General features: G+C 36.4%; 57 protein-coding genes and 1 tRNA gene (2 of these 58 only partly in view). 24 read left to right on the top strand and 34 right to left on the bottom strand.

What is annotated here, in order from left to right:
• Positions 1 to 2,462 carry the 3' portion of a glutamate synthase large subunit gene (gene gltB, locus WJN01_RS05325; protein WP_445196100.1) on the top strand. 2,053 nt of this gene lie to the left of the window's left edge, so only the last 2,462 of its 4,515 coding nucleotides appear in the window; its start codon lies off the left edge, out of view; the stop codon is at positions 2,460 to 2,462.
• Between the two features lie 4 nt (positions 2,463 to 2,466).
• A complete protein-coding gene (locus WJN01_RS05320) occupies positions 2,467 to 3,930 on the top strand; it encodes a glutamate synthase subunit beta (RefSeq protein WP_445196099.1) in 1,464 nt (487 codons plus the stop codon).
• Between the two features lie 71 nt (positions 3,931 to 4,001).
• Here the strand turns inward: WJN01_RS05320 and fbp are convergent, their stop codons facing one another.
• Positions 4,002 to 5,009 (bottom strand): class 1 fructose-bisphosphatase, encoded by a 1,008-nt coding sequence (gene fbp, locus WJN01_RS05315; protein WP_445196098.1) that lies wholly within the window; start codon positions 5,007 to 5,009, stop codon positions 4,002 to 4,004.
• A 116-nt stretch (positions 5,010 to 5,125) separates the two neighbouring features.
• Between fbp and WJN01_RS05310 the strand changes: the two genes are divergently transcribed.
• Genes WJN01_RS05310 through WJN01_RS05300 form a run of 3 tightly spaced genes read left to right on the top strand, consistent with a single transcriptional unit; the run spans position 5,126 to position 8,715 of the window.
• A complete protein-coding gene (locus WJN01_RS05310; protein ID WP_445196097.1) occupies positions 5,126 to 5,605 on the top strand; it encodes a GNAT family N-acetyltransferase in 480 nt (159 codons plus the stop codon).
• A 1-nt stretch (position 5,606) separates the two neighbouring features.
• Positions 5,607 to 6,857: an aspartate kinase gene (locus WJN01_RS05305; RefSeq protein WP_445196096.1), complete on the top strand. Its 1,251-nt coding sequence runs from the start codon at positions 5,607 to 5,609 to the stop codon at positions 6,855 to 6,857.
• Between the two features lie 22 nt (positions 6,858 to 6,879).
• Positions 6,880 to 8,715 carry a GNAT family N-acyltransferase gene (locus WJN01_RS05300; RefSeq protein ID WP_445196095.1) on the top strand — a complete coding sequence of 612 codons (1,836 nt, stop codon included), beginning with the start codon at positions 6,880 to 6,882 and terminating at the stop codon, positions 8,713 to 8,715.
• On the opposite strand, the gene WJN01_RS05295 is transcribed toward WJN01_RS05300, so the two are convergent.
• The 19 genes from WJN01_RS05295 to WJN01_RS05205 all read right to left on the bottom strand — a co-directional run bounded on the left by WJN01_RS05295 (position 8,712) and on the right by WJN01_RS05205 (position 23,902).
• The gene (locus tag WJN01_RS05295; RefSeq protein ID WP_445196094.1) at positions 8,712 to 9,149 is read right to left on the bottom strand and encodes an arsenate reductase ArsC; all 438 of its coding nucleotides are present in this window, start codon (positions 9,147 to 9,149) and stop codon (positions 8,712 to 8,714) included. The genes WJN01_RS05300 and WJN01_RS05295 overlap by 4 nt on opposite strands.
• Before the next feature lie 18 nt (positions 9,150 to 9,167).
• On the bottom strand, positions 9,168 to 9,689 hold the full coding sequence (locus WJN01_RS05290; protein ID WP_445196093.1) for a GNAT family N-acetyltransferase: 522 nt from the start codon (positions 9,687 to 9,689) through the stop codon (positions 9,168 to 9,170).
• Positions 9,643 to 10,140, bottom strand: a complete 498-nt coding sequence (locus WJN01_RS05285; RefSeq protein ID WP_445196092.1) for a DUF6428 family protein — start codon at positions 10,138 to 10,140, stop codon at positions 9,643 to 9,645. The genes WJN01_RS05290 and WJN01_RS05285 overlap by 47 nt, the downstream gene beginning before the upstream one ends.
• Positions 10,141 to 10,184: 44 nt before the next feature.
• A complete protein-coding gene (locus WJN01_RS05280; RefSeq protein WP_445196091.1) occupies positions 10,185 to 10,508 on the bottom strand; it encodes an ArsR/SmtB family transcription factor in 324 nt (107 codons plus the stop codon).
• Positions 10,509 to 10,589: 81 nt separating this feature from the next.
• Positions 10,590 to 11,042 carry a YtxH domain-containing protein gene (locus WJN01_RS05275; protein ID WP_445196090.1) on the bottom strand — a complete coding sequence of 151 codons (453 nt, stop codon included), beginning with the start codon at positions 11,040 to 11,042 and terminating at the stop codon, positions 10,590 to 10,592.
• A gap of 84 nt (positions 11,043 to 11,126) precedes the next feature.
• Positions 11,127 to 11,576: a hypothetical protein gene (locus WJN01_RS05270; RefSeq protein WP_445196089.1), complete on the bottom strand. Its 450-nt coding sequence runs from the start codon at positions 11,574 to 11,576 to the stop codon at positions 11,127 to 11,129.
• A gap of 59 nt (positions 11,577 to 11,635) precedes the next feature.
• Positions 11,636 to 12,400: a sulfite exporter TauE/SafE family protein gene (locus WJN01_RS05265; RefSeq protein ID WP_445196088.1), complete on the bottom strand. Its 765-nt coding sequence runs from the start codon at positions 12,398 to 12,400 to the stop codon at positions 11,636 to 11,638.
• A gap of 82 nt (positions 12,401 to 12,482) precedes the next feature.
• A complete protein-coding gene (locus WJN01_RS05260; protein WP_445196087.1) occupies positions 12,483 to 12,869 on the bottom strand; it encodes a VOC family protein in 387 nt (128 codons plus the stop codon).
• A 12-nt stretch (positions 12,870 to 12,881) separates the two neighbouring features.
• On the bottom strand, positions 12,882 to 13,253 hold the full coding sequence (locus tag WJN01_RS05255) for a VOC family protein (protein ID WP_445196086.1): 372 nt from the start codon (positions 13,251 to 13,253) through the stop codon (positions 12,882 to 12,884).
• A 50-nt stretch (positions 13,254 to 13,303) separates the two neighbouring features.
• Positions 13,304 to 13,726, bottom strand: a complete 423-nt coding sequence (locus WJN01_RS05250; RefSeq protein ID WP_445196085.1) for a DUF1801 domain-containing protein — start codon at positions 13,724 to 13,726, stop codon at positions 13,304 to 13,306.
• 24 nt (positions 13,727 to 13,750) lie between these two features.
• Positions 13,751 to 14,686 carry a 2-hydroxyacid dehydrogenase gene (locus WJN01_RS05245; protein WP_445196084.1) on the bottom strand — a complete coding sequence of 312 codons (936 nt, stop codon included), beginning with the start codon at positions 14,684 to 14,686 and terminating at the stop codon, positions 13,751 to 13,753.
• Between the two features lie 70 nt (positions 14,687 to 14,756).
• On the bottom strand, positions 14,757 to 16,133 hold the full coding sequence (gene mgtE, locus WJN01_RS05240; RefSeq protein ID WP_445196083.1) for a magnesium transporter: 1,377 nt from the start codon (positions 16,131 to 16,133) through the stop codon (positions 14,757 to 14,759).
• A gap of 20 nt (positions 16,134 to 16,153) precedes the next feature.
• Positions 16,154 to 16,948 carry a 16S rRNA (adenine(1518)-N(6)/adenine(1519)-N(6))-dimethyltransferase RsmA gene (gene rsmA / locus WJN01_RS05235; protein ID WP_445196082.1) on the bottom strand — a complete coding sequence of 265 codons (795 nt, stop codon included), beginning with the start codon at positions 16,946 to 16,948 and terminating at the stop codon, positions 16,154 to 16,156.
• A gap of 88 nt (positions 16,949 to 17,036) precedes the next feature.
• Positions 17,037 to 17,360 carry a DUF4286 family protein gene (locus tag WJN01_RS05230; protein WP_445196081.1) on the bottom strand — a complete coding sequence of 108 codons (324 nt, stop codon included), beginning with the start codon at positions 17,358 to 17,360 and terminating at the stop codon, positions 17,037 to 17,039.
• A gap of 93 nt (positions 17,361 to 17,453) precedes the next feature.
• The gene (locus WJN01_RS05225) at positions 17,454 to 19,232 is read right to left on the bottom strand and encodes a tetratricopeptide repeat protein (RefSeq protein WP_445196080.1); all 1,779 of its coding nucleotides are present in this window, start codon (positions 19,230 to 19,232) and stop codon (positions 17,454 to 17,456) included.
• 624 nt (positions 19,233 to 19,856) lie between these two features.
• On the bottom strand, positions 19,857 to 21,128 hold the full coding sequence (gene serS / locus WJN01_RS05220; protein ID WP_445196079.1) for a serine--tRNA ligase: 1,272 nt from the start codon (positions 21,126 to 21,128) through the stop codon (positions 19,857 to 19,859).
• Between the two features lie 43 nt (positions 21,129 to 21,171).
• A complete protein-coding gene (locus WJN01_RS05215; RefSeq protein WP_445196078.1) occupies positions 21,172 to 22,488 on the bottom strand; it encodes an HTTM domain-containing protein in 1,317 nt (438 codons plus the stop codon).
• Complete coding sequence (locus WJN01_RS05210) at positions 22,478 to 23,413, bottom strand: bifunctional riboflavin kinase/FAD synthetase (protein ID WP_445196077.1); 936 nt, start codon at positions 23,411 to 23,413, stop codon at positions 22,478 to 22,480. Before WJN01_RS05210 ends, WJN01_RS05215 begins: the two co-directional genes overlap by 11 nt.
• Positions 23,414 to 23,470: 57 nt before the next feature.
• Complete coding sequence (locus WJN01_RS05205) at positions 23,471 to 23,902, bottom strand: hypothetical protein (RefSeq protein ID WP_445196076.1); 432 nt, start codon at positions 23,900 to 23,902, stop codon at positions 23,471 to 23,473.
• 201 nt (positions 23,903 to 24,103) lie between these two features.
• Here WJN01_RS05205 and WJN01_RS05200 point away from each other — a divergent pair, with 201 nt between their 5' ends.
• Positions 24,104 to 27,121, top strand: a complete 3,018-nt coding sequence (locus WJN01_RS05200) for a zinc-dependent metalloprotease (RefSeq protein ID WP_445196075.1) — start codon at positions 24,104 to 24,106, stop codon at positions 27,119 to 27,121.
• A 37-nt stretch (positions 27,122 to 27,158) separates the two neighbouring features.
• On the opposite strand, the gene pth is transcribed toward WJN01_RS05200, so the two are convergent.
• The 3 genes from pth to WJN01_RS05185 all read right to left on the bottom strand — a co-directional run bounded on the left by pth (position 27,159) and on the right by WJN01_RS05185 (position 31,878).
• Positions 27,159 to 27,785, bottom strand: a complete 627-nt coding sequence (gene pth, locus WJN01_RS05195) for an aminoacyl-tRNA hydrolase (RefSeq protein WP_445196074.1) — start codon at positions 27,783 to 27,785, stop codon at positions 27,159 to 27,161.
• Positions 27,786 to 27,890: 105 nt separating this feature from the next.
• Positions 27,891 to 29,102: a 2-oxoglutarate dehydrogenase complex dihydrolipoyllysine-residue succinyltransferase gene (gene odhB, locus WJN01_RS05190; RefSeq protein ID WP_445196073.1), complete on the bottom strand. Its 1,212-nt coding sequence runs from the start codon at positions 29,100 to 29,102 to the stop codon at positions 27,891 to 27,893.
• Positions 29,103 to 29,136: 34 nt separating this feature from the next.
• Positions 29,137 to 31,878 (bottom strand): 2-oxoglutarate dehydrogenase E1 component, encoded by a 2,742-nt coding sequence (locus WJN01_RS05185; RefSeq protein ID WP_445196072.1) that lies wholly within the window; start codon positions 31,876 to 31,878, stop codon positions 29,137 to 29,139.
• 228 nt (positions 31,879 to 32,106) lie between these two features.
• Between WJN01_RS05185 and WJN01_RS05180 the strand changes: the two genes are divergently transcribed.
• The 9 genes from WJN01_RS05180 to WJN01_RS05140 all read left to right on the top strand — a co-directional run bounded on the left by WJN01_RS05180 (position 32,107) and on the right by WJN01_RS05140 (position 40,065).
• Positions 32,107 to 32,565, top strand: coding sequence for an alpha-ketoglutarate decarboxylase (locus WJN01_RS05180; RefSeq protein ID WP_445196071.1), 459 nt, complete (start codon positions 32,107 to 32,109; stop codon positions 32,563 to 32,565).
• A gap of 242 nt (positions 32,566 to 32,807) precedes the next feature.
• Entirely contained in the window at positions 32,808 to 33,308 is a 501-nt protein-coding gene (locus WJN01_RS05175) for a c-type cytochrome (protein ID WP_445196070.1), read from the top strand.
• 9 nt (positions 33,309 to 33,317) lie between these two features.
• Entirely contained in the window at positions 33,318 to 33,896 is a 579-nt protein-coding gene (locus WJN01_RS05170; RefSeq protein WP_445196069.1) for a fasciclin domain-containing protein, read from the top strand.
• Positions 33,897 to 33,951: 55 nt separating this feature from the next.
• Positions 33,952 to 35,889, top strand: coding sequence for a Sec-dependent nitrous-oxide reductase (nosZ, locus tag WJN01_RS05165; protein ID WP_445196068.1), 1,938 nt, complete (start codon positions 33,952 to 33,954; stop codon positions 35,887 to 35,889).
• A gap of 114 nt (positions 35,890 to 36,003) precedes the next feature.
• Complete coding sequence (locus tag WJN01_RS05160; protein WP_445196067.1) at positions 36,004 to 36,603, top strand: hypothetical protein; 600 nt, start codon at positions 36,004 to 36,006, stop codon at positions 36,601 to 36,603.
• A 33-nt stretch (positions 36,604 to 36,636) separates the two neighbouring features.
• Positions 36,637 to 37,077 carry a nitrous oxide reductase accessory protein NosL gene (locus tag WJN01_RS05155; RefSeq protein WP_445196066.1) on the top strand — a complete coding sequence of 147 codons (441 nt, stop codon included), beginning with the start codon at positions 36,637 to 36,639 and terminating at the stop codon, positions 37,075 to 37,077.
• A gap of 267 nt (positions 37,078 to 37,344) precedes the next feature.
• Entirely contained in the window at positions 37,345 to 38,589 is a 1,245-nt protein-coding gene (locus WJN01_RS05150) for a nitrous oxide reductase family maturation protein NosD (RefSeq protein ID WP_445196065.1), read from the top strand.
• Positions 38,583 to 39,290 (top strand): ABC transporter ATP-binding protein, encoded by a 708-nt coding sequence (locus tag WJN01_RS05145; RefSeq protein WP_445196064.1) that lies wholly within the window; start codon positions 38,583 to 38,585, stop codon positions 39,288 to 39,290. The genes WJN01_RS05150 and WJN01_RS05145 overlap by 7 nt, the downstream gene beginning before the upstream one ends.
• Entirely contained in the window at positions 39,283 to 40,065 is a 783-nt protein-coding gene (locus WJN01_RS05140; RefSeq protein ID WP_445196063.1) for an ABC transporter permease, read from the top strand. The genes WJN01_RS05145 and WJN01_RS05140 overlap by 8 nt, the downstream gene beginning before the upstream one ends.
• A gap of 155 nt (positions 40,066 to 40,220) precedes the next feature.
• Here WJN01_RS05140 and ric read toward each other — a convergent pair whose 3' ends face one another.
• The 4 genes from ric to WJN01_RS05120 form a co-directional block, all read right to left on the bottom strand.
• Positions 40,221 to 40,952, bottom strand: coding sequence for an iron-sulfur cluster repair di-iron protein (gene ric, locus WJN01_RS05135; RefSeq protein ID WP_445196062.1), 732 nt, complete (start codon positions 40,950 to 40,952; stop codon positions 40,221 to 40,223).
• 47 nt (positions 40,953 to 40,999) lie between these two features.
• A complete protein-coding gene (locus tag WJN01_RS05130) occupies positions 41,000 to 41,434 on the bottom strand; it encodes an RrF2 family transcriptional regulator (protein ID WP_445196061.1) in 435 nt (144 codons plus the stop codon).
• A gap of 68 nt (positions 41,435 to 41,502) precedes the next feature.
• Positions 41,503 to 41,850 carry a hypothetical protein gene (locus WJN01_RS05125; protein ID WP_445196060.1) on the bottom strand — a complete coding sequence of 116 codons (348 nt, stop codon included), beginning with the start codon at positions 41,848 to 41,850 and terminating at the stop codon, positions 41,503 to 41,505.
• Positions 41,850 to 42,824 carry a polyprenyl synthetase family protein gene (locus WJN01_RS05120; protein WP_445196059.1) on the bottom strand — a complete coding sequence of 325 codons (975 nt, stop codon included), beginning with the start codon at positions 42,822 to 42,824 and terminating at the stop codon, positions 41,850 to 41,852. Before WJN01_RS05120 ends, WJN01_RS05125 begins: the two co-directional genes overlap by 1 nt.
• A gap of 124 nt (positions 42,825 to 42,948) precedes the next feature.
• Here WJN01_RS05120 and WJN01_RS05115 point away from each other — a divergent pair, with 124 nt between their 5' ends.
• From WJN01_RS05115 to WJN01_RS05100, 4 genes are read left to right on the top strand one after another with little or no spacing between them, the layout of a single operon-like run.
• Positions 42,949 to 43,554 carry a TetR/AcrR family transcriptional regulator gene (locus WJN01_RS05115; protein WP_445196058.1) on the top strand — a complete coding sequence of 202 codons (606 nt, stop codon included), beginning with the start codon at positions 42,949 to 42,951 and terminating at the stop codon, positions 43,552 to 43,554.
• A gap of 2 nt (positions 43,555 to 43,556) precedes the next feature.
• Positions 43,557 to 44,897 carry a TolC family protein gene (locus WJN01_RS05110; protein WP_445196057.1) on the top strand — a complete coding sequence of 447 codons (1,341 nt, stop codon included), beginning with the start codon at positions 43,557 to 43,559 and terminating at the stop codon, positions 44,895 to 44,897.
• A 24-nt stretch (positions 44,898 to 44,921) separates the two neighbouring features.
• Complete coding sequence (locus WJN01_RS05105; RefSeq protein ID WP_445196056.1) at positions 44,922 to 46,091, top strand: efflux RND transporter periplasmic adaptor subunit; 1,170 nt, start codon at positions 44,922 to 44,924, stop codon at positions 46,089 to 46,091.
• Between the two features lie 18 nt (positions 46,092 to 46,109).
• Positions 46,110 to 49,781, top strand: a complete 3,672-nt coding sequence (locus tag WJN01_RS05100; RefSeq protein WP_445196055.1) for an efflux RND transporter permease subunit — start codon at positions 46,110 to 46,112, stop codon at positions 49,779 to 49,781.
• Between the two features lie 86 nt (positions 49,782 to 49,867).
• On the opposite strand, the gene WJN01_RS05095 is transcribed toward WJN01_RS05100, so the two are convergent.
• Positions 49,868 to 49,949: transfer RNA gene (locus WJN01_RS05095), tRNA-Leu, on the bottom strand.
• A gap of 101 nt (positions 49,950 to 50,050) precedes the next feature.
• Between WJN01_RS05095 and WJN01_RS05090 the strand changes: the two genes are divergently transcribed.
• From WJN01_RS05090 to WJN01_RS05080, 3 genes are all read left to right on the top strand, one after another.
• On the top strand, positions 50,051 to 51,439 hold the full coding sequence (locus WJN01_RS05090; RefSeq protein ID WP_445196054.1) for a dipeptidase: 1,389 nt from the start codon (positions 50,051 to 50,053) through the stop codon (positions 51,437 to 51,439).
• A 72-nt stretch (positions 51,440 to 51,511) separates the two neighbouring features.
• A complete protein-coding gene (locus WJN01_RS05085) occupies positions 51,512 to 52,372 on the top strand; it encodes a DMT family transporter (protein ID WP_445196053.1) in 861 nt (286 codons plus the stop codon).
• A gap of 240 nt (positions 52,373 to 52,612) precedes the next feature.
• The gene (locus WJN01_RS05080) at positions 52,613 to 53,713 is read left to right on the top strand and encodes a DUF4407 domain-containing protein (RefSeq protein ID WP_445196052.1); all 1,101 of its coding nucleotides are present in this window, start codon (positions 52,613 to 52,615) and stop codon (positions 53,711 to 53,713) included.
• 2 nt (positions 53,714 to 53,715) lie between these two features.
• Here WJN01_RS05080 and WJN01_RS05075 read toward each other — a convergent pair whose 3' ends face one another.
• Positions 53,716 to 53,994: an STAS domain-containing protein gene (locus WJN01_RS05075; protein WP_445196051.1), complete on the bottom strand. Its 279-nt coding sequence runs from the start codon at positions 53,992 to 53,994 to the stop codon at positions 53,716 to 53,718.
• A gap of 246 nt (positions 53,995 to 54,240) precedes the next feature.
• Between WJN01_RS05075 and WJN01_RS05070 the strand changes: the two genes are divergently transcribed.
• Entirely contained in the window at positions 54,241 to 54,672 is a 432-nt protein-coding gene (locus WJN01_RS05070; RefSeq protein ID WP_445196050.1) for a YybH family protein, read from the top strand.
• 29 nt (positions 54,673 to 54,701) lie between these two features.
• Positions 54,702 to 54,842 (top strand): hypothetical protein, encoded by a 141-nt coding sequence (locus tag WJN01_RS05065; RefSeq protein WP_445196049.1) that lies wholly within the window; start codon positions 54,702 to 54,704, stop codon positions 54,840 to 54,842.
• Here the strand turns inward: WJN01_RS05065 and WJN01_RS05060 are convergent.
• The 5 genes from WJN01_RS05060 to WJN01_RS05040 all read right to left on the bottom strand — a co-directional run.
• Complete coding sequence (locus WJN01_RS05060) at positions 54,839 to 55,417, bottom strand: PhnA domain-containing protein (RefSeq protein ID WP_445196048.1); 579 nt, start codon at positions 55,415 to 55,417, stop codon at positions 54,839 to 54,841. The two genes, WJN01_RS05065 and WJN01_RS05060, sit on opposite strands and share 4 nt — an antisense overlap.
• A 115-nt stretch (positions 55,418 to 55,532) precedes the next feature.
• Complete coding sequence (locus WJN01_RS05055; protein WP_445196047.1) at positions 55,533 to 56,363, bottom strand: hypothetical protein; 831 nt, start codon at positions 56,361 to 56,363, stop codon at positions 55,533 to 55,535.
• Between the two features lie 144 nt (positions 56,364 to 56,507).
• A complete protein-coding gene (locus WJN01_RS05050) occupies positions 56,508 to 56,873 on the bottom strand; it encodes an MmcQ/YjbR family DNA-binding protein (protein ID WP_445196046.1) in 366 nt (121 codons plus the stop codon).
• A 5-nt stretch (positions 56,874 to 56,878) separates the two neighbouring features.
• Positions 56,879 to 57,487 (bottom strand): DUF4230 domain-containing protein, encoded by a 609-nt coding sequence (locus WJN01_RS05045; protein WP_445196045.1) that lies wholly within the window; start codon positions 57,485 to 57,487, stop codon positions 56,879 to 56,881.
• Positions 57,488 to 57,671: the final stretch of a cyclase family protein gene (locus WJN01_RS05040; RefSeq protein WP_445196044.1), read on the bottom strand. It continues 569 nt past the right edge of the window; the window shows 184 of its 753 coding nt (coding positions 570–753); its start codon lies beyond the right edge, outside the window; its stop codon occupies positions 57,488 to 57,490. It abuts the gene before it with no gap.

Below are 57,671 nucleotides of genomic sequence, written 5' to 3'. Positions count from 1 at the left end.
TGGTAAACGAAATCATCCGTATGCAGGTTAAGGAAGGTTTTATTCATGGAATGGATGAAGAAAAAGCTGTAGAAAACTTCAACAAAGCCATTGGTAAGGGTATTCTTAAAATCATGAACAAAATTGGAATCTCTACATTACATTCATATAGAGGTTCTCAAATTTTCGAGATTGTTGGTTTCAACTCGCAATTCGTTGAAAAATATTTTCCTTATACAGCTTCAAGAATTGAAGGCATTGGGTTATACGAAATTGAAAAAGAAATTAACGAGCGCTATAAACTGGCTTATCCGGACAAATTAATTGATAAACGCTTAGGATTAAACATTGGTGGAGATTACAGATGGAGACGTAATGGCGAGCGCCATATGTTCAACCCAACCACTATTTCAAAATTACAACAGGCTGTTAGATTGAGTGACCAAAAAAGTTATGACGTTTATGCTAAAGCCATAAATGAGCAATCTGAGAACTTGATGACCATCCGTGGGCTGTTTGAGTTTACTAACTTAGACCCTATTCCTCTCGAAGAAGTGGAAGATTGGACCGAAATAGTTAAACGTTTTAAAACGGGAGCTATGTCTTACGGATCTATTTCTAGAGAAGCTCATGAAAATTTGGCCATTGCCATGAACCGTATTGGTGGTAAATCTAATTCTGGTGAAGGTGGTGAGGATAGAAGGCGTTTCCAAAAAGATGTAAATGGAGACAGCAGAAACTCTGCCATTAAGCAGGTTGCATCAGGTCGCTTTGGTGTAACTTCCCACTATTTGACCAACGCAAAGGAAATTCAAATAAAAATGGCCCAAGGTGCCAAGCCTGGTGAAGGCGGGCAACTTCCAGCACATAAAGTTTTGCCATGGATTGCCGCTGCACGTAACTCCACTCCTTTTGTTGGGTTGATTTCTCCGCCGCCTCATCACGATATTTATTCTATTGAAGATTTAGCTCAGCTAATTTTCGATTTGAAAAATGCCAATCGCGAGGCCAGAATCAATGTAAAACTAGTTTCTGAAGTTGGTGTTGGTACCATTGCCGCTGGTGTTTCAAAAGCAAAAGCAGATGTGGTGTTAATTTCTGGTTATGACGGTGGTACTGGAGCATCTCCTCTAACCTCATTAAAACATGCTGGTTTACCATGGGAGCTTGGTTTATCAGAAGCGCAACAAACCTTGGTATTAAATAATCTAAGAAGTAGAATTGTTGTAGAATGTGATGGTCAATTAAAAACTGGCCGTGATGTTGCTATAGCGGCGTTATTGGGTGCTGAAGAATTTGGATTTGCAACTGCACCTCTAGTTGCTTCCGGTTGTATTATGATGCGTAAATGCCATTTAAATACTTGCCCAGTTGGTATTGCAACCCAAGATAAAGAGTTACGTAAAAACTTTAAAGGTACGCCAGAGCACGTTATTAATTTCTTCTATTATGTAGCCGAAGAATTAAGAGGTATCATGGCACAACTTGGTTTTAGAACCATGGCCGAAATGGTTGGGCAAACGCATAAAATCAACGCCAACAAAGCCATCAAGCATTACAAGGCAAAAGGCTTGGATTTATCCAGCATTTTACACAGACCAAGTGCATACAGTAAGCTTACGGTTAGAAATACGGAACAACAAGAACATAATTTAGATAACGTTTTAGACTTCACTATTTTAAAAGATTCTCACAGAGCTTTGTATAGAAAGGAAAAAATGAATTTGTCTTATCCAATCAAAAACGTTGACCGTACTGTTGGGGCTATTGTGAGTAACGAAATTTCAAAAATATATGGTCATTTGGGCTTACCTGAAGACACTTTAAATATCAACTTTAAAGGTTCTGCTGGTCAAAGTTTTGGTGCTTTCGGCGCACACGGACTTACCTTCTCTCTTGATGGAAATACTAACGATTACTTAGGTAAAGGATTATCTGGAGCTAAATTGATTGTTAGAAAACCTGCAGAAGCTGACTTTTTAGCTGAAAATAATATCATTGTCGGTAACGTTTGTTTGTTCGGTGCCGTTCAAGGACAGGCCTATATAAACGGAATTGCTGGCGAGCGTTTTGCCGTTAGAAACTCTGGAGCAATTGCCGTTGTAGAAGGTGTGGGCGACCACTGCTGTGAATACATGACTGGAGGAAAAGTTGTTGTTTTAGGAAAAACAGGAAGAAACTTTGCGGCTGGAATGAGTGGTGGTATCGCTTATGTTTATGATCCGAACAATAAGTTCGTAAACGGTTTGTGTAACACTGAAACCATTGAATTTGAAGATATTTCTCAGGAAGATGCTGCAGATTTAAAAGGCTTAATTGAAAAGCATGTACTTTATACAAATAGTAATCTTGGTCAAAAACTTTTGGCCGATTGGGATACTAGCTTAGCCAATTTTGTAAAGGTGATGCCAACGGAATACAAACGTGCCTTAAAACGTTTAGAGACAGAAGAACAAATGGTAGAAGAATTAACAATAGCATAGTGTCATGGGAAAAGTAACCGGATTCAAAGAATTTGAAAGACAAGATGAAAAATACACGCCTGTTGAAGAACGGGTAAAACATTATAAAGAATTTACAGTTCCATTAAGTGAAGAAGAAATAACAAAACAAGGTTCGCGTTGTATGGATTGTGGCATTCCATTTTGCCATAGTGGATGCCCTCTAGGGAATTTAATACCAGATTTCAATCATATGGTACACCAAGGCGAATGGCAAAAGGCCTCTTGGATATTGCATTCAACAAACAATTTCCCTGAATTTACAGGAAGGTTATGTCCTGCGCCTTGCGAAAAATCTTGTGTGTTAGGAATCATTGAAGACCCTGTTTCCATTGAAAACATTGAAAAACAAATTGTTGAACGTGCTTTTAAGGAAGGATGGATTAAGCCACAGCCTCCCAAAACAAGATCTGGGAAAACAATAGCCGTTGTTGGCTCTGGTCCAGCTGGTCTGGCTGCTGCACAACAATTAAATAGAGCTGGGCATACCGTAACTGTTTTTGAAAGAGATGATGAAATCGGAGGACTTTTACGTTATGGCATTCCTAACTTCAAAATGGAAAAGGAAATTATTGACCGTCGTTTAGCCATTTTAGAGGCTGAAGGCATCACTTTCAAAACCAATGTTAATGTTGGGGTTAATTATGATGTTGAAGAATTAAAAGTTTTTGATGCCGTTGTGCTTTGTGGTGGTGCCACTGAAAGACGCAGCTTACCAACTCCTGGAATTGATGCTGATGGTGTTGTACAAGCTATGGACTTTTTAACGCAACAAACCAAAGTACTTTTTGGTAAAAAAGTTGAAAACCAAGTTATGGCTACTGATAAACATGTTGTTGTAATTGGTGGTGGTGACACTGGATCTGACTGTGTTGGAACCTCCAATCGCCACGGAGCTAAATCGGTTGTGAATTTTGAAATCATGCCTAAACCTCCTGGACACCGTTCGCCAACTACACCATGGCCATTCTGGCCGTTGCAATTGAAAACATCGTCTTCACACGAAGAAGGTGTTGAACGTAATTGGTTAATAAATACCAAAGAATTTGTTACTGACAAGAACAATAAATTAACCGCTTTAAAAACGGTAAATGTTGAGTGGAAAATGGTTCCGGGCCAACGCCCTCAATTAATTGAAGTGCCTGGTACCGAAAAAACTTGGCCATGCGATTTAGCTTTACTGGCACTAGGTTTTACAGGGCCAGAAAGTACGTTGGCAGATAAATTGGGCATTGAAAGGGACGCTCGATCAAACTATAAAGCCGAGTATGGCAAATACCAAACCAACATTCCAAATATCTTTACAGCTGGTGATATGCGCCGTGGGCAGTCATTGATTGTTTGGGCCATTTCTGAAGGACGAGAAGCCGCTCGCCAAGTAGATTTGTACTTGATGGGCAAATCAGATTTACCATCAAAAGATGTTGCCGGAGATTTGGTTGCTTTATAGGTTAAGGCATAATTATAGAACAAAAAATGCGAGCTTATAGCTCGCATTTTTTGTTCCATTATCTTCCTTATTTATTGAGCATTCCGCATAAACTCTTCTGCTTTTTCAACCATATTTTTGCTGCCACAAATAAACGGTACTCGCTGGTGCAACTCAGTTGGTTCAACATCCAAAGTTCGTGTAAAACCATCACTGGATTTACCATTAGCCTGTTCTGCCAAAAATGCCATAGGGTTACATTCGTATAACAAACGTAGTTTCCCATTAGGATTCTTAGAGCTTTGAGGATATAAATAAATACCTCCTTTAATCATATTTCTATGAAAATCGGAAACCAATGACCCAATATATCTAGAAGTATAAGGTCTGTCTTCCTCTTCCCTTTGACAATATTTAATATAATCTTTAATGCCTTGCGGAAAATGAATATAATTTCCTTCGTTTACCGAATAAATATTACCATCAACTGGGTATTGCATATCAGGATGCGATAAGTAAAATGATCCAATGGCAGGGTTTAAGGTAAAGCCGTTAACACCATCGCCGGTGGTATAAACTAACATGGTAGATGTACCATAAACCACATAACCAGCAGCAACCTGCTCACTTCCCTTTTGAAGAAAATCTTCAAGCTGAACGGGTGTGCCAACTGGCGTAACCCTTCTGTAAATAGAAAAAATCGTTCCAACAGAAACATTTACGTCAATATTCGAAGAGCCATCTAAAGGGTCAATTAAAACCACATATTTGTTTTGGTGCATTTCATCTTGACTGTTTATGGTTATAAAATCATCTTCCTCTTCACTAGCAATACCACAAACAATATTTCGTTTAGTCAACGTTTGTATAAACTTCTCGTTGGCATAAACATCAAGTTTTTGCTGGTCCTCACCTTGAATATTGGTGTCGCCGGCAGCACCAATAATATCAACCAAACCTGCCTTATTTACCTCGTGGTTAACAACTTTTGCAGCAAGGCGGATGGAATTAAGTAAACTTGATAACTCACCAGAGGAATACTTAAAAGATGCCTGGTTTTCTATAATAAATTCCCCTAGAGTTTGCTTTTTATGAGCCATAATTGATTAGTTTGTTTCTACAAATTAACTGATTTTTTTGGCAAACTACAACGTTTTCGTTATCGATTACATCATTATTTAACTTTAAACTATATTTGATATAATTTTTAAGAAATATGAATTTTACCATAAGAAAATCTGTTAAAAACGATATGCCTCAAGTTTTGGAATTGATTAAGGAACTTGCCATATTTGAAAAAGAACCCGATGCCGTTGAAGTTACGGTTGAGGATTTGCAACAGGATGGTTTTGGAGAGCATCCTTCATTCCTGTGCTTTGTTGCCGAAGTTAATGCAAAAATTGAAGGCATTGCGTTAATTTACAACCGCTATTCCACATGGAAAGGTCGTGCCATCCATTTAGAAGATTTAATTGTTCGTGAATCTATGCGCGGAACCGGAATTGGAACTGCCCTTTTGGATGAAGTTATTAAATATGGCCATAGTATTGGTGTAAAACGAATTAATTGGGAGGTTCTAGATTGGAACGAACCTGCCATTGCCTTTTATGAAAATAAAGGTGCCACGGTGATGCGTGACTGGGACGTGGTTCAATTAAGCGAAGAAGGTATAAAAAACTATATTTCAAAGTTATAGCATGAAGGTATTCAAATTTGGCGGGGCTTCGGTAAAAGATGCCAAAGGCGTAAAAAACTTAGCCTCCGTTTTAAAAAAAATGGGGCACACAAATACAGTTGTCATCGTTTCTGCAATGGGCAAAACTACCAATGCTCTTGAAGTTGTAGTTAAAAATTATTTTGAAAACAAAACGGAATTACAAAGTTCTATCCAAGAAGTAAAAAAATATCACAATGAGATACTCTTGGATTTGTTTGACAATGAAAATCATCAGGTTTTTAAAAAAGTAGTTACTCTTTTTGATGAATTAAGTGCCTTGTTAAAAGTCAACAAATCACCAGACTACAGCTTTGTGTACGACCAGATTGTTGGTTATGGTGAATTGGTTTCAACAACCATAATTAGCGAGTACTTAAACAGTATTGGTCTAAGCAACAATTGGATTGACGTTAGAAATTTGATTAAAACAGATAATTATTACAGACGAGCCAATGTAAACTGGACCGAGACACAAAACATAATATCCTCAAAATTCAATAAATCGGTTTTAAACATCACCCAAGGATTTTTGGGAAGTGATGACAACAATTTTACCACAACCCTTGGAAGGGAAGGCAGCGACTACACTGCAGCTATTTTTGCCTACTGTTTAAATGCAGAAAGTGTTACCATTTGGAAAGATGTTCCAGGAGTATTGAATGCCGACCCACGATATTTTGAAAATGCCCAAATACTAAATAAAATATCATATCGTGAGGCTATTGAGCTTGCTTTTTATGGAGCTTCGGTTATTCACCCAAAAACATTGCAGCCTTTACAGCGCAAGGAAATTCCGCTATACGTTAAATCATTTTTAAACCCAGAAAAACCTGGGACAGAAATTGGCAAAAATATCACCTTAGAGCCCATGGTTCCGTGCTTTATAGTGAAAAAAAACCAAGTATTGATTTCATTATCATCTTTAGATTTTTCATTTATTGTTGAAGAAAATATTAGCGAAATTTTCAGCTTATTACATCAATTTAAAATGAAGGTTGATGTTATTCAAAATTCAGCCATAAGTTTTTCGGTTTGTATTGACAATATTTATAACAATTTAGATAAGCTTTTACAGCATTTAAAAGCAAAATTTAAAGTAACTTGTCATGAAAACGTTTCGCTTTACACGATAAGACACTACAATCAAACTGCAATAAACCAAATAGAAGCGGACAAAACGGTGTTATTAAAACAATTAACTCAAGAAACAATTCAAATAGTAACTAAATAAACAATTTAGTACATTTACAGCCATGAGCAAACCACAAGATATAGGTTTAGTATCTGCCAAAGAAGTGGCCAAAGCCATTCAGATGGATAAATATGGGTTTATTGGCACCTTTATTGGATGGCTTTTAATGAAGCTTCTTAAAATATCTACGTTAAATAAAATTTATAAGCGAAATAAGCACCTAAACGAACTTGAGTTTTTAAATGCTATTTTGGACGACTTTAAAATTAAGTTTGAAATTCCTGAAGAAGATTTAAAGCGCTTACCAAAAGATGGGGCATACATTACCATATCAAACCATCCACTTGGAGGCATTGATGGCGTCCTCTTACTAAAATTAATGTTGGAGCAACGCAAGGATTTTAAAATAATAGCCAACTTTTTACTTCACCGAATTGAGCCATTGGTGCCTTTCATCATGCCTGTAAATCCTTTTGAGGATAGAAAGGATGCCAAATCGAGTGTAGCAGGTTTTAAAAATTCGATTCTTCATTTAAGGGAAGGGCATCCGTTAGGTATTTTCCCTGCTGGTGAAGTATCAACCTATCGCGATGGCAAACTGGTGGTGGACAGACCTTGGGAAGAAGCCGCCATGAAATTGGTGAAAAAAGCTGAAGTGCCTGTGGTTCCTATATATTTCCATGCCAAAAACAGTAAGCTATTTTATAAACTTTCAAAAATTAGCGACACTTTTAGAACGGCGAAACTACCCTCGGAACTGTTGACCCAAAAACGGCGAACAATAAAAGTTCGGATTGGTAGACCAATTTCCGTGGAAGACCAAAAAGAACATATCGGTCTTGAGGAGTTCTGCGAATTTTTAAGGCGAAAAACATATATGCTGTCCAATGCCTTTGAAGACAAACCCAAAATATTGGATAATATTTCGTCAACATTAAAAACACCCAAAACACCCAAAAACATAGTTACTCCGGTTGATTCTGCCTTAATGCTGAAAGAAGTTGAAACACTTAGAAAGGAGGACTTACGTCTATTGGAGAGTAAAAATTATGAAGTGTTTTTGGCGCAAGCCCAAAAAATACCAAACATACTTCGTGAGATAGGCCGCTTGCGGGAAATTACTTTTAGAGAGGTTGGCGAGGGCACCAACGAAGCCATCGATTTAGATACTTTTGATAATTATTACCACCATATGTTCCTTTGGGACAATGAAAGCAACATCATTGCAGGTGCTTATAGAATGGGATTAGGGTCGCAAATTTTTCAACGTTACGGCATTAATGGGTTTTACCTTCAAGACCTATTTCGATTTGAGCCCGAGCTTTATAAAATGATGAGCGAATCCATTGAAATGGGCAGAGCGTTCATCATAAAAGAATACCAACAAAAACCCATGCCCTTATTTTTGCTTTGGAAAGGCATCGTTCACACCACGCTACGCTACCCCGAACATAACTTTTTAATTGGAGGCGTCAGCATTAGCAACCAGTTTTCAAATTTCTCAAAATCATTGATGATTGAGTTTATGAAATCGCATTATTACGACCCTTATATAGCACAATATGTGAGGCCTAAAAAAGAATTTAAGGTGAAGTTAAAAGACGCCGACAAAGATTTTGTTTTTGATGAAACCGAAGCCGATTTGAACAAATTCGATAAAATTATTGATGAAATAGAACCAGGAGCATTGCGCTTGCCCGTACTGCTAAAAAAATACATTAAACAGAATGCAAAGCTGGTAGCATTTAATGTTGACCCATTGTTCAACAACTCTGTTGATGGGTTAATGTACATTAAAATTGCTGATTTACCCGAAAGTACCGTGCGCCCTGTTATGGAGGAATTTCAAGCCGAATTGGAACGCAAGTTTAATAACAACGGCCATAACGAAAATTAGGCCACTTTTTCTGCGCTTAAATATTCTTCAACAAATTTCTTAAAATATGATTTTATTTCCTCTCTGGCTTTTAAAAAAGCTGCATGCTTTTCAACTTCCGTCCCCACTAATTTTGATGGGTCATAAAAATTATGATGCAATCTTATTGCATTTTTGCTTGGAATAAACGGGCAGTTTTCGTTGGCATGGTCGCAAACAGTAATTATGAAATCAAAATCCACATCGGCGTATTCATCAACGTGGTTTGAGGTGTGGTAATCAATGCTGATGCCGTCCTCTTTCATTATTGCAGCAGCACCAGGATTAATACCATGAGTTTCTATGCCAGCGCTGTAAACCTTAACCTTTCTGTTATCCAAAAAATGATTTAAATATCCGTGTGCCATTTGGCTTCTACAGGAATTTCCTGTGCACAATACTAAAATGTTTATCATTTTTCTCTATAATTCCTTTTAATCTATTTTTTTGCTTCTCCTTTCCATAAGTTGATTGTCGTACCATTTACCGTTAAGTTTCCCTATTTTTTCTCGAACGCCAACCATTCTGAATCCGCATTTTTTGTGCAAATTGATACTGGCTATATTTTCAGAAAAAATATTGGCTTGCAATGTCCAAAATCCATGGGTTTCGCTTTCTTTAATTAGTGATTTCAGCAATAATTCACCAATGTGTTTTCCTTTAAATTCATTTGAAACGTAAATGCTAACTTCTGCTACCCCTCTGTAAACTTGCCGTTTAGACACTTGTGCTAAAACGGCAAACCCAACCACCCCATTTTTAATAACTGCAACCGTTCTGCAACTAGAAAGGTATTTGGTATTCCATTCGTCCCAATTTGGGCATTCTGTTTCAAAAGTGGCTACACCTGTGGCTATGCCCTCAGAATATATTTTTGAAACAGCACCCCAATCTGCTTTATGTAATGGCCTAACAGCAATTTCCATTTGGTGAACAGCAGGGCTCATCATTTTCATAAACAGGCTGTAAAGCCTGCGGTACGCCGCAAAGCTCTTTTGCTTTACAATCTGTTTTTTCAACGGCTAATTTAACTATTAGTTTGTTGCCATTTATTTCGAAATCGTTAACAAATAACTGTGCCGTGTGAAATGCAGTGTTACTGTACTCAAATTTCACTTCAGCGTTTATATCATAAGGCTTCATCTTTCCTACTTTCTTCAGAATCCCCAAAGCCTTTAGCACAGTCATGTATTCCGTTTTACCCAACTCACTGGGGCTTTCCCATAGTTGAATAATCGTTTCGTTCCAACTGTCCGTTTGTGAACCACAATCAACAGAATCAATTTTAATATGTTTTACTTCTGTGATATGGTAATTGGCACCAACTAATAAGCCCGGTTTATATTCGAACAACAATGATTTGTCTTTATGGTCTTCCAATACTTTGAATAATTCTTGTGTTTTCATATTATTTTTTATGTTTAAATGAATTGCATAATGCCCAATATAGGCTAGCAACAATTAGATTTTGTATTATTAAAAAAGGTGTTTAATTGATTTTGTATTTCTGTCCAGCGTTCTACATCAATACAGTAGCACATGCTTTTACCTTCTACTTCCCCTTTTAAAAGCCCAATGCTTTTTAGTTCTTTCAAGTGTTGTGAAACAGTGGCTTGGGCCAAACCAATTTCTTCAACCAAATCAGTGCAAATACAAGCATTTTGATTGCTTATATATTGCAAAATCGCTACACGCGCGGGGTGGCCTAGCACTTTAAAAAATTGGGCCAAGTCATTTTGCTTTTCTGTAAATATTTGTGTTTTGGTAACTCCCATAATTAAATTATATATTGCAATATTACGATGTTAATTTGAAACAAAAAAGCCAAAACTAATTTTTTTGGCTTTTTTTAACTTTTATAATGATTTAAACCAATCTTGAAATTGAGCCCCAAGCAAAAAGGTTGGTTTCATTTTTCCTCCCAAAGCGCTTACCAAACTCATAATCCATGCAACAAAAATAACTAGCAATAAAATCCATCCTAGAACCGGGATAACTCCTAAAAAGCTCAACAGAATCAGCCCTAGCATTTGTCTAATATAGAAAGACCCCATTTCGGTTTTATTACTACTGTTCATAATTAAGGCAATTACCCAACCTATTAAGTGTATATGGGCAATAATGGCCACATTTTTACCATCACTCAACACTTCCTTAGCATCATCAGCAAACTCAGACGCCGCTTCCTTAGCGTCCTTGGCAAATTCCTTTGTTTTTTCACTGGCTTTATCGGCTGCTTTTTTTGCGCTATCCTTAGCGTCACCTAACATATCGTTTAGGTCGTCACTTAAATTTTTCTCGTCAGACATAATTTTAATATTTTGGTTAGAAGATTGATTATAAAGGTACTAAAAAATTAAATCAGTTTCAATTAGTTATCAATCAATTGGATGTTATTTTCCGTTGAACAAATTCTTAATAAACCCCTTTGTTTTTTTATAAACCTCTGTTATTTGCTCTTTAGCTTCATCAGTAAAATCATCCAATTTTTCATTGGCTTCTTCAGCTAAAATTTTCGTCTTTTCAATGGCTTTATCAAACTCCTTCTCAGCCTTTTCAGCATATTTTTTGGCTTCAACTTTAAAATCGTCTGCAACTTCTTTTGCTTCGGCTCTCAGCTTTTCACCTCTCTCTTTTGCCATTTCCGTTACTTCCTTGATTTTTTCATTAGCCTCATCCGAAATTTTGTTGGCTCCATCCTTCGCTTTATGATAGATTTCTTCAGCTCTATGTTTGAGTTTTTCATATGCATCATCTTCCAAATAATCTCCTGAATTATGGTCGTTTATAATTTCAGCTTCATAAACTTTTTCTTCTTCTCTGGTATTCTTTTTTGTTGACATGATTTACAATTTTATACCTATTAGTATGTCAACTTCCTATTCTGTTACAACCCTGATTGTTACCTAAATAACATTATAACACCTCCAAGGGCAGTGACAATTAAAATAAAACGCCGATAATTGACATTGGAAATTAATCTAACTATACGCGCACCCAAGAAAAACCCAATGATAACTGGAGGGATAAGCACAGAATTAAGCACCAAAGTTTCTGCAGTTACAGTTTTCCACACAAGAATATGAAAGGGAAGCTTAAATACATTAATAATGAAGAACAACCATGCCGCAGTACCTATAAATTCATTTTTAGGAAACCTAATAGCAAGAAAATATATGTTGGAAATTGGCCCGGCTAAATTACCTATCATCGTTGTGAAGCCAGCCAAAAACCCCATTGTAATTCCAAATATTTTATTTTTAGGAACGTTGGCTGATTTTCGGTTTTCTGTGTAAAACATGATAAGAACCGAGGCAATTATGGTAATAGCCATCAGTCTTTTAAATACCATTTCTGAAATATCGTTACCTACCCAAACACCAACCAAAACGCCAACTATCATCCATGGAATAAGCTTTTTTATGATGTGCCATTTAACATGATGATAGTAATAGGTTACCGCAAAAATGTCGGCTACAATAAGCATGGGAAGTAAAATACCAGTGGATGCCTTCTCGCCGAAAACAAATGCCAAAATAACGACAATGATGATGCCAATACCTTTAATTCCTGATTTTGAAAGGCCCAATAAAAAAACCGCAAAACTAATGGCTAGCCATTGCAATGCAGTTAAATGGTACGACTGAAGTATTTCTATATAAGACAATTGAAATTTAATTTATTGAGATTTAGATTTCTTAATTAGGTTTCGACTGCGCTCATCCTGACAATGGAACTTCATAAAGCTGCTACAAAAAAGCACTGTCAACAGGTTCCCAAAGCTCTATTTTATTGCCATCGTTATCTAATATCCAGCCAAATTTTCCGTATTCATATTCCTCAACATCGCCAACAATAGTAACCCCTTCTTCTTTTAAAACCTTCAGCAATTCGTGTAAATTCTCCACTCTATAGTTAAACATATACTCCTTTTTTGAAGGCTGGTAATATTCGGTGTCTTCGGGAAAAGGGCTCCATTGGGTTGAACATTCATTCCCTTCTTTATCCTTCCACCAAAAGGTGCAACCGTAATCGTCGGTGTTAAACCCTAAATGCTTTTTGTACCAATCTTTTGTGGCTTTTGGGTCTTTGGTTTTAAAAAACAAACCGCCAATGCCTGTTACTCGTTTTTTCATTTTTATGAGGTTTTAAACATGTTGGTCAATAAGAATAGTATTCCCATCGGGGTCATACAACACAATACTTGCTGGACCAGAAGTGGATTCGTCGGTTTCACTTTCTAATGGAATATTGTTACTCTTTAAATGTTTTTGAATAGTTCTTACATCATCAAAAGGTTCCACCTTGTTGGCATTTTCATTCCAGCCTGGGTTAAAGGTTAAAATATTTTGTTCGAACATGCCCTGAAACAATCCAATTAATGCATTTCCATTTTTCATGATGAGATAATTCATGTCCAAATCGCCAGCGAACTTTTTAAACCCAAGTGTTTCATAAAATTTTTTTGACCTGTTTAGGTCTTTTACGTTCAGGCTTATTGAAAATGCTCCTAGTTTCATAATATTGTTTTTAATTATTTCTTTTTAGTGTTGGTCTCGTAAATTGAAATTCATTCGTCCACCGAAATTTTTTGGCAAAGTTCGCCAATCAAACCATACGGAATATCATCAACTTTTTTAAACCTGATACAGCTTTTACCCATGTCTAATTTCTTACTACTGTGCTTTGGAAATTCTGAAACAAACCAATCATGGAGTTCTGGAATGGCATAAATACCACTGTGATAAAGGTTTATTGAATTTTTTTGGGACGCAAAACTCATAAATGGTAATGGCTCTTTTGGGTTGCAATGATAACCATCTGGGTAAACCGTATGCGGTACAAAATACCCAACCATACCATACTGAATGCCTTCTTGAAACCCTTTAGGCAAGTTTGTTTTTATAACCTTTCTAAGTTCATTCAATGCATCTTGGCGTTCTTCAGGGGCTTGACTTATGTAATCTTCTGGAGAATTGGCTTTGTATTGCATGTCAAAAACTTTAGAAGACTAAAGTTAGCAAAATTTTGCTTTTATCTTATCTACAATGGTTTGTGCCAACTTTTCTTTGCTTTCAACCGTCCAACCGGCAACATGAGGTGTGAGCAAAACATTTTTAGCCTTAATTAAATATTGAAATGCTTCGGGCAAATCAGAAGAAAATAAATGTTCAAAGGAAGCCTTTTCATATTCCAGAACGTCCAATCCTGTACCTAAAATTTTACCTGATTTTAATGCGTCAACTAAATTTGAAGTAACAACGCTTTTACCCCGTGCTGTATTCATAAACCAAAAAGGTTTCTTAAACTGATTGATGAAATCGGTGTTTATCATGTTAACCGTTAAAGGTGTTTGTGGGGTGTGTAAACTTACTACATCTACATTTTGTTGAAATTCTTTAAGTGATACTTGTCTTGCATTTTCATCGCCAACATCGTCTTTAATATCATAGCATAAAACGACAACACCAAAACCTTTCAGTTTTTTTGCAAAGGCTTTGCCCATATTGCCATAGCCAATTATGCCCACTGTTTTACCATCGAGTTCAATACCTCTATTATCCTCACGAAGCCATCTGCCCTGCCTAACTTCAGCATCGGCCTTGTTAAGTTTATTGAATAAAGACAGTAACATCCCCAAGGTGTGCTCACCAACGGCATTGCTGTTGCCTTCTGGTGCTGATATTAAATGAACTCCTTTTTTTTCCGCATAATCGCAATCTATATTTTCGAGACCCGCGCCAACCCGACCAATAAATTTCAGGCTTGCTGCAGCATCTAAAAATTGTTTGTCTATTGTAAATCGGCTTCGTAAAATAACGCCGTCGTAATTTTTAATTTTCTTTTCTATATCTGCTTTTGAGGACGAATAATCTTCATCATTTTGAAAACCTAATTGATTTAATTTATCAATTAACAGCTGATGGTTAGTATCAAGGTGAAGGATTTTCATAGTTACTGAAAAAGTGAAAGAAAGGCTTATTTAATTATTCAAATGAAATTACATGAAATCACGACAAGATTCAAATACCCAAAATGAGTTTTGCTATCGAAAAATAGATCAGTATACCGAATATATCATTGCTCGTAGTAATAAAAGGCCCTGTGGCAATTGCTGGGTCTATCCCTCGCTTGTCCAAAAACAAAGGCACAAAAGTCCCTATTAAACCGGCTACAACAATAACAACTACCAGCGATATGGAAACAGCCAATGCCGTGTAGATGTCATGACCAAAAATCCATATAAATACGAATAAAAACATTGCCAAAGCAGTTCCATTTAAGGCTGCCAGAAGCATTTCTTTTAATAGTCGGCTATTTACGCTTCCCTTAACATCGTTATTTGCCAAACCTTGAACGATTATGGCACTGGATTGCACCCCAACATTACCCGCCATGGCCCCTATTAATGGCGTAAAAAAGAACAGTACAGCATATTTACTAAATGCATCTTGAAAGCCTTCCATAATTAAAAAAGCACCAACACCACCTATCAATCCCAAAAACAGCCATGGCAAACGGGCTTTGGTTAATTGCAAAATACTATCATCAGCCTCCACGTCTCCCGTAATACCAGCAGCCAGTTGGTAGTCTTTATCGGCTTCTTCTTTTAAAACATCTACAATATCGTCGATGGTAATTCTTCCCAAGAGGACTTTGTTGTCATCACTTTGAATTACAGGAATAGCTTCCAAATCGTACTTCGCCATGATTTTCGCTACTTCCTCTACATCTTCGTTTACGTTTACGTAATCAACACTGGAAATGTAGATATCAGCTATTTTTTGGTCGCTTTTTGCAACAATCAAATCTTTTAAAGATAATCGCCCAATGAGCCTTTCTTGCTTGTCTACCACATAAATGGAGTGAACTCGGGTAACATCTTTTGCCTGTCCGCGAATACGGCGAAGACACCCTGCTACCGTCCAAGTTTCATAGACCTTTACTAGCTCTTTTGCCATAAGGCCCCCAGCTGTATCTTCATCATAAGCGAGTAGTTCCTTAATTTCCGCCTTATGGTCTTCATCCTCAATTCTGGAAATAACTTCATGTCGGCGTTCCTCTGGAAGTTCAGCAATAATATCAGCTGCGTCATCAGTATCAAGCTCTTCAATTTCTTCTGCAATTTCTTTTGCGGAAAGGTTTCTTAAAACCTTTTCCCGGTTGTCTTCATCCAACTCCATCAAAACATCGGAAGTGGTTTCAGAATCCAGAAGTTTTATAACATACATGGCTGGCTCCAAATCCAACTCATCCAGAATTTCCGCAATATCGGCATAATGAAACTCATCCATAAGTTTTTTAAGCTCCTTATCTTTTCGCTCTTCGATAAGAAGCTCTACCTGCTCTATGAGTTCATCAGTAAGTTGAAATTGTATGTTTTCTTTTTCTTCTGACAAATTGAAAATAGTTAAAGGTTTTAGATGTCCTTTTCAATCAACTGGGTGAGAGCAATAAAGTCTTGAACACTTAATTGCTCCGGACGCTTGTCAAATATACTACTTGCTTTTAAATTATCTGACAAATTGAATGTTTTTAAACTGTTACGAATAGTTTTACGGCGCTGCTGAAAAGCTTGCTTAACGGTTTTAAAGAATAGCTTTTCATCGCAGGGCAATGCATGGTTTTCCTTTCGGGTTAATCTTAAAACACCCGAATCTACTTTTGGAGGGGGATTGAAAACATTTGGCGGTACGGTAAATAAATATTCAGCATTATAAAAAGCCTGTGTTAATACTGATAAAATACCATAAACCTTGGTGCCTTCTTTAGAGCAAATACGTTGCGCCACTTCCTTTTGAAACATCCCCGAAAATTCTGGGATTTGTTGGCGCATTTCTATAGCCTTGAATACAATTTGACTTGAAATATTATAAGGAAAATTACCAATTATGGCAAAAGGCTCATCATTAAAAACATCCTTTAAATCGTACTTTAAGAAATCCTTTTCTATAATTCTAGGTGCCAGATTTAGGTAGTTTGCCTGAAGATATTCTACCGATTCTGGATCGATTTCAATCACATAAGTGGTGCAATCCTTTTTTAAAAGATATTTGGTGAGCACACCCATTCCAGGGCCAATTTCTAGAACATTTTTGTAACCTTTAAGCGTTAAGGTGTCTGCTATTCTTTCAGCTACCGATTCGTCATTTAAAAAATGTTGGCCTAAATGTTTTTTTGCTTTTACCTGATTTTGGTTGGGGTTGCTTGCCACGAATTAAGACTTTTAGTTGCCAAAGATACGAAAGACACTTCGACTTTAGCCCGTCTTGAACAATAACGAACGGCTTTGAGTGACAGAACTATTTGAAATTTACCGTGTACTCGTCAATAATTTGAAGCTCGGTTCTAAACGCGAGCATTTTATCGGCAAACTTTCTCAAACCGTCATTTCTCAATCTTTCAGCATCTTCCCTATAATAAGCATCCAAAGCCTCACGAGAATATGAACGGTATTGAATGGAATAGGTAACACCACCCATATCTTCTTCCACCAAAACTCTGGTTAGGGTCGCTTTATCAAATTTGCCTGTACCCAAAACCTGAGGAATGTGTTCTTTTATCCAAGCTAGCCATTCGTCATGGATGCTTTCGTCTATGTTTACCGTTACGTTGTATATTATCATTGATTGTTGGTATGTAGTTGTTGGTTTCTGGTTATTATCGAATTATGAAAGAGGTTCATCTAACAATCTAACAGGTCTTAAAATCTAACTCTTCTAATTTATAGCATCCCCCCGTAAAGCCCTGAATCGTTTTCGGGCATCAACAAAATAAATACTGTCGGCATGGTTAAAGATAATGTTTTCATATAGCGACTTTGCTTTCTCCGGTTGATTTAATTCATTCTCATAAATCTTGCCCAAATAAAAAAGGGCATCGTCTACCAAAACACCATCTCTATAATTTTCAATAAGCACTTCGTAATTTGCCTTTGCCTTTTCAAACTCTTTTTTTAACACAAAAAGTTGAGCTTGTTTAAAAAGGGTTTGGGCGATTATAGGTTCCGTTTTATGAGCCCCCAATATTTTATCCAGCAAAATTATGGCTTCATCATTTCTGTTTTGAAATGCCAATAAATCGGCTTTAGCATACTGCTTCAGGGCTATTTGAAGTGAATCTTCATATTTGTTATCTGAAATCAACAACTTTAATTCCAGCGCATCATTGGCTATAAGCTGCGAGGTGGAAGACTTTAGAATTTTAAGCTGTGATTCAGCCCATTTAAAATCCCCTTTATAATAACTTGCTTTGGCCACTTTAAACCTCGCTTCTTGCGAAATTGTACTGTTTTTGAGGTTGCGCTGAATTTGTGTGTAATAAATCAAGGCCTTGTTAAATTGTTCCTGCAAAACCAAAATATCACCCAATTCTAATTTTATTTGTGCTTGTTCAAGCTGATTTAAGGGTTCTTTCTCTAAAATATCTTCTAAAAATTGGGTGGCTTTTTTGGTTTCGTTCACATAAAAAGCCAAAAAATGAGCGTAAGAAATTTGAAGGTTTAGCATCTCGGTCTCATTTCCAAAGGTTTCTAATAACTCTAAATATTTAGCCTCTATTGCCGCATAATCAGCTTTTGAACTTTCCTTGATTTCCAGTTGCAATAAATTATAATGAGCATTCAGCTTGGTATCTGGATTTTGGCCTGTTTCAATGATGTAACCATAAATTTCTTTGGCAATTTCGATTTCATTTTCATTTACACAGATTGAGGCCAGTTCTTCTATTCTAAGTAATCCTTCTTGCATTCTATTATAAATAGCCCTTTCTTGCATAAAAGCCTTTCTGAAATCTTTCTGCTGAATGAACAGCCAACTGAGCAGTTCGTTCCAAAGCACGTCCGGTTCCTCCTGCATTTTCTTTAGAAGAATTTTTCGGAATAGCACATTATTTTCATCCAAACCATCTTCACTTATGAAATCGTTAATGGCACGTTTAACATCACTCAAAACGATGGGGTTGGATTCTGCAAAATCAAGGTAACTGTTGAACATTTTTTCAACATTCCCCTGTTCTCCATAAATTTGCGCCAATTGCACATTAAAGTTGTAATCTGGATTTAAAGCCATAGCTTTTTCATAGGCCAAAACCGCCTCATTTAGCAATGAATGGTTTTGAAAACTCCTGGCCACTGAAAATACGTTACTCGCCCTTTCATCAATGCTTCTTATGGCCCTTTCATAAAGTACTTGCGCCTTTTCAATTTTATTTTTAAGTTGATAATTGTACCCTAACTCCACCCAGAATGGCGGATACTGCATGCGTTCCAAAAGCTGCGTCAAAAAAACTTCAGCCTCGTCGTACATCTCTAGTTCTTGGTACGTACTTATTATTTGATTGATGTAATTTGGATTGGATGGCGACTTGGCATACAACTTTTTATACTCCTGTAATGCTTTTTCATATTCACCATTTTTAAAATATTCCTTAGCCAGAATATCGACCTGAGAGAAAGCCACAGCGCCAACAAAAAAGAAAATGATAATTAAGGGTCTCATACGGTAAATATAACAAATGTGCTATTTAGATATTGCGGTAATAAGAATTTTTTAAGATTTTAAATATTTGATGTAGTCATCACAAGATTCGATATATATAGGTATTAGTTCAACTAACTAATTTGTACTCGTCTTGAAAGACTATACAAATTAGAGACTCACCAACAAAAATGCCCGAATAAAATTCGGGCACTAACCAACCAAAAATAAAGTTCTATTAACTACTTGTTAATTAAATACTCGATTGGGGACAGTCTTTAAGTTCTTGCAAAAACAAGAAAGACTATTTCAAACTAACTCTTTAGATTGCATCAAGAAATTTACGTCGAAAAAAATCCCTATTTTTTTACTATAGCTGTTGCGTTATCTTCAGATTTAAATAATTCGAAATCTGGAGACAATACTTTTGATGCGAAAAAAATTAGAGCAATTAACAGTACTATGCGTTTAACATTTTTCATAATTAGTAGGTTAAATAGATTTGGTACTGCTAACTTGAAAAATATATATGAAAAAATCAAGCAAATTGAAACAAAATCGTTAAACAACATGTGTTTTGTGTTTTTAATCGATTTTTTTAAGAATTATTTTAATTTTTTGTAAGCTTATAGCTTCAAAAATATTTTAATCAATTATTTTAAAACCAGTGTAAGATTGTAAAACTTCGGGTACCAAAATACCTTCTTTAGTTTGGTAGTTTTCTAAAATACCAGCTAGTACTCTTGGTAACGCTAAAGCACTACCATTTAGTGTATGGGCAAGCTCATTTTTTCCATCACTGTTTTTAAAGCGAAGTTTTAACCGATTAGCTTGAAAGGTTTCAAAGTTTGAAACTGAAGATATTTCCAACCATCTGTCTTGGGCTGTTGAAAACACCTCAAAATCATACGTTAAAGCTGAAGCAAATGATGTGTCGCCGCCACACAAACGCAATATCCGGTATGGTAATTTCAATTCCTTTAAAATATCCTTTACGTGGCTTACCATCCCGTCTAAAGCTTCATAAGATTTACTCGGGTGTTCCACACGGATGATTTCCACTTTATCAAATTGATGTAATCTGTTCAAACCTCTTACGTGGGCTCCGTAACTTCCCGCCTCTCTGCGAAAACATGGTGTATAACCTGTAACACCTATAGGCAAATCACTTTCGTTTAAAACCACATCTCTAAAAATATTGGTTCCTGGCACTTCCGCAGTTGGTATTAAATATAGATTATCTTCTGTAACATGGTACATCTGCCCCTCTTTATCTGGAAGTTGCCCTGTACCAAAACCAGAAGCTTCATTCACCAAAAGTGGTAATTGATATTCGGTGTAACCGGCAGCTATATTTTTATCTAAAAAATAGGCAATTAAGGCGCGTTGTAATTTTGCTCCTTTTCCTTTATAAACAGGAAATCCTGCACCAGTAATTTTGTTGCCAAGTTCAAAATCTATGATGTCGTATTTTTTGGCCAACTCCCAATGTGGCAGTGCTCCATCATGTAATTTTGGAATATCACCTGCTTTAAAAACTTCTTCGTTATCCAATTCTGAATTTCCACGAGGAACAGAATCGTGTGGAACATTTGGAATTTTATAGAGTAACTCGTACAAAGCATCTGTTTCTTCATTTAAAGCATCTGCCAGTTTTTTTGAGGTTTCCTTTAATTGACCAGTTTTTTCCTTTAAAAGATTAGCCTTTTGAGCTTCACCGGATTTGAATAAATTCCCTATTTCTTTTGAAAGCGCATTGGATTCTGCCAAAGTATTATCCAATTCTGTTTGAATACGCCTTCTGTCTTCATCAAAAGAAATCACATCGTCAATCATTTTGGAAGCATCTATATTTCTTTTTGCCAAACGATTGATTACCAATTCTTTGTTTTCTCTGATAAAGGCGACTTGTAACATGCTTTAAAATTTAAGCGACAAATTTAAGGAATTACTTAAATAATTAATGCTGTTTTGAAGGTAAAATCCAGTTGCTGTGTTTAAAAACATCCCACGGTACATTGGCCAAATCTACGTCTGAGTTTATTAATGTTTCTGAAGGTTTCCCGTTGACACTTATTTTACAATCTACGTATACAGCAATATCCTGCCCTTCGGCTTCATACTTTTGCTTCATATATTGGGCGAACTGCCAAATAACATCAGGTTTTGTGCTAGCAGCCCGTTTTTGCTTTTTGGTTAAGTATTCATCCAAATTAACAAATATACGCTGACTAGTGGTTTTATTTTCAACCAAATAGGTCGCATGGCCACTTTTGGCCCGTAGCATCATACGCCATGAGAGTCGGTGCCCTTCTTCTGTCCAGAGTACATCATCATCTATAAAATGATGCCTGAGTGGTAAAGCTGTTTGTAACAAAAAATAAGTTAAAAAAATGGTTAGTAAGGCATTTTTATATTTAGGAACTTCAACTTCGTCTTCGGTGTAAAAGGGTTTTCTCTTTAAAAATATCTTCTGAATCGTTTTTGGTTCAAAAAAGAACAAACTAAACGCCAGTGACATATAAGGGAAAATCCCAATTTGGAAAACAATGGAATTGAATAAATGGAAGAAAATGGAAACTATAAATGCATATTTTCGGGTGGGCTTGTATAACAATAATGGCACAATTACGCCATCAAATAAAATACCCCCATAAGCCAGAACATTATGCACCCACTTTTGTTGAAGCAACTCACCAATTACAAAATAATTTTGTTTGCTTTTCATCATCATTTCAATTACCCTTGTATCTAGCCAATCTGGGTACAACTTGGCTATTGAAGCATAGGTATAAACTATAAAAAGCTGCAAAATAATAACCAAACGGCACCATTGCGGCATGGAATAGCTCCTTATTCTAGGGTTTATTTTAGCATCAAAAGAAGCGTATCTATTAGCTGGAAGGCAAGCCATAATGCCAGTGATTAGCATCAACAAATAATAATGGTTATTGTAAGACGACTTTTGCATGAGGTAAGTTGCCGTCCACATGAAAAAGAAACTTATTATGCTAAATCGATACTTAAAGCCCACCATGATGAACAGGCCAAAAACCCCCATCAGAACATAATAAAAATACATGCCAATACCAGGCAGTGGTTGTAACCATTCAAAGCCAATAAAAGAAAATGTGAATTTCGGGTCAATGAGCGTGTTCTTTACCCAACCTGTAAAAATGGCCCCAACAGATTCTAAAAAACAGAGTAACCCGAAAATAATTCTGAAAACAATTAATGCAGAATTATCGATATGTTTAAATAGCCAATTATTTAACATTTTGGTTTGAAATAAAATCTAAGGCTGTTTTTTTGTCTAAAGCCAATTGGGCTTTTAATGCTTCAACAGATTCAAATTTTTCTTCATCCCGAATGCGATGTAACAAATCTATTTGGATTTTCTTTCCGTAAATATTGCCATCAAAATCAAAAAAATGTACTTCAATAGTTTGCTTGCTTCCGTTTACAGTAGGGTTGGTTCCAATATTCATCATTCCGTAAACCAATACATCATTTATTTTTGAACTTACAATGTAAGAGCCTTGTTTGGGTATAAGTTTGTAGTCTTCTTCTATTAAAATATTTGCAGTTGGATAGTTCAATTGTCGTCCCAAACCTTTGCCTTTTTCGACCTTTCCAGTCAGCATAAAATTATAGCCCAAATAGGCATTGGCCATTTTTATATTTCCTTCTTTCAAGGCCGTTCTTATTTTAGTAGAACTTACTGAAACATCGTTGATGTCTTGGGCAGAAATTTCTTCAACATCAAAACCATAAGTTTCACCATAAGCCTTCAAATCATTGATATCAGCATTTCTGTTTCTTCCAAACCTATGGTCATAACCAATAATCACTTTTTTCGCATTTAGTTTGTCTACTAAAATTTGCTTCACAAAATCTTCAGCTGATAATCTTGAAAACTCATGGGTGAACTTTTTAATGAGCAGATAATCTAAACCTGTGGCACTAAGAATATCATGACGTTCATCAATGGTATTGATAAGTTTTAGGTTTGAATCCTTTTGAAGAACCATTCGAGGGTGCGGAAAAAAAGTAAGAATGACCGATTTTAACCCCAACATTTTGGCCGTTTTAATAAGGCGTTTTATTATTTTTTGATGCCCTATATGAACACCATCAAAAGTGCCGATGGTAACTACGGTTCTCTCGTTTCCCAAAGCATTTAAATCACTCTTAGTTTTCAAGCTATTTTGTTTTCTACAAAACTAGGTAATAAGTAAGTTAAAACAAATTTTAACTATTTATTGTATGCTAAAAGTTTCGCTAATCTCGGTTATTACTTGGGGCACTTCGCTTATCTTAAATTTGAGATTGATTTTGGCTTTATCATCATTTAGCTTAAATACTTTTAGGCTGCCTTCATTTATTTTATAATATCCTGTTTGCCCTTTGCAGTAGCACCATCTGGCAAAAAAGATATTTTCACTCTTTAAATCAGTCGTCTCATTTTCAAAGTTTTTCATGGGCAACTCAACAAAAATTTCTTCCCTGTAGCTTCCATCAAGTAACTTTTTTTCATTGTCTTTTTTGTATTCAAACTTTAAAACCAAATTATGACCATCAACCATTTCGAGATAAATTTGGTCAAAATCACCCTTTTCTACTTTTAGTGATTTTTTCTTATAAATATCAAATGAACATTCACCGTCTTCAGGGCAATCAGTATAATCCATTTTATTATTTTGCAAAACGGCAACTTCCTTTTTGCACTTGCATGAAACAAGAGAAACAATCAAAAATAAAAGACACAAATACTTCATAAACAAATATATGTTATTTAGCGGATAAAATATTTTTTTTGCAATTGACATTTTAAGAGCCTATTTTTAGACCACTTTAATACCCAAATTGCCATTACTATGAAAGGTCTAAAAATGAAAATAATTTTTGCCAGCCTGTTATTCCTGAGTATGTTTCAGGGCGTTTATTCACAAGAAAATAAAGCGCTTTGGTCCGAAATATCTGATGCGAATGTTCCCAAAGAAAACAAACTAATCAGAAAAACCGAGCCTAACAAAGCTCATTATTTTCGGTTGGATATTGATAATTTGAGAACTGTTTTAGGCGTTTCCGGTAAAACCACTAATAACAACAAAACAGAAATTCTTGTAAAATTTCCAAATAGTGAAGGTAGCTTTGATAACTACAGGATTAAAGAATCTTCTATTTTAGAGCCGGATTTTCAAGCCAAACATCCAGAATTAAGAACCTACGTAGGGCAAAACATTAAAAACCCAGCAATTACAATTGCCGTTAGTTTAACACCGAAAGGATTGCATGCCATGACTTTTTCATCAAAAAATGGTGTTCAATTTATAGATCCTTACATAAAAGAATCCAATACATACTTGGTTTATTACAAAGGGGATTTACCTGCTTTAAAAAAAGGATTTCAATGCTATTTACCTGAAAACTTTGCTTCCGAAAGCAAGTCGAAAAAAATCACTAAATCTTCTTTTAACGCGAATGATGGCAAATTAAGAACTTTTAGATTGGCCATTGCTTCAACGGTTGAATATTCGCAATTCCATTGGATGGCAGCAGGTTTAAGTGCTGGAGATACTGAGGCCGACAAAAAAAATGCTGTTTTGGCTGCCATGGTGGTAACAATGAATCGGGTCAATGCCATTTTTCAACGCGATCTATCTATGAAAATGTCTTTGGTCGATAACAGTAAAATTATTTTTGTTGATTCTGATAATTTCAGCAATAATGACGCCAACGTTTTAATCGACCAAAGCCAAAGTGTTATTAATGATTCCATTTTACCGGCCAATTATGATATAGGTCATACTTTTAGCACAGGTGCCGGTGGATTGGCTTCTTTGGGTTCTCCTTGTGTTGACAGTAGAAAAGCCCAAGGAGTTACGGGATCTACCGTACCTGTTGGTGATGCCTATGACATTGATTTTGTAGCCCACGAATTGGGTCATCAATTTGGTGCACCCCACACCTTTAATGGAAATGCAGGCAGCTGTAGTGGTAATAGATCGTCCAGCAATGCTTATGAACCAGGTAGCGGCTCAACGATTATGGCTTATGCCGGTATTTGCTCATCTCAAAATATACAGCCCAATAGTGATGCCTATTTTCATCAAAAGAGCATTCAAATGATTTGGGACAATATAACGACCGGAAGCAGTACCTGTGGTGTTGAATCTTCGACGGGAAATACAGCTCCAGTGGCTAATGCAGGACCTGATTATACCATCCCTATTTCAACAGCCTTTAAACTTGTTGGGACTTCTTCGGATACTGACCCATCAGGAACAAGTACGCACACCTATACTTGGGAACAGTACGACCTTGGTCCCGCTGGTGCTCCATCAGAAACTAACACTACTGGCCCTCTTGTGCGCTCTGTTGAGGGCACGAATAATCCTGTTAGAAACATTCCTGATTTTGACGATTATCTCGTTTCAGGTGGCTCAACAGCCTGGGAAAAGCTTCCTTCAGTTAATAGAACAATGTCTTTTGCGCTCACTGTAAGAGACAATGATGTTATTGGCACTGATGGAGGTGGTCAGACAGATGTTGATTTTATGCAAATTACCGTCAACAGCATAGAGCCGTTTACGGTAACAAATCCCGTTAGTTGGGCACAAACAACATCGCAAACTGTTGAATGGAATGTTGGCCAAACTGCTGACATTGGAACCATTAATTGTCAAAGTGTAAACATAAAACTATCTACTGATGGCGGAGAAACTTTTCCAATTGATATTGCTACTGGTACGCCAAACGATGGCTCTTTCACTTTTACCGTTCCGTCTCTTCCAGATACAAGTTTTGCACGCATATTAATTGAAGCAGCCGATAATATTTTTTACGATGTTTCAGATTTTGATTTTTCTATATCTAACAATCCCGATTTCTTTATAGTAGAACCAACTCTCGTGCCTGTTGATTGTGGTGACAACAGCGCTGTTTTTAATTTTGAATATGTGGTTGCCAATGGTTTTTCTGAAAACACCATATTTAGCGCTTCGGGTATTCCAGGCGGTGGCACAGTATCTTTTTCGCCAACCAATCTAAGTACCTCGGGTAGTGTTAATATGACCATTGGTAATTTGGATGGCATTTCTCAAGGAAATTATAATATTACCATCACAGGGACTGCCACAACCCAAACTAAAAACAAAGATGTTGATTTCCCTTTCTTTAACTCACTTTGCCCAGCTTCAGGAAATCTTGATTATTTAACCAGCACAACCCTTGTTAAGTTCAACACCATAGATAATGCTTCAGGAAAATCTGCATATTCTGACTACAAGGCCTTTTCAACAGATGTAAACAGAAATGTTTCTTATGATTTAACCGTAAATGTAAATACAGACCCAGACGACGGCGCTTATGAAACAACCACAAAAGTTTGGATTGACTGGAACCAGAATTGCAGTTTTGATGATGCGGGAGAAGAATTTGATTTAGGCGACGCATTCAATGTTGCCAACGGCCGAACAGGTAATTCACCGCTTTCCATTACTATTCCAAATGATGCCATTTTAGGAAACACAATTATGCGGGTGGCTACAAAGTACAAAGATGATGGTTTGCCAACTTCCTGTGAAAATGGGTTTGATGGTGAAATTGAAGATTATACCATTAGTGTTCAGCCCACACTTTCTATTGAAGAGTTTGGTTTCGAGAACTTTGCCGTATTTCCCAATCCGAATAACGGAGAGTTCATCGTAAAACTGAATGGTTCACTTTCCCGAAAAATTAACCTTAAAGTTTTTGATTTAGGAGGTCGCATGATTTATAGTAATACCTACAATTACGTTGGAGACTTTAATCAAAAAGTGAACATGGGTCATTTACAATCTGGCATGTACATTTTAACCGTTAGTGATGGCCTCAGAAAATCTATCAAAAAAATAATTGTTGATTAATTGACAAATAAAAAGAGAAGGTCACAACCTTCCCTTTTTATTTACCATTATAGGTATTCATTGTATCATTAACTCCGGACAAAGCGAAGGACTTTATCAAATCAGAAGATTTTTCCAAACGCTCTTTAAGCTGACTTGATTCTTCTTCTGTCCATTCACCCAAAACATAATCAATCTGCCTTCCTTTGCTAAAGGTGTCGCTTATGCCAAACCTGAATCGGTTATAATTTGTTGTATTTAACTTGTCTTGAATATCTTTTAAACCATTATGGCCGCCATCACTTCCTTTGGTCTTCAAGCGAATACTGCCAAAGGGAAGGTTCAAATCATCTGTAATGACCAGTAAATTTTCCAAAGATATTTTTTCTTTAGTTAACCAATATAAAACCGCTTTACCGCTTAAATTCATATAGGTGTTCGGCTTTAAAAAAATAAAGGTTCTGCCCTTTAGCTTATAAGTTGCCAAATCGCCCAGCTTTTGAGTTTCAAATGTTAAGCTTTCCTGGCTCGCAAAAAAATCCAAAATCTTGAATCCGATATTATGTCGGGTATTGGCATATTTTTCACCGATATTACCTAAACCTACTATTAAATATTTTTTCATGACATCTACCTCTTCAATGTGCTTGCCTTTGCTAAACCATCTTTTTAAAAACCCCCACATAAAAGTTATTTTGTGCAAAAATAAAAAAGCATCCTAAATAATTCGGGATGCCTTTATAAACTATCTTTTATTTAACCAATGTAAGGTTAAATTATTTTTTATCATTTATAATTCCAATGCCTTTTTAACATCGTTATCCATCAAGAGGTCTATAGGGTTTTCCAGTGCTTCTTTTACTGCCACCAAGAAACCAACGCTTTCCTTTCCGTCAATAATTCGATGGTCGTAGGATAAAGCCACATACATGATTGGGCGAATTTCAACCTTACCATCAACCGCCACAGGACGTTCCACAATATTGTGCATACCTAAAATACCACTTTGTGGCGGATTGATTATTGGGGTAGATAACATACTTCCAAAAACCCCGCCGTTAGTAATTGTAAATGTACCGCCGGTCATTTCATCAACCGTAATTTGTCCATCTCTAGCTCGAATCGCCAAACGTTTCACCTCAGATTCTACACCTCTAAAGCTTAAATTTTCGGCATTTCTAATTACAGGAACCATCAATCCTTTAGGGCCAGAAACAGCGATGCTTATATCGCAAAAATCATAAGTAATCATCTCCTTTTCATCAATCATAGAATTAACGGCAGGATACATTTTTAACGCTCTAACCACAGCCAAGGTAAAGAAACTCATAAAGCCCAAACTCACACCGTGCTTTGTTTTAAATGTTTCTTTGTGTTCGTTACGCAAAGCAAAAATAGGAGACATATCAACCTCATTAAATGTGGTTAACATAGCCGTTGTATTTTTAGCTTCAACCAAACGCTCTGCTACTTTACGACGCAACATAGACATTTTGGTTCGAGAAGTTCCTCTACTCCCACCAGTTGGTGTTCCCATAGAAGGCACAGCATTTACGGCATCTTCTTTGGTAACTCTTCCATCTTTTCCAGTTCCTGAAATTGATGCAGCATCCATGCCTTTTTCGGCCAAAATCTTTTTTGCCGCCGGACTTGCGCTACCAGTTGCATAAGTTTTTGTTTCTGAAGCAGGTGCTTTTGGAGTTTCAGCTTTTGGCGCTTCCTCCTTTTTCTCCTCTTTTGGAGCTTTACCCCCTTCAGGTTTTTCGCCATCCGTATCAATCAAGCAAACTACCGCACCAACTGCTACCGCATCACCTTCTTCTGCCTTAAGCGTAATGGTTCCACTTACTTCAGCTGGCAATTCAAGCGTTGCCTTGTCACTATCAACCTCTGCAATAGCTTGGTCTTTTTCAACATAATCTCCATCTTCAACAAGCCACGTTGCTATTTCTACTTCTGTAATGGATTCCCCTGGCGAAGGAACTTTCATTTCTAAAATCATTCTTTATAATTTTAATGGTATCTAAAATTCTTATTTAATTTATTTCGAAAACGTCATTTACAACACGTTTTTGTCTTCTTTTATCTCTTGTACTAGAACCTGGGGCCGGTACTGAACTGTATGGTCTTGAGCATACTTCCAATTTTACCAAATCCATGCGTTGCACGAAATACGTCCAAGCACCCATGTTCTTTGGTTCTTCTTGCGCCCAAACATATTTTTTAGCGTTTGGATAGCGATTGATGACTTCCTGGATCTTATCTAAATGTAATGGGAATAACTGTTCAATTCTTACCAAAGCAACATCTTCTCTTTGTAATTCTTCTCTCTGTTCCAATAAATCATAATAGAATTTACCTGTACAGAAAACAAGTTTGGTTACTTTTTGTGGGGCAATGGTATCATCAATAACTTCCTGGAATTTACCTGTTGCCAATTCGCTAATTGATGAGACAGCTTTTGGGTGACGTAGTAAACTTTTTGGGGTGAAAACCACCAAAGGCTTGCGGTAGTCGCGTTTCATTTGACGACGCAATAAATGGAACATATTAGCCGGCGTTGTACAGTCGGCAACAATCATATTATCATTTCCACATAACTGAAGGTAACGTTCAATTCTAGCAGATGAATGTTCGGAGCCTTGCCCTTCGTACCCATGCGGTAACAGAACCACAATACCGTTTTGGGATTTCCATTTATCTTCAGCGGCAGACAAATATTGGTCAAAAATAATTTGCGCTCCGTTGCTGAAATCACCAAACTGAGCTTCCCAAATGGTTAGAGTATTTGGATTGGCCATGGCATAACCATAATCAAAACCTAAAACTCCGTATTCAGACAAAAACGAATTGTAAATGTACATTTCACCTTTGTTATCTGGGTTTGTATTTAATAGATTTATTCGCTCTTCAGATTTTTCATCCCTTAAAATAGCATGACGATGGCTAAATGTGCCTCGCTCTACATCTTGCCCAGAAATACGCACATTGTATCCTTCTTCCAATAAACTTCCATAGGCCAAAGACTCAGCCATCCCCCAATCAAGGGTATCGGTTTCAAAAACCATAGTTGCACGTCCTTCTAAAATACGCTCGGCCTTTCGTAAAAATTGAACTCCTTCGGGGACAGTCGAAACAATTTTAGATATGTTTTTTAATTTATCTTCGGAATAACCGGTATTCTCAGATTGCAACATCGAATCCAATCCTTTACGCTGAAATCCTTTCCAACGTTCTTGCATAAACTCCCTTACCTTAGACGCTTCTGCTTCTTTTGATTTGGCATATTCAGACTCTAAAGTTTCTTTAAACTCCTCAACAATATTGTCCACATATGCTTTGTCTACGGTATTTTCATCAGTAAGCTTATCAGAGTATATCTTAAAAGGATTCGGGTGTTTTGCAATGTATTTATACAGTTTTGGTTGTGTAAATCGTGGTTCGTCACCTTCATTGTGCCCGTATTTTCTATAGCCCAACAAATCAATATACACGTCTTTTTTATAACGCATTCTATAGTCTAAGGCCATTTCAACTGCATGCACAACGGCTTCAGCATCATCGGCATTCACATGCAGAACTGGTGAAAGCGTTACCTTGGCCACATCGGTGCAATAGGTACTGGAACGGGCATCTAGATAATTGGTGGTAAAGCCTATTTGGTTATTTACAACAACATGAATGGTTCCCCCTGTTTTATACCCATTCAATTGGCTCATTTGGGCTACTTCATAAACCACGCCTTGCCCTGCTATGGCAGCATCACCATGAACTATAATGGGTAAAATTTTAGAATCGTCACCATCATAATCATTGTCAATTTTTGCTCGGGTAATTCCCTCTGCAACCGGGGCAACGGTTTCTAAGTGCGATGGGTTTGGCACCAAGTTCATCTTGATATTCTTACCATTTTGATATGTTTTATCAAGAGTTTGACCCAAGTGGTATTTCACATCCCCATCAATATTTTCATCTTCAAAATCCAAACCATCAAATTCATTGAACAATTCATTTAAGGGTTTCCTAAAAATATTTACAAGCGTGCTCAAACGGCCACGGTGTGCCATACCTAAAACACACTCTTTTACATCATATTTTTCGGATGCGTAAAACAATACATTACTTATTGCAGGAATTAATGATTCTCCTCCTTCTAGCGAAAATCGTTTTTGCCCAACATATTTTGTTTGCAAAAAGTTCTCGAATGTAACAGCCTGATTTAGTTTGGATAGGATATACTTCTTCTTCTCAACAGAGAACTTGGGTTGGTTATCATTTAAATTCAACTTACTTTGCCACCAAGAAATCACCTCTGGATTACGCAAATACATATACTCAACACCTATTGAGCTACAATAAATCCTTTCTAAATGAACAATGATTTCACGCAAAGTTTGCGCACCAATACCCAAAATTTCCCCAGCATTAAAAACGGTATCTAAATCATTTTCGGAAAGACCGAAATTTTCAATATCTAAGGTTGGGGTGTAGGTTCTTCTATTTCTTACAGGGTTAGTTTTAGTAAACAAATGCCCACGCATTCTGTAGCCATCAATAAGCCTGATAACCTGAAATTCCTTTTGAAGGTATTCTGGCATTTGTGCTGAAACACCTTCAACGATTTCCCCGTCAAGTCCATAATTTTCGCTTCCGAAGTCGTAGCCTTGGAAAAAGGCTCTCCAACTCGGTTCTACAGAGTCTGGATTTTGAAGATACTGGTCGTATAAATCAGCAAAAAATGCTGTATGCGCTGCGTTTAAAAATGAAAATTTATCCATTGTAAGAATTAATCCCCTGAAGGTTCGTCAAAATATTTTTCAAAAATACAACTTTTAGTAAAATTAGGGGTTTGTTTAACTATATTTATAACTTTCAATCTGCGTTTCATAAATATGCCCAATAATCTGTTAATTTTTTGATAATTTCTCAATACAATGAATTTATTGCCTTCAATTAATAAAAAAAACTTTCTTCTATTAGCAATCTTTTCAGTATTTACATTAAACATGGCAGCGCAAAAAAGCGAACCCGATTTTTGGAGGCATGTTCGCTTTGGCGGTGGGTTGGGTTTAAATTTTGGTGACAACTTTTTTAGTGCAACCATTGCACCCAGTGCCATTTATGAATTCAACCAAAACTTTGCTCTTGGCCTGGGGCTGAACGCCACTTTTTTCAATCAAAAAAGCATGCATAAAACAACCGTTTTAGGAGGCAGTTTAATTGGGCTTTTTAATGTGATTTCTGATCTTCAACTTTCAGCGGAATTTGAGCAACTTAACGTTAACAGAAGGTACAACGTTAACTTAAATGTTCCTGATGATAATTATTGGACACCTGCACTATTTTTGGGTGCTGGGTATAGAAGTGGCAATGTTACTTTTGGGGTTAGATACGATGTGCTCTATGATGAAAATAAGAGCATTTATGCCGACCCTTGGATGCCTTTTGTGCGGTTTTACTTTTAAAAATCTATATTTCCAACTGTAATAAAGTATGTCAACAATTGGTGAATCCAATTTGGCAAAAGAGTTTCAAAGGTAATCTTTATTGTTCCATTTATCGTTGATTTTTTTTTTGGTTTCATCGGTTTTCTGGTTAGTAAACAATCGAAATAAATAAAAAAGGACATTATTGTCCTAAATATGATTTTTATCATATTATTTCCCTCCTAAATACGATAGTTTTACTTCTCTAAAACTATTCAACAATGAAAACAACATTTTTATTCTTCACATCATTATTGATGGCATTATTAATTAGCTGCGGAGGCACCGAAAAGAAAAAAGAAAAAGGATTTTCCTATGAAAAAAAGACCGCCACAGAAACTAAAGCAAAATCAACCTCTGAAAAATTACCAGCTTCCCAAAAAGTAGATTTATCCAACAAGGGTATTGGTCCAATTACCTCCATTAACCTACCTGCTACAATTGATGAGGATTTAGTGGCGCAAGGAGCAGATGTGTACAAAAAAATGTGTACGGCGTGCCATAGGCCCGATAAAAAATTTATCGGCCCTGCACCAACGGAGATTTTGAAGCGACGTTCTCCTGAGTGGGTAATGAACATGATTTTAAACCCCGAGGAAATGGTACAAAAAGACCCCTTAGCCAAAGAGTTACTAATTGAATTTAACGGTTCCCCAATGGCAAATCAGAACTTATCTAAAGATGAAGCCAGAGCTGTTTTAGAATATTTCAGAACCTTATAAAAAAACAATATGAAACCAATTAAACATCTATTTTTTGTTTTTGCACTTGTGGCACTTCTATGTTCGTGTAAAAACGGAAGAAATGAAGCCACAACAGCCTCTCAAGCAAACCAAACCGATGGAACTACAACAGAACGATCAGGTCAAGCCTTTATTGAGGATGATGAAGGGTTACCAACAGTTTTAAGCATAGCTATAGAATCTCCAGACCATACTACTTTGGTTGCAGCTGTTCAAGCCGCTCAATTGGAAAACGCCCTTGTTAATGCCGGCCCCCTAATGGTTTTTGCTCCTACAAACAAAGCTTTTGCAGCCTTACCAGAAGGAACGGTTGAAAACTTGTTAAAACCAGAAAACAAAGAGGTATTAGCTGATATTTTAAAATACCATGTGACTCCTGGAAAATATTCCAAAGAATTCTTGACCAAATTTAAAAAATTAGGACAGGCAAATAATCAATATGTTGTCGTTGATATTATAGATGGAGAACCCATAATAGGTGGAGCTAAAATTTTAGCTAGCATTCCTGCAGGTAACGGAATTGTGCATGTTATAGACAAGGTTTTGCTGCCTCCGTCAGAAGAATAAACACTAATCTAATCATAAATAAACAATGAAAAATATTCAAAAATCATTAATTATCATGGGTATATTCCTAATGGCAATTACGAGTTGTGAAAACACAAAAAAGGCTGATTCTAAATCAGGTGCCTTGGTGGGCAACGTAGCCGAGAGAGTTTACGTAGCACCTGGGGAACACGATGAATTTTACGCCTTTATCTCTGGTGGTTTCAGTGGACAATTATCCGTCTACGGGTTACCATCTGGACGCCTTTTCAAAGTAATTCCAGTTTTTTCCCAAGATGCCGAAAAAGCTTGGGGTTACAACGAAGAAACCAAGCCCATGTTGAACACATCTCATGGCTTTGTGCCTTGGGATGATGCACACCACCCAGACATTTCTCAAACCAAAGGAGTGGTAGACGGGCGTTGGATTTTTATTAATGGGAACAATACTCCTCGTATAGCCAAAGTTGATTTGACCACATTTGAAACTACAGAAATCATTGAAGTGCCTAACAGTGCTGGCAACCATAGCTCCTCTTTTGTTACTGAGAATACAGAGTATGTTGTAGCGGGCACGCGATTTTCTGTTCCTATTCCGCAAAAAGATATGCCTATAAAAGATTATAAAGGCAATTTTAAAGGTTCCTTGACCTTTATTTCAGTTGAACCTGAACATGGTAATATGGACATCAAATTTCAATTGATTATGCCAGGTTTTGATTACGACTTGGCACATCCAGGTCGAGGCAAATCTCATGGTTGGTTCTTCTTTTCAACCTATAATTCTGAAGAAGCCAGCACCTTGTTGGAAGTGAATGCATCCCAAAATGACAAAGACTTTATTGCGGCCATTAACTGGAAGAAAATTGAAGAGTATGTAAACAACGGTGGCGGAACAAAAGTTCCAGCAAACTATGCCCATAATGTTTATGATGAAGACACACATTTGGCGACCTCAACTATGAAAAAAGAAGTTCTGGTTGTTAACCCTGCCGACGTGCCAGATGCAGTTTATTTGTTGCCTACCCCTAAATCACCGCACGGTTGCGACGTGGATCCAACAGGCGAATATATTGTGGGCAATGGTAAACTTTCCGCTAACCTAACAGTACACTCGTTTACCAAAATGCTTGATGCCATTGAAAATGAAAGGTTTGCTGGTGATGCCTATGGCATTCCCATTTTGAACTTTGAAGATGTTTTGGGCGGTGTTGTAGAACAACCAGGCTTAGGACCCTTGCATACCGAGTTTGATAACAAAGGCAATGCCTACACAACTTTCTTTATCTCTTCTGAAGTAGTAAAATGGAAAGTAGGCACTTGGGAAGTTGTAGATAGACAACCTTGCTATTATTCTGTAGGCCACTTGATGATTCCAGGCGGTAACTCACAAAAGCCATGGGGAAAATATGTTGTGGCCATGAACAAAATTACCAAAGACAGGTATTTGCCAACTGGTCCTGAGGTTACCCAATCGGCACAACTTTATGACATCTCTGGTGAAAAGATGCAGTTATTGCTGGATTTCCCAACCATAGGAGAACCACATTATGCCGCTGGTTGCCCAGCAGATCTTATCAAACCTAATTCTAAAAAGATTTTCAATTTAGAGGACAACAAGCATCCTTTTGCAGCGAAAAGTGAAGCAGACACTAAGGTTGTTCGCGAAGGCAACATCGTACATGTGTACATGACCATGATTCGAAGCCATTTTGCACCAGATAATATTGAAGGCATTAAAGTTGGAGATAAGGTGTATTTTCATGTTACCAATCTTGAACAAGACTACGATGTTCCTCACGGCATCAGTATGATTGGAGCCAATACCTCAGAATTGTTAATCATGCCTGGGCAAACAGAAACATTCCTTTGGGAGCCCAAGCAAGTAGGGGTATGGCCTTTCTATTGTACAGATTTCTGTTCGGCATTGCACCAAGAAATGCAGGGTTATGTCAGGGTTTCTCCACCGGGATTGAACACCGCATTGAAATGGTCACTGGGGGAAGATATTTAATCATCGATTAGGACAATATTTTAGTGTTTGTATTTCCATAAAAGAGGCGAGAGCAATATTTTCACTCTCGCCTTTCTTTCAAAAAAGCACTTTACCGTTTTAAAATAATCAATCATGAAAAGATCAAACATCATTATGCTAATTGCAGCTTTGCTGCCTTTAGGGCTATTCTTATTTCCTCTTTGGAAAATAACGTTAGAAGCCCCACAATATCCCACGCCGTTGGGGATGTATATCCATATCAATGATTTTTCTGACGCCCATCCACATGACATAAAAAACATTAATTTAATGAACCACTATGTTGGGATGAAATACATCCCGGAAGCTATACCAGAATTCAAGATATTTCCTGCCGGAATAATAGCCACAAGCATTCTGGGATTGCTCATTGCCTTCAAGGGCAATTACAAATGGTTTTTGTATTGGTTCATTTTAATGATAGTTTTGAGTGCCGCTGGACTATATGACTTTTACCTTTGGGAACATGATTATGGCCATAACCTAGACCCTAAAGCCATAATGAAATTTACCAACCCAGATGGCACCCAAATGGGTTTCCAGCCACCATTGTTTGGCACCAAAAATATTTTGAACTTTACGGCCCATTCCTATCCGCGATTGGGTGCTTTTTTCCTTGCCTTAGGTATTGCTACTTCCCTTATAGCTCATTTAACGGGAAAAAAACAGCATAAAAAAACCATAATACTCTAAGAAGACAAATAGTAAACAAAAAAACTATTGAAAATGAAAACACTAAAAAATGTCTTGTTGCTGCTTTTACTCACTGCATGGGGCTGTAGTGTAAAACCGAAACCAATAGATTACGGCAACGATAGTTGCCACTTTTGTAAAATGACTATTGTTGACAAAGTTCATGGAGCAGAGCTTGTAACCAACAAGGGAAAAACATATAAGTTTGATGCATCAGAATGCATGATTAATTTTATGAATCAATTTGAAGATTCATTAGAAATAAAACTTTATCTAACAAATCATTACAAAGAACCAGAAATTCTAATTGATGCCACTAACGCTACTTTTTTGATTAGTGAAAAAGTTCCAAGTCCAATGGGTGCTTTCCTTACAGCCTTTAAAAATAAGGCAGATGCTGAAAAAACCCAATCAGAAAAAGGAGGGATCCTTTTTTCCTGGGAAGAACTTTTAGTGCAACTGAAGAAATTATAAATTTTAATTAAATTGAATCTTTAGGCTAATGTAACGTCCCAAAAACACTTTCACTGCTATTGTTATGCTTATTTTTTAACCAAGCAATTGCGCAAAAATAAACCATGCATTACAACATGTTTATTAAAGATAATTTACACCAAGCTAAGACCGGATTAAATAACACAAATCTTGAGTTTGATGCTACAGAATATCTAATTAATTATTTTAGAACAAATGAATGAAAATTTATCACTTACTTTTGGGGCTAACTATAGTGTAATTTAAATGAGGATTTTCAGCAAACATAGCATAATTTTTTTTTTCGTCATTTCTAACGCACTCCTATACGCCCAAAAAATTGAGGTCTGTAAAACATGCCCAATTACAGCATTAACAGAGGCCATTGCCAAGGCCATGGATTACGATACCATCCTTGTCAAAAAAGGAACTTATAAAGAAAAGAATATTGTTATAAACAAACCACTAACCATTGTTGGCGAAAAATATCCGGTGATTGATGGGGAGCTTCAAGGTGAAATCATTACCATTACCGCCAACGATGTTACCATTGACGGCCTGTTTTTGATAAATGTTGGCACTAGCTATACGGAAGATTACGCAGCCATTAGAGTTAGAAAAAGCAAAAATTTTGTTATACAAAATGTAGTTTTGGAAAAGTTGTTTTTTGGTATCTATATTGAAAAATCAAGCCATGGAAAAATTTATCATAACAAAATAATTGGCAATGCTATTGAAGAATACAATTCTGGCAACGGCATTCAATTATGGTACAGCAACCATATTGAGATAGAGCACAATTATGTGCAACACGTAAGGGATGGCATTTATCTTGAATTTGCCAATAATTGCTTAATTAAAAACAATGTAAGTTCCAATAACCTGCGTTACGGTTTACATTTTATGTTTTCAAACAATGATATTTACAAAGACAATACCTTTCAAAACAATGGCGCAGGAGTAGCGGTAATGTTTTCTAAAAAAATAAAGATGTTGAATAATTATTTTAAAGACAATTGGGGAACCGCTTCATATGGTTTGCTTCTCAAGGAAATAAACGATGCAGAAATAATTGGCAACACCTTTGAAAAAAACACTACAGGAATTAACATTGAGGGCTCTAACCGCATTGTTTACAAAAACAACCATTTTAAAAGCAATGGTTGGGCCTTAAAAGTGCGCGGGGCATGTTATTCCAATAGTTTTCTTGAAAATAATTTTTTGTACAACTCTTTCGATATTTCATACAACAGTAAAGTGAACGACAATATTTTCGATAGAAACTTCTGGAGCAATTACACAGGATACGATCTTGATAAAAATGGCATAGGCGATGTACCATATAGACCCGTAAAACTTTTCTCCTACATTGCAAACAGAACGCCAGAAACCATTATTCTGCTACGTAGTTTATTTATCGATATCATTGATTTTTCAGAAAAAGTATCTCCCGTTTTTACTCCTGACAACCTATTGGACAACAACCCCTTAATTGAAAAAGCGAAATGGTAATCATTCAAAATTTACATAAAAAATTTGGCAAAAATCAAGTTTTAAAAGGTGTTGACCTAGAAATTACTGATGGAGGAATCTTTGCCGTACTTGGCCCCAATGGATCTGGAAAAACCACGTTGATAAAATCGATTCTGGGCATGGTCATACCAAACAAGGGCTACATTTCGGTGCTTGGCGAAAACATAAAAAACAACTCTGGTTACAGACACAAGATTGATTATTTGCCACAAATTGCCAACTTCCCGAACAACCTGAAAGTTATTGAACTTATTAAAATGATTAAGGATTTACGCAGACCCTCCAATAAAGACCAACATCTCATTAAGCTTTTTAAACTTGACCCGTTTATAGATAAAAAACTAGGCAACCTCTCAGGAGGCACCAAACAAAAAGTAAACCTAGTATTAACCTTTATGTTTGATAGCCCACTCATTGTTCTTGACGAACCCACAACAGGTTTAGACCCCATTTCGTTAATCGGATTAAAAACCTTGATTCAGACTGAAAAAGAAAAGGGAAAAACCATATTGATAACATCGCATATAATGAGTTTTGTTGAAGAAGTATCAGATGAAATTGTTTTTTTGCTAGATGGCAAAATATACTTTAAAGGACCCATTTCAAAATTAAAGACACAGACTGGACAACCAGATTTTGAACTCGCTATTGCCTCTTTATTAACCAATAACTATGTTTAAAATATTAAAATACAGTTTTTACGATTTAATACGAAGCCGTTGGAGCTATGTGTACTTTGCTTTTTACTTTATGCTCAGTATTGTGTTGCTGTTTTTAAACAACGATTTATCTAAAGCCGTAATTACGCTAATGAATGTTATTATTGTTCTCGTTCCGCTAATAGGAACTATTTTTGGTGTGATGTACTACTATAACTCAAAAGAGTTTACAGAACTGCTATTGGCACAGCCTTTAAATAGAACTTCAATTTTTTTAGGCCAATATTTAGGAGTTGCCATATCTCTATCAATGAGCCTAATACTTGGAATGGGTGTTCCTTTTATATTTTATGGCTTGTTTAAAAGCAATGCCATATGGGATTTTTCGCTGTTGCTAATTACAGGGACCTTTCTAACCTTTATATTTTCGGCCTTGGCTTTTAACATTGCGCTGTCCAACGAAAACAAAATAAAAGGTTTTGGCTATGCCATATTGTTATGGTTGTTTTTGGCAATAATTTATGACGGCATGTTTTTAATGTCGCTGATCTTGTTTGAAGATTACCCACTAGACAAATTATCTATAGTTGGCACCATGTTAAATCCGATTGATTTGTCAAGAACGCTAATCTTGTTAAAACTCGATATTTCGGCCCTACTAGGATATACTGGCGCTGTTTTTAAGAAATTTTTTGGCACTAATTTGGGGTTAGTCATTTCATCTATAATGTTAGCTGTTTGGGTTTTATTGCCTGTACTTCGAATTGCAATTAAATCACAGAAAAAAGATTTTTAAACTAAGCACGTTCTAACTTTCCAAAAAAACAACCCTTTGCAGAACTAAATTCTTGGTTTAAAAAGGTCAATCCCTTTAAACATGTTTAAGTTGAAAAAATTATAAATTCCGGAAAGGAAGGTTTTCTGGAATTTTAGGTCTTTACAGAAATAATTCTACCCAAATTGTTGCTCAAGCTTCATAGCTTTAGGGAATAAGATATTATTTTCTAAATGAATGTGCAAATGCAAATCTTGCTCAAACTCTTGCAACATGGCATAGGTTACCTGGTAGGTATTACAAGCATCTTGTGGTGGGCTATAATGATTTGTAAGTTGTGCTATTTGCCTAAACCGTTCACCCTCGTTGTCGTGTTCTTGCTTCATCATTTCTATAGGGTTTACAACTGCCCCAAACTTAGGCGTCCTAATGGTGGTTTCACCTATTTTAGCCGCTACCATTTTTTTAACAAATGGAAAAAGTATCAGCTCTTCCTTTTTCATATGCGCGGCTAAATCGGTTGCAGATTCCTTAAAAAGTTCATTAATTTTAAAAAGCTCTGGATGCCGCTCACCATGAACCTTGCAGAGCTTGTTCAAAAATTGGAGCAATACGGGAATTTTTTCTTCCACATAACGATGATGCTTTTTTTCTATGTAATCTACCAATAAATCGAGTGGCCACGATTTATAATCAATTGTTTGATCTGTTTTAGAATTTAACTGTACCTCCAGCTCATCCAATAATTGAGAGGCATCTATGTCTTTTTTGTTGCAAACCTCTTCAATAGTTCTCTGCCCTTTACAACAAAAGTCTATGCCATATCTACTAAATACAGCTGCTGTTCTGTAATCATCAGCTACAAATTGCCCAATTTGCTTTTGGGCATTATCATTTAATATTTTCATAATTTTATTTAGTTAGGATAATTTTATCCTATTTGCATTTAAATTTTTTAAACTTTCAAAAATGATGTGCCAGATTTTATGTTCAGTGCCAATTCTTCCAATGTGGTACTTTCCAACATGTAGTTTAGCTCATCCCTAACTCTTACAAATTTATCGTGAACCGGGCATGGGTGGTCTTGGTCGCATTGTTTCAAACCTAAGCCGCAACCCTTATAAATACCATCGCCATCTATGGCCTTTACGATCTCAGATAGCTTAATTGTAGAAATCTTAGCTTTTTCAATTTTAAACCCTCCATAAGCTCCCTTTACAGAATCAATTATATTGTGTCTCACAAGAGCCTGCAATATTTTTGCAGTAAATGCCTGGGGAGAATTTATTTCCTTGGATATTTCTTTTGGGCTAACACGCTTGTTCTCGAAAGATTTTATGGCAATAAAAATAGTTGCTTTAACACCGTATTCACAAGCCTTTGAAAACATAATATTATTTATCTCAGTACAAAACTATGAAGAAATTTTAAATAGGACAAATTTATCCTTATTTATATTCAATATTTACTTCTCAGCCAAACCTTTTGCCACTCCCGTTTTAAAATTAAAAAAGACACCTCTTCAGAGAGTTTTAAAATATCCTCACCATCCAATTCCTTTACCTGTTTTTCGGAAACATCTACAATGTAAAGCAGGTTTAAATATTCTGTAAATTTCTCTTGAATGAGTTTATAAATGGTTTCTTGAAGTAGCAATTTAAGGCTTGAAGGCAATATTTCTTCATGAAAATCTAAATTAATATTTGCCAATAAAAAATCCTTGTTTATTTGCCGCACAAGGCTTTTGTACAATTTTAGTTCATTGGCTTCTTCAATTAAGCCATTAAATGTTGTTGGCAAGTGCATTAAACAGTTCTATTCATTAAATTATTACCAAACGCTTTTAAAAGTTCCTTTTTATCTTCGGAAATATTTAAAGATTCCAAAATCATAAAAGCTCTATTGGTATATTCTTCAATAGCAATTTTTGTTGCCTCTGCCGAACCTGATGAAACAAAAAATTGCTTGGCCATTTCAATTTTGGTGGCAATATCCTCTGGGTTTGACAAAAACAATTGCCTTAATTCAGCCTCATCGGTTTCATTCAAAAACTCTAAAGCTTTTAAATACAAATAGGTTTTTTTGTTTTCAATAATGTCTCCACCAACTTGTTTACCAAAAGATTTTGGGTCTCCAAAGGCATCCAAATAATCATCCTGTAACTGGAAAGCAATACCCAGGTTTTTGCCAAAATCGTAAATTCCATTTTGGTCTTCAGTTGAAGTATTGGCTACTATAGCCCCCATTTTCATGGCTGCACCAACCAAAACGGCCGTTTTGTATTCAATCATTTTTAAATACTCGGGGATGGTAACATCGTCTCTTGTTTCAAAATCAACGTCGTGTTGTTGGCCTTCACAGACCTCCAAAGCTGTTTTACTGAATAATTTTACAAGCTCATAAAATGGTTTTGGCTCATAATTTTCAAACAGCTTATAGGCCATAATCAGCATGGCATCTCCTGATAGAATTCCCGTGTTAACATCCCATTTTTCATGAACGGTTTCTTTTCCCCGACGCAGAGGAGCATCATCCATAATATCGTCATGTACTAACGAAAAATTATGAAATACCTCAATACTTAAAGCGGCATTCATGGCATTTTTATAATTACCATTAAAAATATCCGTGGTCATCAAAGTTAAAATGGGTCGCAATCTTTTACCACCCAAATTTAAAATATAGTTGATGGGTTCATAAAGATTTTTGGGCTCCTTTATTGTTGCACATTCTTCCAAATAGGCAACAAACTCGTTTTGGTATTTTTCAATTGAAAGCATCAAACAAAAATAAATGAAATAAAAATATTAAAAAGTTAGATTATGAATTAAGTGTTAAATAATTGTAAAACTTTGGAAACTTTTTTTGTTTTTAAAGTTTCCTGTTGTACTTTCGCACCCGATTATGAGAGAAAAGATTTTAACGAATTCGGCTGAACTGTTTTTAAACTATGGGTTTAAAAGCATTACCATGGATGATATAGCCAACGCCATAGGCATATCAAAAAAAACCATCTATCAGCATTTTGACAATAAAACCAAACTTGTTGAGGCCACTACCCTGCATATGTTTGAAGTTATTTCGCATGGTATCGACTGTATTTGCGCACTTGACAAAAACCCCATTGAAGAGATTTATGAAATAAAGCAATTTGTGATGGTGCATTTGAAGGATGAAAAATCATCGCCACAATACCAACTTCAAAAATACTATCCCAAAATTTTCGATTCCTTAAAATCAAAACAATTCAGCAAAATGCAGGGTTGCGTTACCAATAATCTAAAAAGGGGAGTTGACCAGGGACTGTATAGAAGCAGTATTAACATAGATTTTATTTCAAGATTATATTTTAATAGTACCCTCTGCCTAAAAGACCCTGAACTTTACCCGCTTAATGACTTTTCAATGAACACACTCATGGAAAATTATTTGGAATACCATTTACGCGGCATCTGTACCCCAAAAGGCATAGAAATTTTAGAAAAGCATTTAAACAACAATCAATCATAAACATGAAGCAAAAACTAATTTTAATTTTTAGTTTGTTAATTATATTTCAAGGGTTTTCACAAGAAAGCAAGCAAAGTTTTTCTTTACAGGAAGCTATAGATTTTGCACTTACAAATAACCGAACAGCTAAAAATGCGGCCCGAGATATTGAAGCCGCCAAACAACAAAAATGGGAAACCACTTCTACTGGTTTACCTCAAATTTCAGCAGATATTGCCTATCAAAACTGGCTAAAACAACAAGTTTCGTTAATTCCTGCCGAATTTTTTGGCGGTAACCCCGGTGAATTTCAAGATGTAATTTTTAGCCCAAAACAAAACGTGAATGCTACGGCAACAGTCACCCAAAAGATTTTTGATGGCTCCTATTTAGTAGGTTTACAATCGGCCAAAGTGTATTTGCAAATCTCAAAAAATGCCAAGGAAAAAACAGATTTAGAAGTTAGAAAAGCCGTAATTGAAGCCTACGGAAACGTTTTACTTGCTGAGGAAAGTGTGAACATTCTACAACGCAACGTAGAAACTTTGGAAAAAAACCTTTTTGAGACCAATAAAATATATGAAAATGGTCTTGAAGAGCAAGAAAGCGTTGAACAACTTCAAATTACACTTTCTGGGGTAACCAGCAATCTTAAAAATGTTACCCGACTAAAAGAGTTGGCTTACCAAATGCTCAACATAACTCTTGGTTTAGAGATTAACCATCCAACAACTTTAACGGACAATTTGGAAGCCCTTACGGCTCAAAACATTGTTCTAGGTTTACTTGAGGCAGATGAAACAATTGAAAATACCATTGATTATAGAATTGCCGAAAATGATAAACGATCAAAAGAACTACTGCTAAAATTGGAAAAAAGTAAAGCGCTACCTACTTTGAATACATTTGTTAATGGCGGATATTCTGCTTTTAGCAATGATTTTAATTTCACCAACAAAGAACAAAAATGGTTCGGTTCTTCGCTGTTGGGTGTTAATCTTAATGTTCCAATATTTAGTTCTTTGGGTAGAAGTGCGGCCACGCAACGCGCCAGAATAAATCTTGAAAAGGCAAAAGACGATTTAGTTGAAACCCAACAAAGAATTCAGCTGCAAATAGCTTCAGCCAAAAGCGACTACCAATTTGCCATTGAAGATTATCAAAATAAAAAGCAAAACCTAAATCTTGCTGAGCGCATCGAAACTAAGAACCAAACCAAATTTTTTGAGGGTATTGGTTCAAGTTTCGAACTTCGCCAGGCACAGACCCAATTATATTCAGCACAACAAGAATTTTTACAAGCCATGCTTGACGTTATAAATAAAAAAGCGGCTTTAGAAACCGTACTCAATACAATTAATTAATCACCAATCAATAAAACACTAAAAATGAAATACATATATTCTTTAATAGTAATTGGAATACTTTCACTTAGCGGTTGTTCAAACTCCGAAAAAGGAGCAAAATCCATTGACGAACTTTTAGAAAGTGGAAGCTTGCAAGAACTAAAACAAAAGCGCATAGATGTAGCGGCATCTTATGATAGTGTAGCCAACATTTTAGCTCAATTAGAAAAAGCCATTGTAAAAAAGGATACGACCATAAAATACACATTGGTAACGTCTTACAAAGTAAAAGACACCACATTTACAAGCCATGTTTCTTTACAGGGCAGCGTTGAAACATCTGAAAATATTTTAATCTATCCAGAATATCAAGGTGTTTTGTCTAAAGTTTATGTAAAAGAAGGACAGCAAGTTTACAGAGGGCAACTTTTGGCAAAAATAGATGATGGTGGTTTGTCCAGTCAACTGGGGCAATTAGAAGCGCAGTACGATTTGGCCAAAACTACCTTTGAACGTCAAGAGCGTTTATGGAATCAAAAAATTGGCAGCGAAATACAATATCTACAAGCCAAAACCAATCTGGAATCCGCACAAAACGCTGTACGTCAACTTAAATCACAATTAGGAAAAACAACTGTAAACGCTCCTTTTTCTGGCGTTATTGACGACATTATCACAGAACAAGGTCAAGTTGTGGCACCTGGCATGCAGGCCATTATGCGTTTGGTGAACTTAAATGATATGTATGTTAAAGCCTCAGTGCCTGAAAATTATATTACCAGCATCAACAAAGGTTCATCAGTAAAAGTTACATTTTCCGCATTGGGCAAAATAGTAGATGGAAAAGTTAACACCGTTGGAAATTATATAAACCCAAACAACAGAACTTTTGAAATTGAGGTTGATGTGCCCAACAAAGACAAAGACATCAAACCAAACCTGATGGCCAATATGGATATTACAAACTATTCAAAAGCAGGTGCTTTGGTGGTTCCTTCAAATGCCATTCAAGAGAATTCATTGGGTGAAAAATATGCGTTTGTTTTAGAGAAATCAGATAACGGAAACTTTAAAGCTGTAAAAACCCAAATAGAAGTAGGTAATAACAACGGTGGTTTAGTAGAAGTTAAAAGTGGACTGGAGAAAGGCATTGATATTGTGAAAGATGGCGCACTGACTTTGAAGGATGGCGAAATTGTAACCGTAAAATAAAATCAATCAACCAAAAGCATGAAAAATAATCAAGCAAAATATTTCGGACTTTCCAATTGGTCCATTGATAATCCAATGACAGTATTTGTCATTATTGCCATTGTTCTTTTGGGTGGATTGATTTCGTATTCTACCCTGCCAAGAGAGTCTTTTCCCGAAGTTATAGAATCCAAGATATATGTTAGTTCTATTTTTCCAGGAAACTCCGCGGAAGATGTCGAGAAACTCATCACCAAACCTTTGGAAGAAGAGATTAATGACATTACAGGTGTGACCAAAATAACCTCAACTTCTTTGCAGGATTACTCAATCATTACCGTTGAGTTTGAAGAATCTATTCCTACTGATGATGCCAAAATAAAAATCAAGGACAAAATTGACATGGTAACTGCTGAGCAGGACTGGCCAACTATGGACGGCGGTGCAAAAGTAGAGCCAAATGCCTTTGATATGGACATTTCAGAAATGATGCCCATTGCCCAATTAAACCTGACGGGCGATTATACGGCTGAACAGTTAAAGGATTTTGCAGAAGACCTTCAAGACCATATTGAAGATTATCCAGAAATAAAGGAAGCGGTCGTTTTGGGTGTTCAAGATAAAGAGGTGGAAGTGGCTATTGATGCCTATAAAATGACGGCAGCCGAAGTGAGCTTCAACCAAATAATAGGTTCCATTCAAAATGAAAACCTAACCATTTCTGGTGGCAACGTTATTGAAAATGGCTTACGAAGAAACATTCGTGTTATTGGCGAAATTGACAAACCGGAAGAATTGGCAAACATTGTGGTGAAGGAAGACAATGGGGCAGTATATTTAAGAGATATTGCTACCATAAACTTCAGGCAAAAAGATGCCACAACCTATGCTAGGGAATTTGGTAAGCCTGTGGTTATGTTGAGTATCAAAAAGAAAAGTGGCGAAAACATGATTGATGCCATGGATAAAATTAGAGATCACTTACCCGAAGCGAAAGCCACCTATCTTCCAGACAATTTAAACGTTTCAATTACTAGTGACGAATCGACTAGAACAGAAGACCAAGTTGCGGAATTGGAAAACAGCATCATTTTTGGTGTTATTTTGGTTGTAAGTGTTTTGATGTTCTTTTTAGGGTTTAGAAATGCTCTATTTGTTGGTATTGCTATTCCTCTTTCTATTCTTCTATCTTTTTTGATTTTACCTATTGTAGGTGATGGCTTGGGCATGAATATTACGCTTAACACTATGGTATTGTTTGCCACGGTTATGGGGCTGGGTATGTTGGTAGATAACGGTATTGTGGTTGTTGAGAACGTTTACAGACTTATGGACGAAGGCATGCCAAGAATGGAAGCAGCCAAACAAGGTGTTGGCGAAATTGCTTGGCCAATTATTGCTTCAACGGCAACTACTCTTGCAGCCTTTTTACCTCTTGGCTTTTGGCCAGGAATTATGGGTAAATTCATGATATATTTTCCTTTAACGCTTTCCACAGTGCTCTTCTCCTCATTATTTGTGGCATTGGTTATCAATTCCACATTGACCTCGGTGCTTATGAAAACAGAAGAAGAAGTCATGTCAAGAAAATCACTTATTAAAATAAGTGTTGCTCTGTTATCCTTCGGAATTCTTTTATTGATATCTGGAATTTTTGAAACGCACATTATTTTTCAGATTCTAGGTTTAATAGTTTTTTTAGGCGCTTTGGTTATGACCTTTTTGGGCTGGCTTGATAGAAGCAAAACCAAAATGCTTAAACAAGGCTTGGGCCTAATGGCTGTTGGTATTTTATTCACAATTTTAGGATTTGTCGGGGGGCCAAAGGCACTGATTGGATTTGGAAATCTGTTTATTTTTACGTCCATTTCCCTTTGGTTTTTTAAATACCTTTTAATACCGGCATCAAAAAACTTTCAATTTAAAACCCTGCCAAAAATTGAAAAATTATACCAAAATCAGCTATACACAGCTCTAAAAGGAAAATATGCTTACATCTATGTATTTGGAACTTTCATTTTGTTAGCTATTTCTGTTGTTGTTTTTTATGTTTCAACCCCAAAAACATTATTTTTCCCAGACAACCAGCCCAATCAGGCCATTGTTTACATAGAATTTCCAGAAGGTACCGATATTCAAAAAACGAATGAACTCACCAAAAAAGTGGAGCAACGGGTTTATAAAGTTTTGGACAAATATGAATACGAAAAAGATGGCGAGCCCTATAACTATATGGCTGAAACCATTATTTCGCAAGTTGGCGAAGGCTCTGGAAACCCATTTACCGATGGCCCTTCCCAAAACGAAATGCCCAACAAAGGTAAAGTAACGGTTTTGTTCAGGCAATTTAAATATAGATTTGACCAAGAGGGCAATAAAATAAGTAGTTCTGATGTACTGTCCGAAATACGTGATGCCGTACAGGGTTTTCCTGGTGTTAGCATCATAGCCGAAAAAGACCAAAACGGGCCTCCCGTTGGCTACCCGATTAACATTGAGTTAAAAGGGGAAGATTACCAAGAACTTTTAGCTGAAGCAAAAAACATTCAATCTTTTATTGATGAGCAAAATATCCCAGGGATTGAAGACCTCAACTTAGATGTTAACGAGAACAAACCTGAAATGGAAGTGCTTGTTAGTCGTGAAAAAGCTGGAGAACTGGGTGTTTCTACAGCGCAAGTAGGACAAGCGCTTCGTTCTGCAATTTACGGCTTTAACGCTTCAACCTATAAAGATGGTGAAGACGATTATGACGTTTTTGTTCGATTTGATGGCGAGAGCAGGTATAACAAGAATGCTTTGTTCAACCAAAATATCACTTTTAGGGACAACACTGGGAAGCTTAAAAAAATTCCATTGTCAACTTTGGTTGAAACCAAAAACATTGCAACCTTCAGCTCCATAAAACGTAAGGATTTAAAGCGTGTAATAACCATTTATTCTAACCATTTGGAAGGATTCAACCCCACCGAGATTGTTCAAAAAATTCAGGAATCCATGAAAAATTACGAACTGCCAAGTGGCATGTCGTATCATTTTACCGGAGAGCAAGAAGAAATGGCTAAAAATATGGCCTTTTTATCTAAAGCTTTGGTTATTGCTATGTTCTTGATTCTATTAATTATTGTGGCGCAGTTTAATTCCATTTCAAAACCATTCATCATTTTCATAGCCATCATACTCAGCTTTATTGGTGTATTGTTTGGTCTCGTAATTTTCCAAATGGATTTTGTTGTGATGATGACCATGATGGGTATTATTTCGTTGGCGGGAATTGTAGTAAATAATGCCATTGTACTTATTGACTATACACAATTACTGATTGACAGGAAGAAAGCTGAATTAAATATGGGCAAAAGCGATTTGCTTACCAGAGAGCAGTACCGAGATATTATTGTAGCCGCAGGGACCAACCGTTTACGCCCTGTATTGCTTACAGCCATAACTACTATATTAGGACTGATTCCTTTAGCTGTTGGATTAAACCTGAATTTCTTTACGTTATTCACAGAATTTGACCCTCAAATTTATATTGGAGGAGACAACAACATTTTCTGGAAACCTATGTCGTGGACCATTATTTTCGGGTTATCGTTCGCAACGTTCTTGACCTTGATCATCGTACCAACCATGTTCTACCTACTAAATCGTGCCAAAATAAGATTTAGAAATGGAGACAATCAAGATGCAGGTGAAAATTTGGTTCCATAAAAGCTTAAAGCCCCGAAAATTGTCGGGGCTTTTCTTTATAAAACAAAAAAGCTTCCCAAAATGAGAAGCTTAATATCCTGTTGTTGTGCGGGCGGGGAGACTCGAACTCCCACACCTCGCGGCACTAGATCCTAAGTCTAGCGTGTCTACCAATTCCACCACGCCCGCAAAAGGACTGCAAATATAAACAAGATTTTTAAATTCCAAACTTATAATTATCAAAAACATTCATTTTTCATACTTTTGAAAAGCAACTATTAAATGTTATTATGAATCATATTCAAACTTACATAAAAGAGCACAAAGACCGTTTTTTAAACGAGCTTATTGAATTACTGAAAATACCATCAATCAGTGCCGATTCAGCATATAAAAACGACGTACTTAAGACTGCCGACACCATTAAATTAAGTTTAGAGGAAGCTGGTTGCGATACTGTTGAAATCTGCCCAACAGACGGCTACCCTATTGTGTACGGTGAAAAAATAATAGATAAAAATTTGCCAACCATTTTGGTATATGGTCACTACGACGTGCAACCACCAGACCCATTGAATTTGTGGAATTCACCGCCTTTTGAACCCGTTATAAAAAGCACGGCATTGCATCCCGATGGTGCCATTTTTGCCCGAGGTGCCTGTGACGACAAAGGTCAAATGTACATGCATGTAAAAGCCATGGAATTCATGACTTCAACAAACCAGCTGCCATGCAATGTAAAATTCATGATTGAAGGCGAAGAAGAGGTAGGCAGTGCCAACCTAGCCACTTTTGTGAAAAACAATCAGGAAAAATTAAAAAATGATGTTATTCTCATTTCAGATACCGGAATGATAGCTAAAGACGTGCCATCAATTACCACTGGTTTAAGGGGCTTAAGTTATGTTGAAGTGGAAGTCACTGGCCCAAACCGCGACTTACATTCTGGTCTTTACGGTGGTGCCGTTGCTAATCCTATCAATATTATAACCAAAATGATTGCATCGCTTCATGACGAAAACAACCATATTACAATTCCCGGTTTTTATGATAAGGTTGAAGAACTAAGCAAAGAAGAACGCGCAGAAATGGCCAAAGCCCCTTTTAGTTTGGATGCTTACAAAAAAGCACTGGACATCGATGCCGTTTACGGCGAAACGGGCTATACTACCAACGAGCGAAACTCCATTCGTCCAACCTTGGATGTTAATGGCATTTGGGGCGGTTATATTGGTGAAGGAGCAAAAACGGTAATAGCAAGCAAAGCGTACGCAAAAATTTCCATGCGTTTGGTGCCTCACCAAGATTGGGAGGAAATCACCAAATTGTTTACCAAGCATTTTATGGCCATAGCTCCAAAAGGTGCAAAGGTTAAAGTCAAGCCCCACCATGGTGGGCAAGGCTATGTAACCCCAATAGATAGCATTGGCTACCAAGCCGCCAGTAAAGCCTATGAAGTAACATTTGGCAAAACCCCAATTCCGCAGCGCAGTGGCGGCAGTATTCCTATTGTTTCGTTATTTGAAAAAGAGTTGAAAAGCAAAACCATACTGATGGGCTTCGGGTTGGACAGTGATGCCATACACTCCCCCAACGAGCATTTTGGCATTTGGAACTATCTTAAAGGCATTGAAACCATACCTTATTTTTACAAATATTTTACAGAACTTTCAAAATAATATAGTGCGCCTGCCAACAGGCAGGCTTTTTCACTTCTATCTCTAGCTCAAATATAGAACCCACAAAAAACCTTGAAAGACCAACACAGTACCCACTTAATTCAACTTGCTATAGCGACACTTTTTATAAGTGCTTCTGGCGCGTTGGGCAAGTTTATTGATATGCCGACACCAGTTGTTGTGTGGTGGCGTTCTATTTTGGGCGCAATATTCTTGTTAGGGTTTTGTGTTTACAAAAAATTCAATTTAAAAATCGATTCACGACAAGATGCCCTTGCCATCTTCTCAAGTGGACTTTTAATGGGAGGGCATTGGCTATTTTATTTCTACGCGCTTAAACTATCAAACGTTGCTATTGGCATGTTATCTTTATTTGTGTTCCCCATATTTACCGCCTTTTTAGAGCCACTTTTTATCAAAGTAAAGTTCGACCCCATTTACATCCTTTTGGGAATTATGGTTTTAATTGGCATGTATATTTTAGCACCAGAATTCAGCTTAGAGAACACCCATTTTCAGGGTATCCTGTTCGGTTTGCTATCGGCATTGTGCTATGCCGTTCGCAATATTATTTCCAAAAAACTGACGAATAATTACAATGCAACAAGCATCATGCTATATCAAACTAGCATATTAACCGTTATACTTTTTCCTGTCCTATTTTTTATGGATACTTCAAATATTGTCAGCCAATACCCTTATATTCTTCTGTTAGCCCTTGTGGTAACAGCACTCGGACACACACTATTAGTAAATAGTTTAAAGCATTTTTCAGTAAGCACAGCAAGCATCATCAATAGTGTTCAGCCCATTTTCGGGATTATTATTGCCTTTATTTTTCTCAATGAAATTCCAACCGCAAACACTTATTTGGGAGGCTCCTTAATCCTTTTAACGGTTGTTATTGAAAGTGTGCGCTCTAGAAACAAATAAGAATAATCTTATTCGCGTTTTCCAAAAGAAATATTTTTCAAATAATATACTTGAAAAATTATAGAATACATTAGGTATCATGATTATTGATTTTATTGTAGTAAAAGTTAACTCCATCGCCAAATATAGAAAGTTACAAATGTGACATAATAACTTAAAAACTAAAATAATAAGAAATAAAATGTAACAAATTGATTGTCTTGACGTTCTAATAGTCAATCATCAATCAAATCACATAGTATGCTTAAGCGTTTTTTTATCATCTGCTCGGGTGCAGATACCGATATTTTAAAGGATTGTTCTATTGGCGAACAAAACAAATATGCTGGCATTGGCGCCACGGTTTTCTTTACGGCGGTCATGGCATTTATTGCAGCCAGTTATGCCCTTTATACTGTTTTTGATAATTTATTCACCTCTATTTTTTTTGGATTTATTTGGGGTTTGCTCATATTTAATCTAGACCGTTACATTGTTTCTACCATAAAAAAAACTGGAAATGTTATTGATGAGCTTATTCAAGCTTCGCCAAGAGTTATTTTGGCCGTAATAATAGCCGTGGTTATTTCAAAACCGCTGGAGCTTAAAATTTTCGAAAAAGAAATCAATCAGGTATTATTGGAGCAGAAAAATGACATGACGCTTGCCAATAAAACTCAAATTGCCGAACAGTTCAATCCAACTATTGCATCACTCCAAGACGACATTAACCACCTTCAAAATGAAATAACCACAAAAGAAGCAGAAGTAAACCAATTGTACGATACGTATATTGCTGAAGCAGAAGGCACGGCTGGCACAAAATTATTGGGTAAAGGACCTGTTTATAAAGAAAAAAGGGACAAACACGATGCCCTTTTGGCAGAACTTAATCAACTTAAAAAAGAAAATAGGGCAAAGATTAACAGTAATGAAACACAAATTGCACAACTTAAAAGCGATTATGATAGTGAAGTTTTGAATACCCAGCCTATAATAAAGAATTTTGATGGTTTAATGGCCCGCGTTAACGCATTGGACAAATTGCCTTGGTTACCTTCATTATTTATATTCTTGTTGTTTTTAGCCATTGAAACGTCACCGATTTTTGCTAAACTACTATCGCCCAAAGGCGCCTACGATTTTAAATTGGAAGACCAAGAATCAGCCATAAAAACTAACCTGTTGCAGAATAAAAACCAGCAACAGGCCATGTTAAAAACCGATTACGCTCTAAACGACCGCATTTACAGCGATATTGAACGCGAAGACGAACTTTACAACTACAAGCGTAAAAAAGCGAGAGAGCTTATGCAGTTACAGGCAGACGCCTTCTATAAAAAACAGAAAAACGTATTATAAATTTAAGCTGCGGTGTCAGCTTTAAAATGGTCGTACAATTCTTTACAACCAAAACCAACTATTGAAAGCCTTTTGTTTTTAACCAAAGCTTCGTTATGAAGTTGAGCAATGGCCTCTACCCCATATTTATCCATACTTACAACATCTTGGATGCTTATGGTAATATCATTTAATTTTTCAAAAATGTTTTGAAATTCTCTTTGGAAAAGATTTATGTTACTTTTGTTTAAAGTCCCTTTAATCTTAAAGAAGTTGTTGCAATTGGTAATTTTTAGATCCATAACATAGTGTTTTTAAATGGTTAAACTATAAACTTGAGGGAGAGGAACAATATGATTGTGAGTTAAAAGTATAAAACTGGAATGCTTATTGTATAATTTTTTCGACAAATAGATTTTTACTTTGGACAAAAACAAATACTGTGTCAATTTCATCGATGAGTGACATTTTACAATAAACAGATTTTGTTACTTTTACCCGAAAAGTGAAATTAAAATGAGAATTAAAAACACCCTAAATTTAACTCCATGAAAAAAATAGTTTTATTGTTATGTATTATATGTGCTTCGAACAGTTTTTCCCAAACAACGGTTGAAGATGATATTAAGGAAATAAATAAGGTGTTAAAAAAGCAGCGCATTGCTTGGTCTAACAATAATTTGGAAGAATATATGGAAGGCTATTGGAAAAGCGATTCGCTGAAATTTTATAGCACTCATGGAGTCATCTACGGATGGTATGATACTTTAGAGCGCTACCAAAAAGCCTACCCAACAGAAGCGCACACCGGAAAACTGAGCTTCAAGATAAATGATATTACCCAAATAAGCGATGCTGCTTATTATGTTTTAGGTGAATATCATATAAAAAGAGATATGGGCAACGCCGATGGTATTTTTATGTTGATTTTCAAAAAGATTAACGGAGAATGGAAAATTATTGTCGACACTTCCACCTAGTATCTTAACTCGGCAGTTGAGCACTTAAAATGCAATACAAATACAAAGTTGTTTTGATGGTAATTTTGGCTGCCATAACCATTTTTGGTTTGGTAACGGGCCCGTACCTTTTTTTGGTATTTATGTTCCCTTTTGGTTTTGGATTGTTCAAAAAGAAGGATTCTGACTAAGTCTTTTTAACAAAATCGGTAATAATGACTATTTGTTGCCCATCAACTTTGCCCTCAATGTACTTAGCGTTTTCATGATCTAAGCGAATGTTGCGCACGGCGGTGCCTTGTTTGGCAACCATGCTAGAACCTTTTACCTTTAAATCTTTAACCAGCACAACGGAATCTCCATTTTCCAAAACAACACCGTTAACATCACGGTGAATTATTTTTTCACTTTCATCCTTATCTTCTCCGGTTGCACGAGCCAAGGTCAAGGCATCATCATCCAGATACATCATGTCCAGCAAATCTTTTGGCCATCCTTCATTACGTAGCCTCTGTAACATGCGCCATGCCATAATTTGAACGGCAACATGTTCACTCCACATACTATCGTTTAAGCATCTCCAATGATTTGGATCCATCTCTGTATCACCATTTATTTGACCCAGGCAAGTTTTACATACTAAAACATCGTTAGCCACATTTTCGTTCAATGATGGTGGAATGGTATATTGGCTTAAATCTTCATTTGAACCGCATAATTCGCAGCAGTTATTACTTCTATCCTTAAGTGTTTGCAGAACGCTCATTAAATTCTATTTGATGGTGCAATAATACGTTTAATAAAAAGTTTTTACAAGTGCAGATTTACTACAATAAAAAAGGATGCTTAAAGCATCCTTTATAAGTTTTTACCGCTGACCGTTATTTTGATAAGCCATGTATCCATTTATACATATAATCTTGATGAACCCCAGTAAAATATTTACTCCAAGCTTTATAACCTTCTTTTCTTGCTTCTTCATCGGGCCAAGCTTCTTTTATAAGTTCTTGGTTTCTGTCGTACATCTTGTCTAAATCTGCCCAAGACTCTATGAAAAATGCTTCCAGATACTCTGTTCTATCTGAACCCCAAGCGTGAACATGTGGATAATACGCTTTGACGTATTCATTTTTATTGGTAACTTTTTCAATGAATTCCATTCTCATTTCATTAAACTCTTCTTGCGTACCATCTTCTGGAAACGCAAAATGTGATTTTCTAACATAACATAGCAAGTCTTTTGTTGGTGCTTCAGCCATGAGTTTAGCCCCTTTTAGTGGCGCATAAATTTCATCGGAATGCTCATTGGCGTAATAGGAAAAACGGTTGTCAAAAAAAGCTTGTCTGGCTTCTTTGTCTGGCCATGCTTCTTTGGCAAGTTCAAAATTTCTATCTGCAAATTTTCCCATATCTTCCCAAGAAGCAAACGTTTGCACGTAAATTAACTCGGTATTATCGGGAGTAAATTCGTGTAAATAGGTTGACGTCCCCAAAATGTATTCGTTCTTTTTGGTCACTTTATCTAAATACTCTTTTTCCACAGCTTTCCATTCGTCCATTTTAAAGTCTTCTTTGTCCATGTTCCAATGCATCGTAGTTACGGCAATGTACTCTGGCATTTTCGGGGCTTCTTCCTGTCCGGAAATAATTGAATAGTTAAACAACAATAGCATAACAGCCAATGTTGAGAATAATCGGTTGATTGTTTTCATAATCTGAAAGAATTAATAGTTATTATATTGGTTAATTAATTAAAACTTTGAGATTTGGGATAATATGTCTGGGCTATTGTAATTAGGAATTGAGAGTTCTATAAATATACAACAAAAAATTGACCCTTTGGAATTATTTGATTTTTATTGCTTTAGGGCCTGCTGAAGCTTTTTAGATAGTCCCTTTACAACCATGTTATAGGAGTGGTCTATAAGCTCTTTAATGAACTGTGGCTGAAGTTCGCCTTCGTGAAGGTAAAGTGTGTTCCAATGTTTTTTGCTCATGTGGTAACCTGGGCGGATGCTGTTATATTCGGCACGAAGTTCCTGTGAATAATCTGGGTCGGCTTTTAAGTTTATAGCTGATTCGCCACATTCCCACGATTTTAATGATGTAAGTGCAAACATTTTACCCATAACCTTAAAGACCAACGTATCTTCATCAAAAGGAAAATCTTCATTGGTTCCTTTTTTACTCAGGCAATATTCTCGAATTTGCTCAATGTTCACGATAATTATTTTAGCTTTTTGGTGTTGCCTTCTTCAATCTTTAAAGCAGAATAATCCAATTTCCAACCAATGGTCTCGACAATGGTTTCAATGAGCAAAATGGCTTCGAGTGCTTCTTGTTGTGCCACCTGAATCAAACCGCTTTCTGGAATTTTTTCTTGAATGTGCATTTTGGCCTCATTATGCAATCCCGTTAAATCGGCCGCTTCAAATTTGTTAAAAAACCCATCGGATTTGTCGTAGTAATTCAAATTGGTTTCAATGGATAAAACTTCTGGCTGAGGAAAATGTTCCAAAAAAATCTTTTTGTTATCGTTATCAGCTTTCAATTCAATCTTAGATAAATCATAACCCACATGTGCCTTGGCGTTAATAACCACCAATGCCTTTTTTCTACTGGTAATGAGTTTTAAAAAGCGCTCCTTAACATCTTCATAATGGTAAATTTCGGCAAAATCGCCCTCAACAGTAATGAACTTGCACACCTTTTTAATCTTATCTAAAAGTATGGTAGATTGTGCTTTTACTAGCTGCTTTTTCTTAATAGACCTAAAGTAGGTTACAATACCCAAGCACACCAGAGCACCAATTATAATACCTAAAAATGTTTCCATTTATTCAATAATTTCAAATAAAACTGGTTTACTAGGCGATGCGTCGTTTTCAAAAGGTGCTATTTGTAAATTTAAAAAATACTCACCGTCCTTTATTTTGTTTGACACATAAATGAACTCCGTAATGGTTGCATCCAGTCTCAACTTTCCCTTGGTGTTCCAAAATGTATTGTGCCCGGCCAAT

Source organism: Tamlana sedimenti (assembly GCF_038148895.1).
Classification (GTDB): Bacteria; Bacteroidota; Bacteroidia; order Flavobacteriales; family Flavobacteriaceae; genus Tamlana.
The sequence above is the reverse complement of the archived record's forward strand: the minus strand, read 5'-3'. Positions and strand labels throughout refer to the sequence as shown.

What these genes read in the sequence shown, in the direction of transcription:
- WJN01_RS05320 (WP_445196099.1), top strand. Translation starts at nt 2,467, where the DNA reads ATGGGAAAAGTAACCGGATTCAAAGAATTTGAAAGACAAGATGAAAAA.
- fbp (WP_445196098.1), bottom strand. Translation starts at nt 5,009, where the DNA reads ATGGCTCATAAAAAGCAAACTCTAGGGGAATTTATTATAGAAAACCAG.
- WJN01_RS05310 (WP_445196097.1), top strand. Translation starts at nt 5,126, where the DNA reads ATGAATTTTACCATAAGAAAATCTGTTAAAAACGATATGCCTCAAGTT.
- WJN01_RS05305 (WP_445196096.1), top strand. Translation starts at nt 5,607, where the DNA reads ATGAAGGTATTCAAATTTGGCGGGGCTTCGGTAAAAGATGCCAAAGGC.
- WJN01_RS05300 (WP_445196095.1), top strand. Translation starts at nt 6,880, where the DNA reads ATGAGCAAACCACAAGATATAGGTTTAGTATCTGCCAAAGAAGTGGCC.
- WJN01_RS05295 (WP_445196094.1), bottom strand. Translation starts at nt 9,149, where the DNA reads ATGATAAACATTTTAGTATTGTGCACAGGAAATTCCTGTAGAAGCCAA.
- WJN01_RS05290 (WP_445196093.1), bottom strand. Translation starts at nt 9,689, where the DNA reads ATGAAAATGATGAGCCCTGCTGTTCACCAAATGGAAATTGCTGTTAGG.
- WJN01_RS05285 (WP_445196092.1), bottom strand. Translation starts at nt 10,140, where the DNA reads ATGAAAACACAAGAATTATTCAAAGTATTGGAAGACCATAAAGACAAA.
- WJN01_RS05280 (WP_445196091.1), bottom strand. Translation starts at nt 10,508, where the DNA reads ATGGGAGTTACCAAAACACAAATATTTACAGAAAAGCAAAATGACTTG.
- WJN01_RS05275 (WP_445196090.1), bottom strand. Translation starts at nt 11,042, where the DNA reads ATGTCTGACGAGAAAAATTTAAGTGACGACCTAAACGATATGTTAGGT.
- WJN01_RS05270 (WP_445196089.1), bottom strand. Translation starts at nt 11,576, where the DNA reads ATGTCAACAAAAAAGAATACCAGAGAAGAAGAAAAAGTTTATGAAGCT.
- WJN01_RS05260 (WP_445196087.1), bottom strand. Translation starts at nt 12,869, where the DNA reads ATGAAAAAACGAGTAACAGGCATTGGCGGTTTGTTTTTTAAAACCAAA.
- WJN01_RS05255 (WP_445196086.1), bottom strand. Translation starts at nt 13,253, where the DNA reads ATGAAACTAGGAGCATTTTCAATAAGCCTGAACGTAAAAGACCTAAAC.
- WJN01_RS05250 (WP_445196085.1), bottom strand. Translation starts at nt 13,726, where the DNA reads ATGCAATACAAAGCCAATTCTCCAGAAGATTACATAAGTCAAGCCCCT.
- WJN01_RS05245 (WP_445196084.1), bottom strand. Translation starts at nt 14,686, where the DNA reads ATGAAAATCCTTCACCTTGATACTAACCATCAGCTGTTAATTGATAAA.
- WJN01_RS05230 (WP_445196081.1), bottom strand. Translation starts at nt 17,360, where the DNA reads ATGATAATATACAACGTAACGGTAAACATAGACGAAAGCATCCATGAC.
- WJN01_RS05225 (WP_445196080.1), bottom strand. Translation starts at nt 19,232, where the DNA reads ATGAGACCCTTAATTATCATTTTCTTTTTTGTTGGCGCTGTGGCTTTC.
- serS (WP_445196079.1), bottom strand. Translation starts at nt 21,128, where the DNA reads ATGTTACAAGTCGCCTTTATCAGAGAAAACAAAGAATTGGTAATCAAT.
- WJN01_RS05215 (WP_445196078.1), bottom strand. Translation starts at nt 22,488, where the DNA reads ATGTTAAATAATTGGCTATTTAAACATATCGATAATTCTGCATTAATT.
- WJN01_RS05205 (WP_445196076.1), bottom strand. Translation starts at nt 23,902, where the DNA reads ATGGATTATACTGATTGCCCTGAAGACGGTGAATGTTCATTTGATATT.
- WJN01_RS05200 (WP_445196075.1), top strand. Translation starts at nt 24,104, where the DNA reads ATGAAAATAATTTTTGCCAGCCTGTTATTCCTGAGTATGTTTCAGGGC.
- pth (WP_445196074.1), bottom strand. Translation starts at nt 27,785, where the DNA reads ATGTGGGGGTTTTTAAAAAGATGGTTTAGCAAAGGCAAGCACATTGAA.
- odhB (WP_445196073.1), bottom strand. Translation starts at nt 29,102, where the DNA reads ATGATTTTAGAAATGAAAGTTCCTTCGCCAGGGGAATCCATTACAGAA.
- WJN01_RS05185 (WP_445196072.1), bottom strand. Translation starts at nt 31,878, where the DNA reads ATGGATAAATTTTCATTTTTAAACGCAGCGCATACAGCATTTTTTGCT.
- WJN01_RS05180 (WP_445196071.1), top strand. Translation starts at nt 32,107, where the DNA reads ATGGCAGCGCAAAAAAGCGAACCCGATTTTTGGAGGCATGTTCGCTTT.
- WJN01_RS05175 (WP_445196070.1), top strand. Translation starts at nt 32,808, where the DNA reads ATGAAAACAACATTTTTATTCTTCACATCATTATTGATGGCATTATTA.
- WJN01_RS05170 (WP_445196069.1), top strand. Translation starts at nt 33,318, where the DNA reads ATGAAACCAATTAAACATCTATTTTTTGTTTTTGCACTTGTGGCACTT.
- nosZ (WP_445196068.1), top strand. Translation starts at nt 33,952, where the DNA reads ATGGGTATATTCCTAATGGCAATTACGAGTTGTGAAAACACAAAAAAG.
- WJN01_RS05160 (WP_445196067.1), top strand. Translation starts at nt 36,004, where the DNA reads ATGAAAAGATCAAACATCATTATGCTAATTGCAGCTTTGCTGCCTTTA.
- WJN01_RS05155 (WP_445196066.1), top strand. Translation starts at nt 36,637, where the DNA reads ATGAAAACACTAAAAAATGTCTTGTTGCTGCTTTTACTCACTGCATGG.
- WJN01_RS05150 (WP_445196065.1), top strand. Translation starts at nt 37,345, where the DNA reads ATGAGGATTTTCAGCAAACATAGCATAATTTTTTTTTTCGTCATTTCT.
- WJN01_RS05145 (WP_445196064.1), top strand. Translation starts at nt 38,583, where the DNA reads ATGGTAATCATTCAAAATTTACATAAAAAATTTGGCAAAAATCAAGTT.
- WJN01_RS05140 (WP_445196063.1), top strand. Translation starts at nt 39,283, where the DNA reads ATGTTTAAAATATTAAAATACAGTTTTTACGATTTAATACGAAGCCGT.
- ric (WP_445196062.1), bottom strand. Translation starts at nt 40,952, where the DNA reads ATGAAAATATTAAATGATAATGCCCAAAAGCAAATTGGGCAATTTGTA.
- WJN01_RS05130 (WP_445196061.1), bottom strand. Translation starts at nt 41,434, where the DNA reads ATGTTTTCAAAGGCTTGTGAATACGGTGTTAAAGCAACTATTTTTATT.
- WJN01_RS05125 (WP_445196060.1), bottom strand. Translation starts at nt 41,850, where the DNA reads ATGCACTTGCCAACAACATTTAATGGCTTAATTGAAGAAGCCAATGAA.
- WJN01_RS05120 (WP_445196059.1), bottom strand. Translation starts at nt 42,824, where the DNA reads ATGCTTTCAATTGAAAAATACCAAAACGAGTTTGTTGCCTATTTGGAA.
- WJN01_RS05115 (WP_445196058.1), top strand. Translation starts at nt 42,949, where the DNA reads ATGAGAGAAAAGATTTTAACGAATTCGGCTGAACTGTTTTTAAACTAT.
- WJN01_RS05110 (WP_445196057.1), top strand. Translation starts at nt 43,557, where the DNA reads ATGAAGCAAAAACTAATTTTAATTTTTAGTTTGTTAATTATATTTCAA.
- WJN01_RS05105 (WP_445196056.1), top strand. Translation starts at nt 44,922, where the DNA reads ATGAAATACATATATTCTTTAATAGTAATTGGAATACTTTCACTTAGC.
- WJN01_RS05100 (WP_445196055.1), top strand. Translation starts at nt 46,110, where the DNA reads ATGAAAAATAATCAAGCAAAATATTTCGGACTTTCCAATTGGTCCATT.
- WJN01_RS05090 (WP_445196054.1), top strand. Translation starts at nt 50,051, where the DNA reads ATGAATCATATTCAAACTTACATAAAAGAGCACAAAGACCGTTTTTTA.
- WJN01_RS05080 (WP_445196052.1), top strand. Translation starts at nt 52,613, where the DNA reads ATGCTTAAGCGTTTTTTTATCATCTGCTCGGGTGCAGATACCGATATT.
- WJN01_RS05075 (WP_445196051.1), bottom strand. Translation starts at nt 53,994, where the DNA reads ATGGATCTAAAAATTACCAATTGCAACAACTTCTTTAAGATTAAAGGG.
- WJN01_RS05070 (WP_445196050.1), top strand. Translation starts at nt 54,241, where the DNA reads ATGAAAAAAATAGTTTTATTGTTATGTATTATATGTGCTTCGAACAGT.
- WJN01_RS05065 (WP_445196049.1), top strand. Translation starts at nt 54,702, where the DNA reads ATGCAATACAAATACAAAGTTGTTTTGATGGTAATTTTGGCTGCCATA.
- WJN01_RS05060 (WP_445196048.1), bottom strand. Translation starts at nt 55,417, where the DNA reads ATGAGCGTTCTGCAAACACTTAAGGATAGAAGTAATAACTGCTGCGAA.
- WJN01_RS05055 (WP_445196047.1), bottom strand. Translation starts at nt 56,363, where the DNA reads ATGAAAACAATCAACCGATTATTCTCAACATTGGCTGTTATGCTATTG.
- WJN01_RS05045 (WP_445196045.1), bottom strand. Translation starts at nt 57,487, where the DNA reads ATGGAAACATTTTTAGGTATTATAATTGGTGCTCTGGTGTGCTTGGGT.